The sequence below is a fragment of the Flammeovirga sp. AWQ4_249 genome (genome assembly GCF_056161045.1).
In genome coordinates this window covers 346028-403698 of the sequence record NZ_JBSWYJ010000001.1, presented here as the reverse complement: position 1 = coordinate 403698, position 57671 = coordinate 346028, and the positions used below count along the sequence as shown (strand labels likewise).

The following is a 57671-nucleotide window of genomic DNA, read 5'->3' as shown; positions in this document are numbered from 1 at the left end:
AAGAGGGAAAAGGTTGATCAACTATATTACTCACTGCTTTTGACAAAACACCAATAGCATTTTCACTCTTTGGCATTGAGGCATGGCCTCCTTCAATATCTGTGGATAATTCTATCGTCAAATATCCTTTTTCTGTTGTACCAATTAAAGCAACATCTTTTTGCATACCTGGTACTAATCCTTGTGTAATATAGCCTCCTTCATCAAGCACAAATTCAGCTTCAACACCTTTTTGTTTTAGATAATGTGCTACAGCACTCGCACCTTTTAAGCCCATGATTTCTTCATCATGACCAAAAGATAGATAAATGCTTCTTTCGGGTTGGTAACCTGACTCCATAAGAGCATTAACAGCTTCCATAATACCTATTACACCAATCTTATCATCAATAGCTCCTCTTCCCCAAATGACGCCATCCACTATTTTGCCACTAAAAGGAGGTTGTTGCCACTCTTTCAGGTTTTCCTCTAAAGCAGGTACAACATCATAATGTGACATTAGAACAATAGGTCTTAGAGCAGGCTGACTACCTTTCCATTTAATTAAAAAAGTATAATTACTAAATAAATGATGTTCTGTTTGCTCAAATACCTTAGGATAGGTATTAAATAAATAGGATTTAAAAGCATTAAAAGCACTCGAATCTATTAATGCTGGGTCATCATAAGAAATCGTTTTAATTTGGATTGCTTCGGATAAATGAACTTTAGCGGAGTCATTTACCTCTTCTTTATCTACTTGAGAAACAGATGATTGTTTTGATTCAAAAAAGAATAAGTTTCCAAGTATATAAAGAACTGCAATTGCAATTGTTCCAAAAATAATTCCGATGAGGCGTCTCATATGAAAAAGTAAGTTTGAGATGTAAAGCTATTATCATATTTAAATTAAAAAGACTTCTTTACTACTCCAAAATTTGTATTACTTTTTCTCCTTAATTGTAAAAATATGTTGTTCACGTTTGTATTCGTATTGAATATCTAACCCTGATACTTTACATATTTTACTAACTAATGCTAAACCTAAACCTAGAGATTGACTAGAAGTAGATCCTTTTACAAAACGTTTAAAAATTTGATCTTCAGCAATAGAAAGTGGTATACCATAATTGCTAATTGTAAATTCTTCTTCCGTAGTTGAGATCTTTATGGCTCCTTTTGATTCTCCATATCGGATAGCATTCTTAAGAAGATTTTTAAGGATAATATCGAAAAGATATGGGTCGATTTTAAATTCATGAAGTTCATTTAAACTCTTATGAATACTTAAATCCTTTAACTGAGCCAATTCTTCTACAGCTTCAATCTGCCCTTCAATTACTTCTTTGGTTTGGATAGTTTTTACATCTGTAAATTCTCCGTTCTCAATTTTAGTAATCAAGTTCAATGTTGAGCCAATTTTAGAAATATGATTGGCTTCATCATATATCGTTTTGATAATTCTAGCATCTTCTTCCTCTAACTTTTCAGAAATCATTAAAGCTTCTGCTTTGTTTCTGATAATCGCTAGTGGGGTTTGCATTTCATGAGCAATATCTTCTGTATATTCTTTGAGGTGATTATAATCCGTATCAATTCGTTGTACCATTTTGTTAAACAGTTCCTGTAATTCAACAAATTCAGTAGTTCGCGTAGGAACTTCTTCTATTTTATGATCACCGCCTACTTTATAGCGTTGCATCTGTTCAAGGATACGTTTAAAAGATTGTAGAAAGTAACCTGATAAAAGAGCATTTGATACTACGATTAAAAGAATTAGTACGATAAATGATGGGATGATAAGTTCATAAATATCATCTCGGAAATAGTAGTAGTTTTGCACTTCCTTATGCATTTCTACTCTATATAACTTATCATTTGCTTCAATTAAAACAATTCTTTTACGGTGAATTAAATTACGTTCAATTTCATCATGATATACAGTAACATCCTCATTAACAGGATAGTCTTTAGCATTACAATTTTGAGAAACTTCTTGAATGAGATTGACTGTATTACCAATTAATGAATCAGGGTGAGTCCCTTTATTTAAGTAATATTTCACTCTTTTTTCCACCCAAGAAAACCTTCTATTTAAATCAGAATCAATGAATTCATCTGCCTCGCTTGTCAAAAATTTGGCATAAAAAAGAAATACCACAAATGTAAAAATGAGGTAGAAAAATGTAATTCTAGATAATAAATTAAAAGTCCTTTTCTTGGCCATTATAATACCGATAGTTAAACATTACTAGAGAACTTGTAGCCCATACCATACACTGATTTGATACGGTCTACACCTCCATTTTTCTGCAGTTTTTTTCTTAAGTTCTTTATATGAGAATAGATAAAATCAAAGCTGTCTGCCTGGTCAATATGATCTCCCCAAAGATGCTCTGCTATATTTTCTTTGGTCAACATTTTATCCTTATTATATAAGAAATAAATAAGGAGGTCATATTCTTTTTTTGTTAGTTCAATTGCATCACCATTAATAAAAACGGCTTTCGACAGAATATCAACTTTTAGTTCACCTAATTCAATAATATTACTGCCTTTAAATTTTTTACGTCTAAATAAAGAACGTACACGAGCGATTAATTCCGCCATATGAAATGGCTTCGTAATATAATCATCTGCCCCTAATTCCAATCCAAGTACTTTATCGTCAATGCTATCTCTAGCAGTAACGATAAGTACTCCTGAATTAGGATCTATTTCTTTAATGAGTTTGACCACCTCTAGCCCATTTCCATCCGGTAAACCGAGGTCTACCACTAGAATATCATATTGATATACTCCGATTTTTTCTTTGGCTAAAGTCAATGTATCTACATGCTCAATATTGATCTTTTGATCTTTGAGCGCTGTAGATACATCGTTGGCTAACTCTTTATTATCTTCAATTAATAATAACTTCATGCATCATTATTTATTTTGAAGGAAAGATAATCTAGATTCTTTAAGGTTCAAAAACCCTTAAGAATTTTTAGAATTCCATCATTCCTCCTCCGTCGCCACCACCTCTTCTTGAAGGCTTGAAGTTGTTTAATCTATACGTTAAAGTCGCTGTAAAAACATGTGGATATCTGAAATCTTCTGTGAAGTTATTGAATCCAGGACCTGAAGAGTAACTTTTACGTCTAGCTGTTCCTAAAACATCATTCATAGATGCAGTTAAAGTAAGTTTTTTCTTCAGTAAGTTTTGTTTTACTGCTGCAGTCATCATGAAGTAACCTTCATTTCTACCTTGTGCAGTTACAGTCTCTCCTGTGTATCTGTTGTTGATTTGAATTTGAGTATCTTTTGTAATTCTAAATGTGTTATTAAAACGGCTACTCCATGTTAGGTTTTGATTGTCAAAACTTTGCCCTTCTAACTCACCTTCTACTCTATAATCATATAAGTTACCCATTAAATCAATTGTCCACCATTTGAATGGTTGATAGTTGATCGATAATTCAGTACCTAATGCATAGTCATTACCCACATTTGCAAAAGTATGTAAGATTACATTTACATCTTCAGGATACACCGTTTGGATTCTTTCAATTTTGTTTTGCGTCATTCTATAATACGCATCAAATGAAATTGTCAAGTTATCTCCAATAGTTTTTAAGTATCCAAAATCAAATGAATCAATATTTTCTGGTAATAACGCAGGGTTACCCATTCTTACGTTGAAAGCATCTTGCCAAGTAACGAAAGGCTCTAAATAATAGCTACGAGGACGCTCAATTCTTCTTGAATAACTCAACATTAATTGATCATCTTGTGGTAAACTATACGAAAGGTGAATTGTTGGGAATAAGTTCCATTGATCCACTGGATAGTTTTGATCAGTTCCTTCAAGATTAATATCTCTACCAGTATATTCTGCTCTCAAACCACCTTGGTAACCTAATTTGCCAATTTTACCAGAATAGATACCATATATTGAATGAATCGTTTCTGTATAATTTGTTGTATAGCTAAGGTTTTGATTGAAATCATAATCACCTGTGATAAGGTTTAAAGTATCTACTTCGTTTATGTCTTGAGAAGTACTCCATCTTGTTTGCCATCCAGCTTCAATTTTTCCATTGACACCAACTGGCAATGTATAATCTAATTTCGCTCTAACTCTATGATATGGACCATACTCTTTAGATTGTTGTCCTGAAGTTGGAATTTCAGCACCTACAGGTACTAATTCATTTTTAGAACTTTCAGACATATCTCTTCCGCCATAATCTACCATAGCATCTAAAACATGACCTTTTTTATTAGAAAACTTATGTTGGTAAGCAAGGTTGGCATTATAATATAGGCCACCTCTTTCCCAATCTTCTTTAGAGACATAGCGGTACTCATTTACAGGAGCATCACTATCGCCAATTCTTTGATACTCATAAAAATCAGCATCCATTCCTCCGTACATCTTAAATTCACCTACTTTAGATGATACTTTTAAGAAGTCATTATCTGAAAGGTAGAATTCAACACCCGCTTGTGCACCAGAGATTTCAAAAGTACGCTCTCTGTCACCTTCTGAAACAATGTATGAAGTGGTATCTCCAATTTGAGTAACACGTTCAGAATTATAAGTACCTGGACCTGGACGTTTGTTGTAATTGGCCCCCACAAAGAAATTAAGTTTTTTACGTTTGAAGTTTAACAGGAAATCGCCACCAAGTCTACCATACATACCAGCGTTGGCATTGAAAACACCACTTACGCCTTCTAATTTATTTTTCTTGGTGATAATGTTGATAATGCCGGCAGTTCCGTCAGGGTCATATTTTGCCGACGGGTTGGTAATTAATTCAATATTTTCGATAGTTGATGCGGGTATTTGTTGTAATGCTTCTGAGGCATCCAATACTGATGGTCTACCATCAATTAGTACTGTAAATCCAGAACTACCTCTTAAACTTACATTTCCGTCTCCATCTACAGTGATAGAAGGAATATTTTCAAGAATATCTACTGCTGTACCAGACATAGCAGCAAATTGAGTTCCTACATTAACTACTTTTTTATCAATATCGTAGGTAACACTATTTTGCGTTCCTACTACCTCTACGGCATCAAGAACTTCAGCGTCAGTACTTAATTTAATAACCCCAAGATTTTTTTTCATATTGGGTTTTGCTAATGTAATGTTATCAATGATCGTCTTTTGAAAGCCGATGAAAGTAACTTCGACAGTATATGTTCCTTCTTCGATATTTTTCACAGTAAAAATACCATCTGTTGAAGTAACAGTACCGCCAATTAATGAATGGGTAGCTTGCTCAAAGATTGAAACTGTAGCATATTCTACAGCAACATTAGATTCTCCGTCAGTAACTTTTCCTGAAATTACACCTGGCTTAAGAGGGTCGTTTGCAAAAAGTGAGCTGATACAGAAAAACGATAGAAGCGTGATTAAAGTATAGGTTTTCTTAAACATGAATGGAAAGAATTTTAAGTTCATTGCAAACATATCTTTCAATTCTGTTTAAAATCTGTAGAAATCTGATTTTTCTAAAAAAAGTGGAAAATAGTTGTTACAACAATAAAGATTTGAAAAAGAATGGTAATAATATGTTGTCTTTATTCTCAAATTCCTATATTTGCATCCAATTACTTATCAAGAAAGATAGAGGGACTGGGCCCTATGATGTCTTAGCAACCTGCGCTCCACAAAGCAAGGTGCTAACTCCCAGCTCGAAGGTGTTCGGGAATAGATGAGTTTATCTCCTAAAAATAGACATACTGGCAATAGCTTCACGGCTGATTTTTCTGATGAGTTAAACTAAATTAATGATAACTGTATTTATAATTTAACTTGAAAATCAGAATACTAATCTTTATCTCTTCATTTTTCTTTACCAGTTGTTTTGAACTGCAGGAGACCTTGCAAGTTATGGCAGATGGAAAAGGAGATTATTCCTTTACTTTTGATTTTTCTGAAAGTAAAGCTATGATGGAGATTATTACTGCATACCGCACTACAGAGGGAGCTGCAATTTTTCAAGCGAGTAAATTCAAAGAACCTTTATCGTTAATTAGTAATGATCTCAATGGTATACCTGGAGTATATGATTGTAAAGAGATTGTGGATACCCTTAATTGGAAATTAGGGATGAAATTCGCTTTCGTTGATGTAAACGCATTAAACTCTGCTTTAAATAAAATTGACGGCAATGAAGAAGTGCAATATTTAAAAATGAAACGAAAGAAAGCTGAATGGACACAAAATATTAATTGGTTATCCATTCTTAATGCTAATATTCCACTATCTGAAGAAGCAAAAGATGCTTTTTCACTTTCAATAGATTCTGCTAAATACTATTTTGATTGGCAATTGAATAGAGAAATCAAGACGATAAAGTCTTTTGATATAGAGCAAATTGGCTCATCACAAGTATCTTATGAAGGTACTATTCCTAAAGGCGATGATTATGAATATATCACGCAATGGAATATTAAATTTAAAAAATAGAATAAATTAAAGATAATGACATATTTATTTACATCCGAGTCCGTTTCAGAGGGACATCCTGATAAAATAGCAGATCAAATTTCTGATTCTATACTTGATGCTATGCTAAAACAAGATCCTAAATCTCGCGTTGCTTGTGAGACAATGGTAACTACTGGTTTAGCTGTTATCGCTGGTGAGGTAACAACAAAAGCATATGTTGAGATTCCAGATATCGTAAGAGATACGATTGAGAAAATCGGTTATGATAAAGAAGATTATTCATTTGCTGCTCACTCATGTGGTGTTCAGGTGGCACTTCACAGCCAATCTCCTGATATTGCTCAAGGTGTAAACATTGGCGAAGGTGTAGATAAAGAACAAGGTGCAGGTGACCAAGGTATGATGTTTGGTTACGCGACAAAAGAGACAGAAGAGTTCATGCCAATGGCTTTAGCTTTTTCTCATGCACTTGTAAAAAAATTAGCTGACATCCGTAAGAATCACAATGATTTAATTGGTTACTTACGTCCAGATGCTAAAGCTCAAGTTACAATTGAATACGACGAAGACAATACTCCAAAAAGAGTACATACTATCGTAGTTTCAACACAACATGACGAATTCCCAGGTTTATCAGATGATGAGGCTTTAGCTCAAATTGCTAGAGATGTAAAAGAGCACGTAATCAGTGCTGTTATTCCAGCTGAATTAATCGATGCTGATACAATCTTCCACATCAATCCAACTGGTAAATTTGTAATTGGTGGTCCTCATGGTGATGCTGGTCTTACTGGTCGTAAAATTATCGTAGATACTTACGGTGGAAAAGGCGCTCACGGTGGTGGTGCTTTCTCAGGTAAAGATCCTTCTAAAGTAGATAGATCTGCGGCTTATGCTTCTAGACATATTGCTAAAAACTTAGTAGCTGCTGGTGTTGCAGATGAAGTATTAGTTCAAGTTGCTTACGCAATTGGTGTTTCCACTCCAGTTTCATTAAATGTAACAACTTATGGTACTGCCAATGTTGACAAGACAGATGCAGAGATCTCGAAAGTAGTTGAAGGTATTTTTGATATGCGTCCAAGTGCTATTGTTGAGCGTTTAGGGCTGACAAATCCTATCTTCCTTCCTACTGCAGCTTATGGTCATATGGGACAAGCTCCTTACACAGCTCCAGTCGAAATCAACAGAACTGAAGTAGTAGAGCAAGATGGTAAAAAAGTTACTACAGTAATTACAGAACAAAAAGATGTTGAGTTCTTCACTTGGGAAAAACTTGATTATGTAGAAAAAATCAAATCTGCATTTAATCTGTAATCTTTTTATAGGAAAAATTATTTTTTCTGAGTCCTTGTTGGTAGATTGACTAACAAGGACTTTTTTTATTTCTATGAAATTCATCAGACATTATACATTCTCCTGTTTATTAATCTTAATATTTTCTAATTCATCATTCTGTCAATCGATAATAGATTCAGTTTCTATATCTAAAAATCCTTCAAAAAGGAAAACTGTAGGACTAGTACTTAGCGGTGGTGGAGCAAAAGGTATTGCTCACGTTGGTGTAATTAAAGTATTAGAAGAAAACGGCATTCCTATCGATTATATCGCTGGTACATCAATGGGGGCTATCGTTGGTGGTTTTTATGCTGCAGGCTACACTAGTGATGAATTAGAATCTTTTATGCGAGATCCAAAATTTCAAGTTTGGGTATCTGGGCAAATTGACCCAAATGATGAGTTTTATTTTGGTAGACAAGAAAGAGGTGCTGAATGGATTAATTTCAATATAGAATTAGATTCTAATTACGCAGTATCTTGGAACCCTACTATTGTTAAAGATGCTTCTTTGAATTATGCACTCTCAGCAAGATTATATAAAGCTTCTTACAAAGCAAATTACAATTTCGATAGTCTAAGTATTCCATTTAGATGTGTCGGTAGTGACATTTTCGAAAGAAAAGCAGTCACAATAAAAGAAGGTCAATTAGAACGAGCAATCCGTGCTTCTATGGCAGTCCCTCTCGCTTTTAGGCCAATTAAAATCGATGGAAAGTATCTTTTTGATGGTGGTGTATATAATAATATTCCTATTGATGTCATGAAGGAAGAGTTTGCTCCTGATATGGTTATTGCTGTTAACCTTGGTGCTCATGATATGATTGATAAATATCCTTATGACAATGCTGATGAAATGGTCAAAGGAAATGTTTTGAAGTACATCATTATGAATAACACCTATCCTAAAGAAGATATTAATCTTAATAAGGATGTCTATTTAGGAGTTCCTGTTGATGATTTTTCATCCGCTGATTTCACTCCAGTAGATACATTAATAAGTATAGGTGAAGAGTATACACAATCACAAATAGAAAGCATCTTAAAAGTCTATGGTGAAGACCAACCTAAAGTGCAACCCAAAAAGAGTGAATACAATGAACTTTTCACACCTAATGCAGAAGAAATAACACATGTAGATCTTGGTGATAATCTTACGTTTAACCAACGTTTATTTTTAAGAAATATCATTAAGCCTAACCGCCGAAAGAATACATCAATTGATGAACTTTTAGTTCGCTACAACATGCTGATTTCCAATAATTACTTCAGTAATATTGATGCGTACTTCTATTATGACTCTACAGATTTAAATCCTCAATTACATTTAGATGTAACACCAAATAAAAAAATTAGAGTAGGCGTAGGTGGTAATATTGCCTCTCGAAATATTGGGCAAGCTTATATCAATGGGCAATTTAGTATGTTTGGTAGGTCATTAAATACTTTTCGTGTGAATGCCTTCGCAGGAGCTTTTTATAGTTCTGTAAAGACTGAAATTGAAAGTATGTATGCTAAACATATTCCCTTTTCTGTTGGAGCTGAATTTATTTTAAATAGATGGAATTATGCTAATGCTCAAGAACTAATTTTTGAACCGCAAGGCAAACTTAACTTATTAAGAGCTGACAATTATGCTGGTTTGAAAGGTAGTTTTGCTACTGGTAGAAAAGGTAAATTCACTGCTTTTGGAGGTTATTTTTGGAATGAAGATCAATACGACCAAGTGTTGGTATTAGAAGATTCTTCATCAAATCAAACGATTCCTCTGGATTTAAATGGGTCTGAAAGACTAAAAGGTTGGACCTACGGTATTGAATGGGAAACCAATACTTTAAACGCTAAAACTTTTCCAACTCGTGGACGTCATATCAAAGTATCTGCTAAGAATATACAAGGTGTAAATGACTTTGATATATATATAGGAAATCAAGTTAGCCAAACTTGGGATAGACAGTGGTTTACAGTTCAAGCAAAGTATGAACAATATTTCCCACTAAAATTTATGACCGTTGGTGCAAGAGCTCATTTGGCATATTCTAATTATGAAGAATCCATTACTGTTCCTTCAACTATTGCTAATTCAATGGCTTATTATCCATTAATCGACTCTAAATCATTATTTCTAGATGGTTTTAGATCTCCAGTTTTTGCTGCAGGTGGATTAAAATTGATCAAAAAAATATGGTCCCATAACTTGAGTTTGCAACTAGAAGGACATGTTTTCCATTCTCATATTGAATACACCGCCCAAGACAATAATATAGTTGCTGAAAAAATAGAAAATGACTTTTTTGATTTGAATAATTTAAATTATGCTGCCGCTGCTTCTGTTGTTTATAAAAGCCCAATTGGACCATTATCCTTATCTTTAAATCATTATAATGAAGAGGATAAGGAAATTATGGTACTTTTCAACTTAGGAATTATTATTTATAACAAGAAGATTCTTGAGGAATAAAAAAGAGGTTATCAAACGACAACCTCTTTCTTAAAATGCATTTAATAGAATATATCTCCACTAGGCTTTTACACCTACGTTAGGAGCACCGTTGAGAATGCTTAGATCTTCAAGACCTTCTTCAAACTTTTTAAAGTTTTCAATAAACTTCTCTGCTAATACATTGGCAGTATGATCATACCCTTCAAATCCATTAGCTATCCAAGATGCTCTTGCATCTAATGCTTCATTAGGCACACCTTCAACTTCTGTAGGAACTTGTACTCCAAAAATAGGATGCTCGACAAATTCTACATTATTCAGTTTACCTTCTAAAGCAGCTGTGATCATTGCTCTAGTATATTTCAATTTAGTACGTCCAACTTTATCAGATGGACCATTTGACCAACCAGTATTGATCAACCAAATATTTGTATTGTACTCAGTCATCTTCTCTCCTAACATCATTGCATATACTGAAGGATGTAGCGGCATGAAAGGAGCACCAAAACAAGCTGAGAAAGTAGGTGTAGGTTCTGTTACGCCTGCTTCTGTACCAGCTACCTTGGCAGTATAACCTGACATAAAATGGTACATAGCTTGTTCTTTCGTTAACTTAGAAATGGCAGGTAATACGCCATACGCATCACAAGTTAAAAAGAATATATTTTTAGGATGTGTTTCTGAAACAGAAGGAATTTTCGCGTTTTCAATATGCTCAATAGGATAAGAGACACGAGTATTCTCCGTCACTTTTACATTTGTATAATCTACTACAGATGTCCCAGGGAAAAAACGCGTATTTTCAAGCGTTGCACCAAACTTAATGGCATCCCATATTTCAGGTTCATTTTCTCTTGATAGATCAATTGTTTTCGCATAGCAACCACCTTCAAAGTTATAAATACCTTTATCAGACCAACCATGCTCGTCATCTCCAATTAAATTACGATTTGGATCAGCAGATAATGTTGTTTTACCTGTTCCTGAAAGCCCAAAGAAAACGGCTGAATCACCTTGCTTTCCTTCATTTGCTGAACAGTGCATTGGCAAAACATTTTGATCAACCAACAATGCATTTAGTACTGAGAAAATACCTTTTTTAATTTCACCTGTGTATCTTGAGCCTCCCACCAAAGCAGATTTTTCATCAAAATTTAGAATGGAGAAGTTACCTTGACGGGTACCATCAAGTTCTGGGTTTGCATTAAAATCTGGTGCTTGTAAGACAACATAATCAGGTTCTCCAAAAGATCTTAATTCTTCATCAGAAGGAACAATGAACATGTTATTTACAAAATGAGAAACAGAAGCTAAAGGAGTAATAACGCGCACTTTAATTCTGTACGAAGGATCTGCTCCAGCATACACATTATTGACATACAGCTTTTGATTATCTATCAGATAGTCAACAATTTTAGAGGCTAACCCATCAAATTTATCTTGTGGGAAAGGTTTGTTGATGTTACCCCACCAAACTCTGTCTTCTGTGTAATTATCCTTTACGATAAAACGATCCTGTGGTGAGCGACCTGTGAACTTGCCAGTATCGCACATGATAGCTCCCGTTGAGCTAAGTACGCCTTCACCATTTTTAATTGCATCAGCAACTAACTGTGCTACAGATAAGTCACTGCTAACTTGTTTAGACTCTGCTAAAAGTTTACTGGCTAATTTGTGTGTTTTTGTCATATTGGTAAGTTTTAATTTGTAATAAAATATTAGAATAGTACAATATTTTATAAGTACTTTATGTGTTATACAACCTGCAGTAATAGTAATTCCAGTAGTAAATGTGTGTTTATCTTTGTGTTTAATTACTATATAATACTACAATGTTTACAAATGGACTCTATTGACTTTCGTCAACATTATCCATGAATAATATCACCATTCTATAATGGTATTTAATAAATGGACTAAAACAACTTGATTATCAAATTGTTAATAAACGGCTAAATTTTTAACCGTAATTTTATTTGTAATAAATACCTTTATTTTTTTTACAAATTATTACTTAATGATTGAATTATTTATCAAATGTAAAAATTACGTTTAATATAACAAAAGAAAAAAAAGCATTATTTATCTACCTTCTTTAAAAAAGACAATTTTTAAATATATTCATTAATATTTATCATTGTTTAAAGATGATTTTAATAAGGTTTTAAAGAGTCAAAAAAATAGCTCATATTGTTGATAAGGTATCTTGAATAGTAGATATTTGATATAATTAGAAAAATAATTTTACGATAAAATGAGCAATAATCTAGATATAAATGTCGGTTCAGAAGTAGGTACATTAAGGAGGTTAATGATCCATAGTCCAGATGAAGGAATTGGAAAAGTTATCCCAACTAAAGCTCAAGATTGGCTATTTGAGGATATTATACATCTAGATACAATGCGTAAAAAAGAGTATGATTTATACCTTAAAATACTCTTGTACTTTTTAGATTATGATAAAATACATTCAAGAATTAACGAAATAGACTCTCCTGAAGCACAAAGGCATTTTTATAAACCAGATAAAGCAAATTATTTCAATAGTGATAAAGTCATTGAACCACAAGCATTACTATCACATATTTTAGAGAAAAAAGATATTAGAAGTAGAATGATTGCTTCTATTTGCGCTCATGAAGAAACTTCCTATTCATTACAAGATGAATTAATGGAATTAGAATCTACTATTCTTGCTAGAACTATGATTTCTGGTATTCTTCCTGACAAACGAATGATCTTCCCTCCTATTCCTAACTTTATTTTTACAAGAGATTTAGGGATCACAGTCAATGATCATATTTTATTGAATAAGCCAAAAAAGAAAGCAAGGACTCGTGAATCTATCATTATGAAATATATCTTCTTCAATCATCCAATGTTTGAAGAATACACTGATAAAATAATAGAGATTACTGATCCAGAAGATTTTTTCCTACTCGATGATAATGAGCAAGAGCAAAAAAGTGTGACTATTGAAGGCGGTGATGTAATGATGGTTGCTCCTAATCATTTATTGGTTGGTGTCAGTGAAAGAACTTCAATTCATGCTGCTAGTAAAGTGATTCATGAGATGCACAATAGAGATATTGTTGAAAAAGTGACGATCGTAAAAATTCCAGCCAAACGTGCTTACATGCATATTGACACCACATTTACGCAAGTAAAAAGAAATCTATGGGTGATGTTTGGATCATTTTCTAAAGAAGGATTAAGAAAAGAACAAGGTGATTTTATTCCTTCATTAGGTAATTCAAAAAGTGAGAACGAACTTGAAATATTACAATATATAAAGGGGCAAGATTATAATAATCCTGTTCGATTCGATTATCTCGAGGATTTATTGAATGATATCAGTATGAATGATCTTCATTCCAAAGAACCTACGCAATTCATTTATTCTGGAAATAATAAATTTCCTCACGGAAGGCGTGAACAATGGACAGATTCATGCAATGTATTGGCTTTAAAAGAAGGCGTTGTGATTGGTTATGACCGTAATGACAAAACTTCTGAAGGTTTTAAAAAACATGGTATGAAAGTCGTTAAAGCAGCGGATTTATTGAAAGATTTAAAAGAGGAAAAAATTACCCCAGATAAAGTTGAGGATACATTAATATTACTTCCTTCAGCAGAATTATCTAGAGCAAGAGGTGGGTCACATTGTATGTCTATGCCTTTAAAAAGGGATCTATTGTACTAATAAATTACATCAAACAATCCTATTAGAGAATTAAATTTATGATTTTGTAAATTGCATTAAGATTCACCCTAATACTACTTATATGCTTAGATTTATTTCTCTATTTTTTTTCATTTTTATTTTTTCTACTCATTCTTCATATGCACAATTTGCACGTGATGATTGGACTGGAAAAGATAAAACTAGACACCTATATGTGGGAACAGGATTAAGTGCTGGTGTTTATGCAACATGTAGAAGTATTGACTACTCTTATAATAAATCTTTAATTTTAGCAATTTCTGCTGGAACAGCTACAGGTTTATTTAAAGAATTATTAGATATTAGTATAATAAAAAATGGTTCTGGCTTTAGTGGAAAAGACTTATTATATACTTTTGGGGGAAGTATTTCCGGAGGGTTAATTTCTTATGTTATTGATAAAAAAATTATCAATAGAAAAAGAAGAAAAAATAAACCTTTTAACCAATAGTAACCCATTACTATCCAAATCTCGAATTAATTGACTTCAAACAAGAAAACATTAAATCATCTAGAGTCTTTACCGACTTCGTTCAAAAATACTCTTACTTATCATTATTTTTGTACTTGATTAGGTGGAAAATATTAATAACAGCTATAAAACCATTTGTAATTTGTAATAACTATTGGCCATGCTGTTAACATAACACCATAAACCACAAAAACTAAGCATCCAATACTATTTACAAGGCGTAGCATTCTCACTTTTTTTAGTGCAAATGAGATCATTAATAGTATAGAAGCTAAATACCCAACATATTCTGGAGAAAAGTCCATATATATAAACAGTTAGTGATGATTAAATCATATGCAATTTCTACAATATTTTTCCTTTGTTCATTCCTTGCTAATGCTCAATCTGAAATTTATGACCCTAAAGTAGATGCGATGTCAGAAATAAAGGCTGCAACTCAAAAAGCTAAAAAAGCTAAAAAACATGTTTTTGTAAAGGTAGGAGGAAATTGGTGTAGTTGGTGTAAATTATACGCTAAATTTACATATCAAGATGAAGAAATTACAAAAATCATGAATGATAATTACGTTGAGGTACTTTGTAATTGGAGTAAAGAAAATAAAAATGAAAAGGCTTTAGAATATTTAGCTTTCCCTCAACGATTTGGCTATCCTGTTTTTGTTATTCTAGATGGAAATGGAAAAGTATTACACATTCAAAATTCCGCATTTTTAGAGAGTGGAAAAGGATACGACAGAACAAAAGTTTTACAATTTCTCAATGGCTGGACACCAGAAGCAGTTGATCCTTCTACTTATAAAAAGTGATTTTACACCAAATATTAGTTTATAAATGTAGATTATACACAAATAATATTATGTTATTTTAATTATTAATAAATAATTAATTTGATAACAATTGTTAATAATGACAGCCATTATTTTGATGTATTATTAAAAAGAACATATTTATGCTTTGAAAATTAGACTATCTAAAATTAAACATAACTTACGACGTGTTGACTAAATATTTTTATGCTATCATCATAGCAACTATTTGTTTCGTTACTTCGCCCTCAGATCTACTAGCAGAAGATGGAAAGAAAAAAAACAAAGAAAAAGGAGATGAACATGATAAAACCTTAGTAGAAGGTGAACATCATGAAAACCATTTTGAAGTGGAATTATCTTATAATAATGGTAATCATTTTGAATTTACTAGTTCTGTATACTTTGCCCATTTAATGAAATTTCAAGGTACAGTTGAACTTACTGGACATCACTTTGCAGGTTGTTTTGTCAGAGAGATTCCTATTGGCCATTCAAAATGGGGAACTTTTGTAGGTGTTGGCTCTACATTTGGCTTCGAAACACATCATGGAGAAGAAACTGTTTCAGGACATACCACTTCAGAAACACACGATAATCAAAAAGATTGGACAGGCAATGTAATCTTTCAATCTGGATTAGCTTACTCACTTGATAAACACTGGAGTACAGGCTTCACGTTGTCACCTGGGATAGATGTAGAGACTCATCAACCTAATTTTGGTATGACATTAGATTTAGTGTTTGGCTTTTAACAAGATTAAGCAACTGCGAATAAGTCTAAATTAAGGTATTTTAAATGTTTAATCACGAACATATTTAATATAATTGCGTATCAATAGTTATCTATAACGCGTTGTATACGCTTAGATATATTGTCTACTTACTCATTTATATTATCAGCTATCAATCATGATTAACGAAAATATTTTACTACGATTAGTTACATGCATTGCGATGTTGTTTGGAATAAATACTTTAGTTATTGCTCAAACAACTAACAACAACCATGAATATGTTGAATCTTCTGAAGATTTAACGATAAGGAAGGATGGTTATGTTGAAGGGAGAGTAGATACTCACACTGAAGCAAAAGAAGCTGATCACAAATCAGAAGAACATCACCATAGATATGAACTAGAAGTTTCTTATAACAATAGTGGATACGGCGAATTCACAGGTTCTATATACTTTGCCCACTTAATGAAATTTCAAGGTACTGTAGAGTTTACTGGAAAGCATTATGCTGCAGTAATTGTAAGAGAAATTCCAATAGGTCACTCTAGATGGGGTACTTTTGTTGGCGTTGGTACAAGTTTTGGCTTTCATGATCACGAAGTACCTAGTACTGAAGGGCATTATATGGATGTTGAATTACATAATGCACCTCACCCTTCAGATTATAGTACATCTGATGTTGAGTCACACAGAGAATGGGGTGGGTCTGTTATTGTTCAGACTGGTCTTGCCTATTCATTAAATAGTCACTGGAGTACAGGATTTACCTTATCACCAGGTATTGATGTGCAAACAGGTGAACCTAATTTTGGTGCTACACTAGATTTAGTTTTTGGATTTTAGAACAGCAATCCATTTACTCAAGATATTAAAGTGAAATGAAATGAAAAAGAGTAACTACTTTATAAAACGGTAGTTACTCTTTTCTATTTATAGTGATTTCAAAGCTTCGATAAATTTGTTATTTTCATCAGGTGTACCAATTGAAACTCTCAACCCTTGTTCACATAACAATACGTTGGCTCGATTTCGAATTACAATTCCTTTATCCACCAAAGCATCATAAACTTTATTCGCATTCTCAACTTGGAATAATATAAAGTTTGAAGCTGAAGAAAATCTATTTTTCACGATAGACAATTGATCCAATTCAGTTTCAATTCTTTTTCTTTCGGATAATATCTCCTTTACCATTTCCTCCACTTTCCCCACATTATCCAAAGCCTCTAATGCTTTTTCTTGGGTCAATTGATTAATGTTATAGGGAGGTTTAATAGTATTGAATACGGTGATTATTCCTGGAGAAGCGAACATCATACCTAATCTTAATCCTGCCATTCCCCATGCTTTAGAAAAAGTCTGTAAAACGATTAAGTTATTATATTCAGATAATTTACTGATAAAACTTTCTTGTTCTGAAAAGTCTATATATGCCTCATCCACTACGACTAATCCATCAAACTTTTCTAGCAATGTGATAATTCTATCAACGCTTACTGTTCCACCTGTTGGATTATTTGGAGAGCAGACGAAGATAATTTTAGTGTTCTCATCTATTTGATGAAGAATAGCATCTGTATCAATATCAAATTCAGCTGTGAGTGGCACTTCTTTTAAACTTACATTGTTTAATTCAGCACTCACCTTATACATTCCATACGTTGGAGGTAAAATAATTACATTATCTTTTTGAGGTTCTACAAACGCTCGATAAAGTAAATCAATTGGCTCATCACTCCCATTACCAAGAAAAATATGATCTTCAGGGATATTTTTAATAGGAGATAATTTTGTTTTAACAGCTCTCTGATAAGGATCTGGATATCTATTATAAGGCTCTCCTACGGCAGTTCCGTAAGGGTTTTCATTAGCATCCAAAAATATATTTTGATTATTAACATCTTCAAATTCGTCACGTGCAGAAGAATAGGGTGTTAATGTTCGAATATGCGATCTCAATAACGATTGAATATCAATGTTAGTTTTGTTCATTATAAGAATGAGTTAGTATAAACAACTTATTGTAATATTTTTTTGATATCAATAGTATAAACGGTTGAAGAAAATACCTCCTTACCTAAACTATTTGTTTTCACACCACCAAAAATAATCAATTTATCAGCAGAAATCGTCATGCCCATACCTTCTAATTTACCAATATTGGTATGGTATCTTTTTAAACTACCTTTATCCGTATTATAGATAAAGATTTGTTCATTGCTGAAAATAATAATATTAGCTCCTTGATGTGTAATAGTAGCATCAACAATTGGTTCGGCTAACTTACCCACTTTCACCCATCGATCTACCTTTATATTATACATATAAATTTCATCAATTGGAGATTCATTTTTACCGCCAAATACATAAAGTTTCCCATCCACCACAGTGCCGTAAGTGATCATTTGCTTAGGCATATGGGCCAATTGTTTCCATTCTTGTTTTTTAATATCAAATGAAAACAATGTATTAGAATAGGTCTCATTATCTAATTTACCACCAAAAAGATAAATTTCACCTTTCCATTCAGCAATACTTGAACGCAAAATTGCTTGAGGATTTAAAGAAATATTTTTGATCTCAGGTACTCGATGATCATAAGTAATCTCTCTAACGTTTATATCAATTGGAGCTAATGGGTCATTCACATTGCCCGATGTTCCATTGAACAATAACATTGTACCATTAGAAATTGTAGTATTAATGAGCTTTTCTCCTTTAATAGAGATGGGTGTCACTTGATTCCAAGTATCACTCTTTGGAGAATAAGATAAAATCGACTTGTAATGCTCATTCGATTTATTCACTCCTCCAACTACAAATGTATTTTTGGGAGTACTACAATACCCCATGTAAGCTCGAGCTGAAGGCATAGGTGTTCCTTTTGAAAAGCGTAAAGTAGCTGTTTCAAATTCTTTTGAGATATTGGCAGATACACATGATTGTAATACAACACCAAGCATCAAAATTAGGAACCTATATGTTGAAGAAGTAAGCTTCATTCAGTTTTCATTTATTAATACAAAAATACAACATAGGTAAGTACTATCATTGTTAGAACAAGGGGTTTGATGTTATGTTTAGTTAAAATTAGATAAATAGAAGACATAATCATGAAATTATCACACATCAAAGGCATTCTATGTGACCTAGACGGAGTATTATACAACGATGGCGTTCTCATTGAAGGTGTTACTGATACTATACAAAAGTTGAAAAATAAAGGTTATAAATTTCAATTTGTAACCAACACATCAGGTATTACCTCTACTGAATTATTCCATAAACTCATCTACTTAGGAATTCCTGTTGAAGAAAGTGAAGTTTTAAGCCCACCTTTGGCAGCAAGAAATTATTTGTTGTATCATAAATACAAGAATGTTGAAGTTCTTGCTTCAAGTTCTATCAAAAATATGATATATGAAAAGGTTGAAAAAGAACTTGACTCGCCTGAAGCCATATTAATTGGTGATATAGGTAAGCATTGGAATTATGATTTAATGAATGAGTTGTTTCTAAAAGTTATTAATGGAAGTCATTTAATTGGTTTACATCATGGACGCTATTGGAAATCAGCTAATGGATTGCAAATAGACATTGGAGCTTTTATTAAAGGTTTAGAATATGCTACCTCTACTCAAGCTGTTTGTATTGGAAAACCAGATCAATCTTTTTACCTCTCCGCTATTCAGAAAATTGATTTACCTGTTGAGGAATTATTAATGATTGGTGATGACATCATCGGTGATATTCAAGGTGCAAAAGCTGCCGATTTAACCGCAATTCAAGTGAAGACTGGAAAATACAGAAAAGAGCTGACTGATCGTGCTGAAGTACAACCCGACTTGATTGTCAACGACTTTAATGAGCTTACTTCTCTCCTATTAAAGAATTAAACTATAGTTTAGTCAACAAAGAGCCTGTTCCTTGTGATACCAAAGCCCAAGAGTCTAGATCAAAAGTAATAACAACAGCATCAGCTGGGGACATTGTACCAATGATGTCTCCAGTTAAATATTCTGCTAAAAAACTAATTGCTGGATTATGTCCTACAATTGCCATACTATCGGCTTGATCAGAACGCTCATTGATAAAATCTAAGAGTCTACCTACATTGGCTTCATAAAATGATGGCTCAATAAAAGTCGCCTCCTCTGGCATATCTAATTGTTCTAAGATTAACTGCTTTGTAGTCGTTGTACGTACAGAATCCGAATAAAATAAGATTTCAGGGACAAAATTACCGGAGGCAATTTTTTTTCCTAAATGCACTGCTTCTGTAAATCCTTCTTGGGTTAATTCACGTCTTTTATCATCTGCACCAAAGTAAGCACTTTCAGCCTCAGCATGTCTAATAAGAAGTAAAGTTTTCATTTGTATAATAAAGTTTTAATTCAAGTAGTATAATTGTTTTATAAGGGGATGCATTTTATTGCTCTTAAATGCAAACAGAATTTAGTCAAATAAATCGAGAAGATCATAATCCAATTAAAAAATAGTATAAAAAAAACGACTCCCTTTTCAGAGAATCGTTTTTAAAGTCGATCGTTTTAAAGTATCAACCAGTAGCTCTAAGAGCAGATGCAATCGCATTGATTGACGTCAATAATTGGAATAATACAGCCTCCACATCTTCTGGATTGGCTTTCTCATCCGCTTTCATCTTACGCCATTTTTTCAATAATCCGATTTGTGTCTTATGAAGCGGTGTTAATGCCTCAGCTCTTAAGAAGCTTGAATAATAATGATTCTTTCTTCTTTCCGCGAAAGATACTTTCAAGATGCTATCCATCATCTTACGAGTTCTTGCTAACTCTTCTAAAAGTTTTTGCAAGATCGAATCTTTCACTTCTTTATCAGTCACCATTGCAGCGTATTCTTTCATCACTGTTTCGTCAGTTGCTTCTAAAGAAGTATCGACATTTGTGAATACATATCTGATCAATGGATCTGTTTTGATCAATTCTTTTAACTTCTTAAAGTCCTCAGGTTTCTCTTTTGAAAGTTTCTCAAGAGTGTAACCTACACCATACCAAGAAGTCATATTGAAACGAGCTTGACTCCATGAGAATACCCAAGGAATTGCTCTTAAATCCGCTAAAGTTCTTCTACCTGTTCTACGTGCTGGACGAGAACCAATTCTTGATGATTCAATAGCATCAATTGGTGTTGCTTCACCATAGAATTTGATAAAATTAGGATCCTCTAATAGGCTAACGTAGTATTTTCTACTTTCTTTACCCATCCAAGAAATGATATTCTCTAAAGGATGCTCTGTCTTTTTACCAAGGTTGTCTTTAACTGTATTGTCTACTGAACCTGCTAATAACAATTCCATGTTATAGCTAGCATTCATCTTGTTAGCATACTTTTGCTCAATTGTTTCCCCTTGCTCAGTTAAACGGAAATTACCATTTACACCACCGTGAGGTAACGCTTGAATAAACCATTGAGTTGGTCCTGCACCACGAGAAATTGTACCACCTTTACCGTGGAAGAAGTTGATTGCAATATCTCTGTTTGCACCTACCTCATATAATTTTGATTCTGCAGTATGAAGTGCAGATTGTGAAGCAAGGATACCACCATCTTTGTTAGAATCTGAATAACCAACCATCACCATTTGCGTTAGTTTATCTGATCCGCTTTCACGCATTTGATATTCTAAACTGCGACGAGTAATAGGGTGATCCAAGAAGTTTTGCATTACTTGAGGCGAGATATCTAAATCTTCGATTGTCTCAAATAATGGAACTACAGGAAGTTTACAAACTAAACCATCAGGAGTTTGCTCCATTAAACCTGCTTCTCTTGCTAATAAGAATACAGCTACTAAGTCAGATACAGAACGAGTCATTGAAATAATAAACGCTCCGATACCTGCTGAACCATAATTCTTCACATGTTCTGCAACAACTCTATAAGTTGAGATTACTGCATTTGCCTCATTTGGCAATTGAACTGATGGATGCGTGAATGGTCTATTTGAAAGCAATTCATTGTTCATAAATGCTAATCTCTTCTCTTCAGACCAAGTTAAATAACTATCGCCATCTAATGAAGCTGCATTTAATAATTGAGAAATTGCTTTATCATGGAATGCACTATTTTGACGGATATCCAAACGAGCTAAGTGGAATCCAAATGTATCTAATACTCTAATCGCATCATTTACATAAGAATAAGCTAATCTATTTGCACCGTATTCTAATAATGTATCTTGTAATAGCTCTAAATCATCTTTTAATTCTTGAGCCATTCTATATTTAGTCTCGTCTTCTTGAAGCTCAACTGCATGCTCTCTTTTTACTTCTACTGGTAATTTTGCAAGAAGTAAATTTACAAACTGTCTAAATGCTTCACCAACGTTTCTATCTAATGCTTGATCACCATTCTCACCTAATTCTTTAGTAAGTACAGTGATACGATCTTGTAATGCCTTAGGAGCATCCTCTATATCACATGAAACAGATAATTTTTTCACTAAATTGAATAACGAACGTCTAATTAATACGAACGCATTCAAACGTAGAATACTTAAAGTTTCTTCTGTAACATCGTGGGTTACTAATGGGTGTCCATCACGGTCACCACCTACCCAGTTACCAAAAGAAACTCTTGGTCTACTATTAACTTTTCTAATTAAATCCTTATCAAAACCTACTTCACCCCAAGCTTGTTGGAAACGTTGATCCAAGATTGGTAATACTTCAGGGAATACGTTTGTAAGGTAGTGAACAGCGTTTCTTCTTTCAGAAGCTACATCTGGCTTCTCCACGAAGATCTCTCCTGTTCTCCATAATGTATCTAATATTAATTTAATTTTAGCATTAATCGAGCGTTGCTCAATTTCAGTATACATTGTATTTTCTCTTTGTACTAAAAGTAAATATAATGTTCTGTGATGCTCTAATACTGTTGATCTTTTTGCTTCCGTAGGGTGAGCTGTTAATACAGGCTCAATCATTACTTCTGGAAGTATTTTAGCAATTTGTTCTTGAGTATAGCCTTGATCTTTTAAGTCTTTTAATCTTTCCCCCCATAAACCTTTCACACTCGCAAGACCAAAATCATTCTCCTTTTTACGTCTTGATTGTACAGCACCATTTACTTCTACCATATTCAATAATTGGAATACGATCGAATAAAGCTGCATATGCTTTTCATCAATTTTTTTCAAAGGAGCTGCATTCTCGTTGATCCACGGAATTGCGTTTGCTAGTTCTTTTTCACCATTCTCGATTAAAACTTCTTTTAAACATTGGAGTAAAAACTCTAAGTCCTGATAGGGTTTACCCAAATGCTTTTTCACAACCTCTAGCGCACTTAACGGCGTTACTGATTCTTTAGCCATTCTTTGTTTTTTATATATTATGAGATAATTTGATGCGATTAAGTATTACGTAACCAAACTTACGTTTAGTTGCAAAATAAGTAAATAAATTAAAGTTTTATAATAAATTTTATAAACCTTGTTTATTTTACAACAACAAATATCCAAAATATTAACTATAGTTAAGATGATCTAAATTACCTAAATAAGATAATATTAATGATCATTAGCACCACAATTATTGACTTCAGTTTTAAATCACTATACCTGCTTTTCCTTCGTCCCTTTTTTGCTTTCTTTCAGTCTTACTAAATCTACTGAATATCAATCTATTGGATCTATCGTAATTTAAATAATTCCAGAACCAATTGATAAATACGACTGCTTTGTTTCTCAATCCAATTAACGACATGATATGAACAAACATCCAAATAAACCATGCAATTGGGCCTGAACTTTTATAATTTCCTACTTCAACGACGGCTTTATTTTTACCAATAGTTGCCATACTACCCTTATCTGTATATTTAAAAGGTGTCCAATCTCTCCCTTTTAGCGTATTAATTAAGTTCTTTGCTAAATGATTCGCTTGTTGTATTGCGACAGGCGCGACCATTGGATGTCCAACAGGGTAATTCTCTGTTTTCATACAAGCGACATCACCGACAGCGAAAACATTATCGTGGTTTAATACTTTGTTATGTTCGTCCACTAAAATTCGATTCCCTCTTTCTGTAATCAATGAAGCATCCAATCCTTTGGGACAATTTCCTTCCACTCCTGCTGACCAAATTAAGTTACGTGAATAGATCTCACCATCTTCATTGCCATTTTTTGTCACAGCCACATCTCCATCGTAACTTTTTACGATAGTATTTAAATGCAGAATCACTCCTAATTTTTTCAGGTACTTCATCGCACTTTCAGAAGATTTTGGTGATAAAGCATTCAATACTCTTCCTCCACCATCCACTAAATGAACTTCCATTCTTCTGACATCTAATTCTGGATAATCAACAGGTAAAACATATTTCTTTAATTCTGAAATTGCTCCAGCTAATTCTACACCTGTTGGTCCTGCACCGACAATTACAAAATTCATCAAAGCAGATCTTTCTTTTAGATCATGTGTTTGTAATGCTTTCTCAAAATTTTGTAATAATAGACTTCTCAATTGTAGAGATTGTACAACGGTCTTTAATGGCATAGAATGATATCTAATTTTCTCATCACCAAAAAAGTTTGTTCTTGAACCTGAAGCAATAACCAAATGATCATATTTTAATGAACCTAAGTCAGTAATCACTTGACTATTTTCTAAATCTACTTGTTGAACGACCGCTAATCTAAAGAAGAAATTGTCGTAACCATGAAAAAGTTTTCGTATTGGAAAAGAAATAGAATCAGGCTCTAAACCTGCTGTTGCAACTTGATATAATAAAGGTTGAAAAGTGTGGTAATTGTTTCTATCTAATAAAACTACTTGGTAATCTTTATTTTTTAAAGTTCTCACAAACTCCAAACCTCCAAAACCACCTCCAATAATAACAACTCTAGGAACTTTTAAGTCAGGTACATCGATAACTTTTTCCATATATTTTTATAGCAATTTAGAAGAGAATACAGATAAAAAATTGAGATAGGATAATTCTGATTCTCTTATATGATTTGATAAATTTTATTACTATAAAAATACAAGATTAATTGTCTAGAACAGTATAAATATCAAGATATTTTGTATAAAAAAAACCGATCTTAATGATCGGCTTTCTATTATTTTTTCTTTCTGTCTTTTGATGATTTTTTCTTCTTTTTATCAAGACCTGATAAATATTTTAAAGAAATCATTTCTTGCTCAGATAAATATCTCCATTTCCCTCTTGGAAGATCTTTCTTTGTCAATCCAGCCAATGCAGTTCTATCAAGCACTTCTACTGTATATCCAAAGTGTTCAAAGATTCTTCTTACAATTCTGTTTTTCCCTGAATGAAGTTCAATACCGATTTCTCTTCTATCGTCTTCATTTACAGACAAACCATCGATATAAGGAGATCCATCTTCTAACTCAAATTTTCTATCACGAAGTGTCATCTCATCCTCCTCTGTCAAAGGCTTATCCAATTCCACTCTATAAATCTTTTGTGTATTACTCGAAGGATGTGCCACTTTTGTAGCAAACTCTCCATCATTTGTAAATAATAAAAGACCTGTTGTATTTCTATCTAAACGTCCTACAGGATAAATACGCTCATCACAAGCATTTTTCACTAACTGCATGACCGTTTTTCTTTCTAAAGGATCTTTGGTTGTTGTAATAAATCCCCTTGGCTTATTTAAAAGAACATAAACATATTGTTCTTTCTTCAACAATTTACCATCATATTCCACGCGGTCGTTAGGTTTTACCTTATACCCCATTTCAGTGATGACTTCACCATTTATTTTTACTAAACCTTCTGAAATTAATTTATCCGCTTCCCTTCTTGAACAAACACCCGCATTGGAGATAAATTTATTCAAACGTACCTCATTGGTCTTTTTAACTTCTGGCTCTTCGTTTTCTTCTTTTATTTTTTTAGCAACAGAAATAACCTTCTTTACATCGTAAACAGGTTTTTTCACTTGTTTATCAGAAGAACCATAGATAGTTTCTTTTATTTTTTGATCTTTTTTAGCCTTTAATCTTTCTTCAAGCTTTTTACTAGGCTTTCTTCTTGGAGCTGGTCGATCTGAGAAAGTTTCTCTTTTTGGTTTTTCCTTGATGAACTTTTTAAAAGGACTCAAGTTTTTCTTTCCTGAATTAGGAGTACGCTTTTTCATCTAATTAACTTAGAAATTTAACATGCTGCCAACACGGCAGTAAACATTCTATGACATAACATAGATTTCTAAGTACAAAGTTCGTGAACTTTAAGGGATTGTTCATCTAATAATTGAAAACATTACCTAAATTTTAGGATAATTCTTCAATTTTCTTCTGAATATCAATTAATACAAAGTTTGACAATTCAAATAAACGCTTTAATTTATAATTTAAGGCATCTAAAGAGTGATTAGAAGCATCTTCCATATCAATTAATAAAGCTTCCATTTCTTCATGTCCCAAATAAGCAGTGCTAGATTTCAACTTATGTGCCTTTTTACCAAAAGCAACTACTTCATTTGTATCCAGTAATGCTTGCATTTCTTTTGGAAATTCTCTTAGATTTTTTTCAATAACTACTAAAATAGAAAATAAGAAATCTTCATCTCCATCAGCGATATCATAAAGTCCTTCAAAATCTACATTTGTTAGCATGATCAATGTGTTTAAATGTTAGGGTGTTTAATCTAAAATAAATTGGTTTGAGAGGCCTTGTCAGCTACTGTCTCAGCATAGTCTTTACCAAGGTAGGCATCAATCACATAATGTGCAATATATAATACAGGTGTCATCAAGACCGCAATTCCGAATTTGTAGATATAATTTATAATACCAACTGCTATAACCTGTTCTAATGGCCAATTTCCAAAAACATAAAATGCCACTCCTAACACCACAAAACTATCTACTAATTGTGAAATCAAAGTTGATCCAGTTGCTCTCAACCAAATCTGCTTACTTCCAGTAAATTTTCTCAACCATTGGAAAGTATGTGCATCCAAAAACTGACCAATTAAAAAGGCTGTCAAAGAGCCAATAATAATCCCAAGTCCTTGTGTGAAGATTTTATCAAACGCTTCTTCTATATTAAAAGGATTCCCTTGTGTGTCTGTTGCATTTAAATCAAGCCAAAATTGAGCGGGAGGTAAATCTGTCACAAATAGAATAATGAAAAATACATAGGAGATCAGCCCAGCTGTGATAAAAGAGATTTTTTTCACTCCTGCTTTTCCAAAATACTCATTAATAATATCTGTTGTTATAAAAACAACTGGCCAAATCACAACACCTGCAGTGAGATTAAAATCCAAGACAAATGAACCAAATACTTCTAACTGCATGGGAGCCACACCTAAAAATGCTTCTAATGAAAATATTTTCGGCCCTACTAATTCCGCAACAATTGCATTCGTCAGAAAGATAGCACAAAGGCCTATATATAGAGTTTGGTATTTCTTTTCGCTTATTTGTTTGTTTTGGTCCATTAAACTAAAATTGGATCGTTAAAAAAAATCTGAAGATGATGAATGTTCAATAAAAATATACAATCTAATATTAATAGTGAAATTTCTTTGTAGATGAAACGAAGATTTAGATTATCATTTTTTATTAACTCTTATCTTTGTAAGATGTTTTACTTAAATTCTAATTATGATCTCATTTTATCCTGGTCCAAGTAAATTGGATGCTTCTGTAAAATCGGCTATGGCTGATGCGATAACTTCTCAAATCTTGGAGTATAATCACAGGAGCCCTGAATTTATGGGTCTGATGGTTTCATGTATAGAAACTTTAAAAGAGAAATTAGAAATCCCTAAAAACTATAAAATATTCTTTACTTCAAGTGCAACGGAATGTTGGGAAATCTGTAGTCAATCTTTTTCACTACCATTTATACATATATATAATGGTGCATTTGGAAAAAAATGGGCGAATTATAACGAACATATAAATAAAAAAGTAAAACATATAGAATATCCCATTCATCGACGAATTAGTGTCAAAAAAATCACTAAAAATAAGAAGGAGAAAAATATCATTTGTTTGACAAGCTGTGAAACTTCAAATACAACAAAAGTACATCAGAAGACTTTCCATAAAATTAGGGCATATTATCCCAATTCATTAGTTTTTGTAGATGCTACAAGTTCAATGTCCGGTGTTAAATTAAATTGGAATACAGCTGATATATGGTTTGCTTCCGTTCAAAAATGTTTTGGTCTTCCTTCTGGATTAGCTGTCATGGTATGTTCACCTAAAGCTATAGATGAAATGAGCCAAAATGATTTTCATTATAATGCTTTACATTCTATTCATAACAATACATTAAAATTTCAAACAACACATACACCTAATATTCTTAATATATATCTACTGAAAAAGGTATTAGAGAAAAGAAAGCAAATTCACATCGAACATGAACGCCTCAAAAAAAGAGCACTTCGATTAAAAAAGTTAGCCATTCGTCTTGGGTATACTTTATTAACTGATAATTCTAAGTTACAATCAGAAACAGTGATTGGTTTAAAATGTCAACCTGAAGAATTGAAAGAAATAAAAAAGAAAGCCATAGAGAATGGTATTTTATTGGGAAATGGATATGGCCCTTGGAAAAGTAATTCGTTTCGAATTGCCAACTTTCCTGCACATACGGATAGTGATTTTCAAAAGTTATTTGTTTTTTTAGAAAGTTTTAAAGTCTAAAGGGAACAAATCATTCTTTCTAAAAGTTCTATTAGTGAAAAAGAGTCTTTTTTTAGGTTTCCAAATAAACAATGAATAACACAGTTAATTAGTAGTTTTATATAGAAATCCCTACAATTGGCTATATATTTTACAATTTATTGTTAAAACAGTTAAAAATACTCCTAAAACGAAATCACCTTTTTATTTTGTGGATTAATTGCGTTTGGCAATAAGGTCGAATAAACAATTTTTAACCGTCTTTTACAGTTTCTTTTTGTAAATGACAGATAGTAGTTGTAATTTCGGGCGCTGAATAAATTATGATTTGGATTATTCGCAGCATTAAATTCGTATTCAGATGATAGGTATCTTAGGATCTTTAGGCGCGATTTGGACAATTGTCTTATTCGTAGTCTTTTTCCTAGCATTAATTCAGATTTTCCGTTTTATTATCAATAAAACTGGGTCTGACATTTTAGCAGGAAAGAAATCAGGACAAGAAGGAAGTATTCTTGTAAAAAAGTACAATGATGTAGACGTTTCAAAATATTCTACATTGTTTGGTTTAATTGGTCTTTCACTTTCACTTTTATTCGTATTAGTGGCATTGGAATTCCCTTCGTATGAAGAGTCAGAATTAATTGATTTAGGATCAGTTGATTTTATCGATGAGGAAATGGTTGACGTTCCTGTAACGCAACAACAACCACCTCCACCTCCAAAAGTTACTGCTCCAGTAATTGTTGAGGTGCCAGACGAAGAAGAAATCGAGGACGAAATTGAAATCGAAATTCCAGAAGAATTTGACGAAGAAACTGTAATTGAAGAAGCAGTAGAAGTTGAAGAGGAAGAAGTAGAAGAAGTTGTTGAAGAAATCTTCGAAATCGTAGAGGACCCTGCAGGTTTCCCAGGTGGTATGGGTAAATTCTACAAATGGGTAGGTAAAAACATGAAATACCCTTCACAAGCTAAGCGTATGGGTGTGGAAGGTAAAGTATACATCCAATTCGTAGTTGACAAGGACGGTACATTAACAGACATCAAAGTTGTTCGTGGTATCGGTGCTGGTTGTGACGAAGAGGCTGTACGTGTGTTGAAGAAAGCTCCTAAGTGGAAGCCAGGTAAGCAACGTGGTCGTGCAGTAAAACAAAGAATGGTATTACCAATCTCATTCAAATTAGGTTAATCCTATTTTTTGAATATTAAAAACCGATGTTATATTTAGTGTAACATCGGTTTTTTTTTAGCTAACACTTATAATTTCATGAAAAAACTAAAGTTGTTCCTTATTTTTTGGGGGTATTGTCTTTCATTATCTGCTCAAGATACTGTTGTAGAACCTGATTATTTATTTCCTATTCAGCCTGGCAAACAAAATTATTTTGCTGGTTCAATGGGAGAACTAAGAACAACTCACTTTCATGGAGGATTAGATATTAAAACAAAAGGAATAGAAGGATTACCTGTTTATGCTGCTGATGATGGATACATTACAAGGCTCAAAGTTTCTACTTATGGCTATGGTAGAGTTATTTATATGATGCACCCTAATGGCTATTGGACTGTTTATGCTCATCTCCAACGTTTCAATCCAGAGCTAGAAAAATACATTGTCCAAAAGCAATACGAAAAGAAATCTTTTGAGATTAACCTCGAACACCTTCCTTCTAATTTATTTGTATTTAAAAAAGGAGATATCCTCGGGTACTCAGGTAACTCAGGTTCATCTTCTGCCCCTCATTTACATTTTGAAATTAGAGACCAAGAGGAAAGACCTTTAAATCCTGTCCATTTTAATTTTAATGAAGTTGTTGACCATATTCCTCCGACAGTTAGAGGTATTAGAGTCAGACCTTTGGATATTTACAGTCGTGTTGAAGGAGAATTTTCTCCAAAATTAAAATCAACAAATGGTGCAAAAGGTAGATATACAACCCAGACACCTTTTCATGCTTTAGGTAAAGTAGGAATTGAGATTGACACCTATGATAAAGCAGAAGGAACTTACAATAAATATGGTATCAACCGTATTAAGGTTTATGATAATGGTCAATTAATCTATGAACATGAAATTAATAAAATTCCATTCGATCTAAGTGCCAATATTAATACATTCACTGATTACAAAGCATTTTTAGATAAAAGAAGAAGATATCAGAGGCTTTATCAATTTGATAGTAATCATCTTCCTATTTACCCTGATAGTACATTGAATGGTTTCATTACTATAAATCCAAACGAAAAAAAGAAAGTCAAAATAGAACTTTGGGATAGTTTTGAAAATTATACAGAAGTGAACTTTCAAATTAATGGAACCAATCCAACTCCAAAACCTAGCAAACATTTTGATACGCTCACTGTTGAAGAAAATATTCTAAAAATTGCTGTACCATCACCAAAAGGAAAAAAATTAGAACTTCATTTTCCACTTTGGAATCAGATGATTCAGCCAGCATATCACAAAGGAAATGTAAATTATTACCTTTGGGATTTAAGGCAAGGACTTCCTTTCATGTGCTCAATGGATTCATTACACATTGATACACACCTCAAATACCAAGTCCCTAACAATGCTCATGTAAAATATTACGATAAAAATTTCGCTTTTGATTTTCAAGAACATTCTCTTTTTGACACTCTTTATGTAACAGTAGAGGAGAAAGGAAATACTTTTAAAATCAATGAGTATTATACAAATGTGCATGCCAAAATCACGATTGATTATGTCGTTAAAGATTCCACATTAATTACTCCTGATAATTATGTATACCGTATTGATGAAGATGGTGATGCACATTTTGTAGGAGGCAAATGGCATGGAGATACTATTACATTTAGAACATCTAGATTAGGAGATTTTACACTAGCACCAGAAGTTACTCCTCCTAAAATCATTCCTCTAAAAAAGTGGAAAAATAATCAACTACGTTTTAAAGTAGAAGATGAAGAATCTGGAGTAAGCCGTTATTCAGCTACATTAAATGGTGAATTTATTCTCCTAGAATATGACGCGAAGAAAGATTACATACAAACGCGTCTTTTAGATCCGAATCAGCCATTAAAAGGTAAATTTGAAATGATCATTACAGATGGAGCGGGAAATTCTTCCACTTATAAGAAAACAATTTAACTTTGAGGTAAACGTGTTAATCCTATAGCTGCTGCTGTAAAGAAACAAACTGCTCCTAGACCAGTATTTACTAAAGCAAAAACACCAAAAAATTCTGGTAACGCTGTAGGTAGAAAGACAGATGTTAAAGCAGATAACATGAAAGTAATACACCCTAACATGTTGATCCAAATGCTTAAATTTTCTCTATGCTTTAGATTAAATTCAAAGTTAGCTTCCTTGCATAGATAATATGCTGATACAAGGAAAAGTATTGATCCTAACATATTAGGTGTCCAAATAAAGAAATCCTCTTGTAGCAAAGTTAAATTGCGAGTTGCATCAAATGTATTAAAGTTGAATAAAACTGTTCCAATCCATTGCGTTAGGCCAGCAATATATCCTCTATTTTGGGGTCTTACTGCCCAAAGTTTCCAATCTTGACCCTTTTGATTTGTCGCATCTAACAATTGTAAAAAAGCAGCTGATGTAAAAGGTATCGAACCAATAAAGTAAATCCAATTTAAAACAGTTGCATTAGGATTCGGAAATAAAAATACAACGCTAGAAAAGACAAAACATGATGCACCAATCATAAATAGAATAGAAGTCGACATGACTAATTTTCTTGATGAAACGGCATGAAAATGAATATGCATGAGAAAATGTATTAATTCATTCTTGAAGTAGATTTTCAAAAATGTTAGTGTATTTGTTTATTGTTTAGTATGGAAAGCTCATCATTTATTTAGAAGTAAATGATGAGCTTTTTGTTTTTTAGTGAGCGAAACTTGAGCCAGACGTTCTTTTTTGTCTATTACCTAAAGAAATAAAGTGTTCAGCAGCTTTTCGAATATCGTTAATAAGCATATCCGCCATATCACTATTAAATCCTTCACGCACTACTACTCTTAATACAGCAACATCCTCTGTATCAGCAGGCATTGTGTATGCAGGAACTAACCAACCTCTTTCTCTTAATTTACTTGAAATATCAAAAACAGAGAAGTTTCTTCCTTCCTTTACACTAAAGGCAAATACAGGAATAGCACTACCATCACTTAGTAGTTCAAAGTATTCCATTTTCTTCACTGCAGAAGAAATTTTCATGGCAATACCTTGTAAATCTTTCATGATCTGACGATATCCCTCCTTTCCTAACCTTATAAAATTATAATATTGTCCAACAACCTGATTTCCTGGTCTTGAGAAATTCAAAGTGAAAGTTGGCATATCACCACCTAAGTAATTAACGTGGAAAATCAAGTCTTGAGGTAACTCAGATTCATCTCTCCAAACTACCCAACCGATACCAGGATAGACTAGACCGTATTTATGTCCTGAAACATTAATAGATTTTACCAATGGAAGTCTAAAATCCCACTTCAAAGCTGGATGGATAAATGGAGCTACAAAACCTCCACTTGCGGCATCAATATGCAATGGAGTTTCCCACCCTGTCTTTTTATTATTTTTTACCATAGCATCGTGGATTTCCTCAATTGGTTCAAACTCTCCTGTGAAAGTTGTTCCAAGAATTGCCACTACGCCAATTGTATTTTCATCTATCGCATCAACCACCTCTTCTGCTGTGATTGTATATTTTCCTTTTTTCATTGGAATGTATTTTGGTTCAACATCCCAATATCTACAGAATTTCTCCCAAACGACTTGAACATTTGTTCCTAATACCAGATTTGGTTTATCATAAGACAACCCCGCAGCTTTACGTCTATCTCTCCATTTTCTTTTGAAGGCCATTCCTGCAAGCATTACAGCTTCACTTGAACCAATTGCTGAGGAACCTATAGCATTGCCATCTTCTGGAGCATGAAATAATTTGGAAACTATATTAATACAGCGTTCTTCTAATTCTGCTGTTTGAGGATATTCATCCTTATCTATCATATTTTTATCAAAAGTCTCTGCCATTAATATTTTGGCTTCTGGTTCCATCCAAGTTGTTACGAATGTCGCCATATTTAATCGAGCATTCCCGTCAAGCATTAATTCATTATGAATAATACTGTAAGCCTGAGCAGGATCCATTTGATGTTCTGGTAATTGATATTTTGGAACTTCTACGTTATTACGAATAGACCTAACATAATTATGTTTTGCCTTTGGATCGTTAATTCTTCTTTTATTGTACATGACAAATAGTATGTGTGTGTGTTGTAAATGGTTTATATACCGTAACTTCTATACGAGGAAAGCAACAGCGGGTTACAATGTTACTTTTAAAATCAAAAGAAATAGCGTTAATAAAATTTAAGTATATTTTTTGAGAAAGTTAGTAAATTGATGGATTAATATTTCGCAGGAATAGATTTAATAATTTCATCAATGTTTATGAATAATAAATCATGTTTTCCTGCTAATCCATCTGTTAATTGGAAGGCTGAATCTGATACTGATTTAACAACACCATGATAACTTTGACCATTTTTTAATATTATGTCAACCTCTTTCCCAATAAATGATTGTGCCGAATCGGTAATCATTTTACCATAGTATCTTTTTGTTCCTTTTCTCATTTTATAGTATCATTACTTTATTCTCCGAAAGATAAACAATAAACACACTTTTTTACAAGACTAACAACAATGATACTTACAGTTGATGCCGGAACACAATCCATCCGTGCGGCTTTGATAGATGAAAATGGAACAATTCATACTATCCATAAAACATTAATTGAACCTTATTTTTCAGAAAAGGCAGGTTGGGCTGAACAAGAACCTGATTATTATTGGGAACAAACATGTTTGACCATTAAAAAACTCCTTGAAAAGAAGGATACTGAAATTGAGGCAGTTGTTGTTACTACCCAAAGAGGAACTATCATTAATGTAGATAAAGAAGGAAATCCATTACGACCTGCGATAGTTTGGCTAGACCAAAGAAAAGCAAAGATGGAAGAGTACCCCTCTCCCTTCATGCGTATTGGAATGAAAGCTTTAGGGTTGTATGAAATTGTTGAACATGCTATTGAAGAATGTGAAGCCAATTGGATTCGACAAAATCAACCTGAAATTTGGGCAAAAACACATAAACTATTATTTCTTTCAGGATACTTTCATTTCAAATTAACCGATCAGTTTATCGAAACGACTGGTAATATGGTAGGCTATGTTCCTTTTGATCATCAAAAACATACTTGGGCTGACAAGAATGATCAAAAACACAACATGTTTTCTATTCCAATGGATAAGTTACCTGAACTCGTTTCTCCAAGTGAATGGATAGGAAATATTACCCCAATTGCTGCTGAACAAACTGGAATAAAAGCAGGGACTCCACTCTATGCAGGAGCTTCTGATAAAGCTTGTGAAATGTTAGGCACAGGAAGTAATTCTCCTGAAGTTGGGTGTTTAAGTTTTGGTACTACAGCAACGATTTCGACCAATATTAAAAAGTACAAAGAAGTCATTCCATTCTTTCCTTCCTATTCTAGTGCGATAAAAGGAACAAACAATACAGAAATAATGGTTTATCGAGGATTTTGGATGATCAGTTGGTTTAAAAAAGAGTTTGGTCATCATGAAGTTTTAAAAGCAGAAGAAATGGGAATTGCTGCTGAACAACTTTTTGATAAAATGATAAAAGATATTCCTCCTGGATCAATGGGACTTACCTTGCAACCTTTTTGGTCACCAGGCATCAAACATCCAGGAAAAGAAGCAAAAGGAAGTATTATTGGTTTTGGAGATGTACATACAAAGGGACATATCTATAAGGCAATATTGGAAGGAATTACCTATGCATTAAAATATGGAGCTGTACAAACTGAAAAAAGGACTGGGACAAAACTTACTTCACTTAGGGTATCTGGTGGTGGATCACAAAGTGATATAGCTATGCAGTTAACAGCTAATATATTCAACTTACCCACACATAGACCACATACTTATGAAACTTCATCTTTAGGAGCAGCAATGCTTGGGTATATAGGTTTAGGTAAACATAATTTAGCTTCTGCCATTGAAAAAATGACCAGAATTGAAGAGACTTTCTATCCTCAAAAAGAAGAGGTTTCCATTTATAAGCAACTTTACCAAGAAGTTTACCTTAATATCTACCCTCAATTACAGCCAATTTATAAAAAGATTCAAAAAATTACGGGCTACCCTAAAAAATAGTTGATATCTCTCCTCACACTTTTTTATCTTCGCCCTTATGAGTATCAAGGTTGAAAATTTAACTAAAATATACGGCGAACAAACTGCTGTCAATAATATTTCATTTGAGGCTAAACCAGGAGAAATTCTTGGTTTTCTTGGGCCTAACGGAGCAGGAAAGTCTACAACAATGAAAATAGCTACTTGTTATATTCCTCCAACAAGTGGGAGTATATCAATCTGTGGACATGATGTAGTCAATGATCCTGTAGAAGTAAGGAAAAAAGTAGGGTATTTACCTGAACATAATCCTTTATACTTGGACATGTATGTTCGTGAATACCTTGATTATTGTGCCTCTATTTATAAAATAAAAGGGAAAGCTAAAGAAAATAAGATCGATGAAATGATCGAATTGACGGGTTTAACACTAGAAAGAAAAAAGAAAATAGGTGCTCTTTCTAAGGGATACCGTCAAAGAGTAGGTTTAGCTCAAGCTTTAATTCACGATCCTGAAGTATTGATCTTAGATGAGCCTACTACCGGTCTTGATCCTATTCAATTAGAAGATATAAGGGCTTTAATTAAAAAGGTTAGCCAAAATAAAACAGTAATGTTATCTACGCACATTATGCAGGAAGTTCAATACTTGTGTGATAAAGTTGTCATTATACGAAAAGGTGATATCGTAGCAAATGATAGCGTTAAGAATTTACGTCATTATGGTTCTAAAACAATCTTGAATATCACTTTTGAAAATGCCAATTCAGCAGCATTTATTCATGGTATCGATGGTGTTGAAAAAGTAGAAGCACTTTCAGATCAAGAGTATCAAATTTATTACCCGAACGATCTAGATCTAAGAGGTGATATTTTTAGAGCTTCAGCAAATAATCAACAAGCCATAATAGAAATGAATACTCAAATTCAATCTATGGAAGAAATATTCACACAACTAGCTCAAAAATAAAAATCAAAAAAGATGATATGAATTGTATATTTTATTTAATTTTAATTAATATCATCTTTTTTGATTTATATAGATATTCCAAAAATACTTTTATACTAAAGTTATTCACATTGTCCACGCTAATATTTTATATTTCAAACTTCTTTACTCATTAAAATCTATTTACTAACGCACACATTGTTGATAACATTTATTTATTGTAAAGATTAATTTAATATTCACTTTCAATGGATAAACTCATCTCTTTTGTTGATAATCATTGCAATTTTGTATTATTCAACCCTTCTCAAGGAAAAATTATCAATAACTTGTTAAGAATGTTGATATTCTCATAATCAAGAAGCAATTTTATCTTTAAATTCTAAGTCACATTGCTATTTGTGTAACTTAGTACACTATTCCTATTTGATATTCGGAATTACTTTGGCGGGTAATTTCAAAAAACAGAGAGATGAGACAGAAACTTTTAAGAGAAGGTGCAAACGAACTTAGTTATGAAATCAGAGGCATTGTAAAAAAAGCAGACAGCCTTCGTAAACTAGGTCGTAAAATTTATTGGGAAAATATCGGTGATCCAATTCAAAAAAATGCAGAAATGCCAGATTGGATGAAAGATATTATCAGTAATTTATTGCATGAAAACGATACTTTTGGCTATTGTCATTCCAAAGGTGTTTTAGAAACAAGAGAATTTTTAGCTGAAAGAACAAATGCTTTGAAAGGAGCACAAATTGATGCTAACGATATCTTATTTTTTAATGGTTTAGGAGATGCAATTTCTAAACTATACCAATTCTTATTACCTACTTCTAGAATAATTGGGCCTTCACCCGCCTATTCTACTCACTCTTCTGCTGAAGCCGCCCACGCCAATACGACTCCACTGACATATAAATTAGATCCAGAAAATCATTGGTATCCAGATATGGAAGATTTGTACTTACAAGTAAAGTACAATCCAAATATTGTTGGGATTTTAATTATCAATCCTGATAATCCAACAGGAATGGTTTATCCGATGGAGATTTTGGAACGTTTTGTTGAGATTGCAAAAGAGTTTAATTTAATATTAATCTCTGATGAAATCTACTCTAATGTTACATACAACGGGTCAGAAACACATCAATTAGCTGAATATATCGGCGATGTTCCTGGTATTGCATTAAAAGGTATTTCAAAAGAATTCCCTTGGCCAGGTTCAAGATGTGGTTGGATGGAATATTACAATAAAGTAAGTGATCAACAATTCAATTCTTTATGTCAAACATTGGATAATGCTAAAATGATAGAGGTTTGTTCTACAAAACTTCCTCAAATGGCTATTCCAAGGATCATGAAAGATCCAAGATATCAGCCCTACAGAGATGAAGCAAATAAAGCGATTGGACGTAGAGCTGAAATCATTGCTGATTTACTTGGTGATCTTCCACAACTTACTTTTAATAAAACATATGGTGCATTTTATAATACTATCATTTTTAAAGACGGAGTATTGAAAGATGGACAATCCTTAAAAGTGGATGATCCAAAAGTGGCGAACATGTTAAAAGAATGGACTGCAGAGGATATGCCACATGATAAACGTTTTGTTTATAATTTGCTTGCTGCAAAAGGAGTTTGTGTCGTTCCTATTTCATCATTCTGTTCAGAGTTACAAGGTTTCAGAGTTACATTACTTGAAGAAGATGAAGCGTTATTAGAAGAAACATTTACTCATATCAGAGAAGCTGTCATTGAGTATTGTCAATAAAAAAAGGCCAAGTTCAGAACTTGGCCTTTTTCGTATCTATTTTTTTTTCTAGTTTTTCTTTAATCGCCTTTTTAAACTCGCAGGCATTTTATCTTCTTTTTCAACTTTTCCAAAAGGTAAATTTACCCCAAAACGTAAATTAGCAGTCTTGGCTTGATCCCACTGAAATCCTGCTGTTAGTAAATTATCAGATACTGCGTATAGTTGGAAACCAGGAAAACCAAATGAAACCATTGCCCCTAAATTAGTATAGCTATACTTATCAATCGTATAACTTAATCCTAAACCAAAGAATTTTCCAAATTGTTTATCCAAAGATAAAGTTAAAGAAGGAAAGTAATCTCCTTCATAAAACATTTGAGAGAAAAGAACTCCTGCTGTTGCATGATTAAATACTTCATACGTCGCTGCTAAATTTACAACTGTAGGTAAACTTGATTTATTATCAACACCTAAGGTATCTACTTGGCTAAATGAAATCGAATCAGACACAGTTGGAAAAGCATCATCAACATTACCTTCTAATAAAGCTCCCGGATCAATACCAGAATATGAAATATTGTCCAAAGGTGCAGAATAGCTAAATAAACCATCATTTTTCCAATATAAAGCTCCTAAGTTTTTTACTGATGCTTCAAAAGTCAATTCATCAGAAAATTCATAAACCGCTCCTAAATCAATAGCAAATCCAGTATTTGAAAGTGAACCAAACGAATCCGTAAATTGATTTTCATCGTCTAAAAGTAAATCACCATTTTCATCTACAACATCACCTAATCCTCTAGTTTGAAGATCAATAGCTCCACCAACTGTAATCCCATATAATGGAGGATTATCTTGAAGAAAATTACCATTAATATTTGCTTGTACTTGATGTGTTCCAAATAAAACTTTAAACGCTGCGCCTACGACTAATTTTTCATTAATACGATAATTACCGCCAATTGTCAAATCATAAAAAGCAAAAGCATTAATCACTGAATTCATATCTTGCTCAACGCCTAAAACTCCATCAGAAGCAGGTCCCTTCAGAAGTGTCTCAAACATTCCTTTTGAATAGGTTAAACGCTCAATGACTTGGTAGTTTGCACTAATATGAAATCCAAAGTTATTTTTCTGATAATAAATGCCCATCAATTCTGATGAAACTTGTGACAATTGTGTATTATCAGGATCTAATTTCCCTAAGAATCCATCAATATCTAAAAATGTAGTTCCATTCTCCTCATAAGTAACATCATCAAAATTAAATTGATTGTATAAATGAGAGGACATATTTACGACAGGTACCGTCAAAGTAAATTTATGTTCGGACTGCTTTGCTGGATTATATTTCATGGATTGCGGAACACTATTCATAAAATATAATGTATTGACTTGCTGCCCCCAACTAATTTGCATTGAAGTAATCAATAGAAAGAGACAGATTATATATTTAAGATTTTTCATCTGAGTATGTCAAGTAAAGAGAGTTAATCGAAGTTTAATTGAATTGTGCTTTCTAAGTAAAGTCCCATTTTGAAATACATAGATTGCGTACTAGTTATTTCAACGGGATCAGGTACTGAAGTCAAAGTATCTGCATCTGCTTTTACATCAAAAGACATTTCTAGATAACCTGCATTTAAAACTGCTCTAACCTCTTCACCTGTTAATGAGGTTTGTAGATAGTTTGTTACTTCTTGTGCATTTGTACCATCAGGATTTGTTGTCGCTGCTTTAATAAGATCTTGTCCATCTTGATTTCCATTTAAGAAAATCTCAGCAGTTGTTGCCCCATTCTCAGACTCTTTTATGGTTAATTTTAGAGATCCTCCAATAGGAATCGAATTCGTGATTTCGGAATGTATAATTGCAGTTGTTATTTCTTCTAATTCACTTGTAGGTTCTAAATCTAGGTCAGATCCACTTGTGTAAGGCATACTAGAAAAACCAATAAACAATGGAATTTTCACATAAAAATAAGCCTTTACTTCTGATGCTGCAGTGAACAATACTTCCTGATTTGCAGCAATTGAATATCTAGCGGTACCATCATAAACCATTTGTGTTGGTCGCATATTCAACAATTCATCAGTTTCACAAACAAAAACGTTGGTTTGGGCAATATTATCAAAATCTGTACTTGCTAAAACATTGATGACCTGACTACATGAAGTTCCTTTAAGAGCTGAGGTAGAGTCTGTATTAAAACTCACAGGTCTGGTATTACCATCTCCATCAATTGCAATAATTCCATTTTTGGGAGGAGAAGTCCCTGTATTAGATCCTAAGTCCACATCAATTCCTGCTCCAACTGGATTGTAAAATGAGAATTTTACAGTTGGTGCTTTAAATGTAACATCCGTGTCTTCTGGAAAAATATCTGATAAATAATCTGTATCAATTTGAGCTGTTGGCACATCAATTTCTGCATCTCTAGCCGATTGGAATAACATTTTAATTCTATCTGCAGAGTTAGTTGGCGTTAACTGAACACTAGTAATCGTACCTGCATCATTTCCATTTTCATCCACTAATGAGATCGTCAAAATAGGTGTTTGTGTTAAGTCCATTTCAACATTTGTTAGATCAAGTGTCAAAGGAGGTTGTGTACCATTAAAATCTGCAGTATGTGTAGCGGTGATTGTAGATGAACCATTCTCCGTTGTGATATTATCCATTGTTAATGTGAGAATATCTCCTAGATTAGCTGTATAATCGATTTGTAATCCACCTCTTTTAAAACGGATATATGAAATGGCAACTGCATCTTCTACATCATTTAATAATTTGATACAGTAATCTGCTTGTGAACAAGCACCTGAAGAATTTACAGTAAATGCTACTGATAGATCATCTACACCTGGTACACCAATGCCTGGAATTGGATTTGGAAACTGTAAACTGAAAAAATCTTCTTCACTTGTACTACCAAAAGCTTGTACAATATCATTTGTTGATGCTATCTCGATTGAATCTAGTATCTCAAAGTAGAGACTATTGGTCTCTGGGTCAGTTTCCAACATATCTAAATCATCTTCTGATAGTAAATCTTCAAAAGCCACACTTCCATCAAAAAGAGGAACTCCTACTTTATAATTTTCTATTGGTGGTAATTCGATTTCGTTGAGTTCAGGGCCACATCCATTAAAGAAAAGAGCTAAAAATATAGTGACTATACTCTTTTTTTGTAATAAATAAGTATTGTTATACATTTTGTAATGTTTAGAAGAGAAAAAATACTTCTTATAATGTTACAGCGTTTAAAAATATTAGTTTATTTAAAATTAACACTTTTTTTCTTTTACGGATAATTTAAAATATTGTTTTTTCAAGAATGAGGTAAAAAAAGGATTTAATGATATATTTAATTGAAATTTAGCAAATTCAAGTACGGAATTTTAAGAATAAACGAATGCTGGCAGCCAAAGATTTTTATCAATATATTATAAATACTTATCATTCAGAGGATTTTACCCTACCCCAAAAACATCATCGATTAAAAGATTTATTGGAATGGTTGTGTAAAGAACAAACCAAAACAGAGAAGATTTTACTTTCTAGTTTGTTTGCTAGAATTGCATACATTGGACAAAAATTAAAATTACCTCAATTACTTGTTTGGCGACTTCAAAAAGTTCGAATTAATGATCGACTTTCTAAAAGGTCAATGAAAGTCATAAGCATTCATGATATTAATTTTGCTAGTAGAGGAATTGCTGAAACTATAAAACGTATTTATGAGGAAGAAATACCGCAAGAATTAGATCAATTATTACCACAATTACCTACTCAAAAAGAAGCCAATAAACAGAAAGAAAATTTTATTGACACACTGAGAGTAGAAGTTGTAAAAATTGATACTGAAAATAAAATCCTTCATTGTCAAGAAGATGATGACGCAGAAAGTCAAGAACTTATTCAAGTAAAATATGACGAATTAAATATCAACGAAGTCTTTACAACAACCATGACTAAACTATGGGAAGGCATTCAAATGAATTTAATAAATGTCCGTCTTCAAGAAGATAATATTTTCATTCCTCAACACTTTGTCATTGAACCAGATTACCTTTTAGATGTCACAACTGTTGCAGAATCATTTACGATGACAGGAAGTATTCCATTGACGATTTTATTAAAAAAGTTTACGCCATCTGCCTCAAGTGTGCCTATACTTTTGGGAAGTGTTGCTAACTTTTTTCTTGATGAAGCTATTCACGCTGAAGATGCTCAGTCTTTGGATTTTATTCAGATTTTCACCAAGACATTTAAGGCTAATCCACTGGATTATATCACATTACCAGAATTACAAAGTAAAGAAGGATTTAATGGATTTATGCAGAATGCTAAATTCCAGTTTGAAAATATCATTAAAACAGTCAACGATAACTTTAGACAACAAGGAATAGATAAAGATGGTTGTTCAATAGAACCTTCATTTTATTCACCAAAATACGGAATTCAAGGTCGTCTTGATTTATTACACATTAATCCTGAGAAAGAAGAATACAGAATTGTTGAATTAAAATCAGGAAAACCACCTCAACCAGGTATAGGAAATGCAGGGCTTTGGAGTAATCATGCTGTCCAAACTTTGATGTATCAAATGCTTTTAAAAGATGCATATCAATGTGATCAGCAAAATATTTACCCAATGATCTTTTATTCAAAGGCCATTCAAGCCCCCCTTAGGTACGATACATTTACAACTCGTATGGAACAATTAATTCTTTACACGAGAAATGAAATGGTGCTTAATGAATTAATGCTTTCGAAAGCAGATACCTTACAGGACGTTGGGAAAGTACTTCAACAAATCAATGAAGTCGCTTTTGCTGGAGCAGCTCCATTTGTCAAGAAAGATGTGAATACGTTTATTATGAAAGTTCGTGCTCTTTCAACAATGGAACGTGCGTATCTTTTTTCATTTATTAGTTTTATAGCTAAAGAACATCAATTGGCAAAAGTGGGTGATACTATCTTTAGTCAAGGTGTAGCATCACTTTGGTTGGATGATTTCGATACTAAAAAGGATAGTTTTAAAATTCTATTTGATTTAGAAGTCACTGAAAATTTTGCCAATGATCCTACACCAATTTTAGTTTTTAAAAGAACAAACGAGGAAAATGCTTTTGTCAATTTCAGGGAGGGTGATATTGTTACATTATACCCTAGAGATAAAGATGGACAATTACCCACCCATGGTCAGATTAATAAAGGAACAATCACCAGTATTACAAAAGATGAAATTATTGTTCAATTAAGACATCAGCAACGTAATGATGAAACGTTTAATATCAGTGGATACTGGGCGTTAGAGGGGGATTTTATGGAGGCTTCTTTTAATGCTATGTACAGAGGTTTATTTCATTTTATTACATGGGATAACCAAAAAAAGAAAGATATTTTATTGGGTTTACAGCCACCTACTTATCCTTCTAAAATGTATACGCATGAAGAAGTACTATCTTTAGCACAGGACAAAAACCTAAATAAGGTGGAATTAAGTACGCTTTCGAAAGCTCTTTCTACAGAAGATTATTGTCTAGTTGTTGGCCCTCCAGGTACTGGTAAAACGTCTAGAATGCTAAAGAACTTAGCACACATTCTATATCATACTGATCAAAATAGAAATATCTTATTTATAGCTTATACCAATCGTGCAGTGGATGAAATTTGTGAAGCTTTGGATGAAGCAATCACCACACCCCAGGCTGATGGTAAGAAATTTTTACGTATTGGATCTGAGCATTCTTGTGCTCCACAATGGAGGGATAACTTGATGAATAAATTAGCAGAATCTGCTAACAATAGGGTTTCTCTTCGTAAAGGGATTGAAGATCATCGTATTTTTGTCACAACTTTAGCTTCAATTTCAGGTCGTAAATCTTTATTTAAAATAAAGGATTTTGATATGGCTATCATTGATGAAGCCTCTCAAATATTAGAGCCACAATTGGTTGATTTATTGACAAAAGTAAATCGTTTTGTTTTAATTGGAGATCAAAAACAATTGCCTGCTATCACACAACAGGATAAGGTCGTTTCCGAAATTAAGTTTAAAGGATTGGATGAAATCCAATTGACAAATAGAAGGAATGCCTACTTTGAAAGAATATTCTCATTATGTCAAAAAAATAATTGGGATTGGGCTTTTGATCAATTAAAAAATCAAGGTCGTATGCATGAAGATCTTGGTCAATTTGCGAACGACTTTTTCTATCAAGGTAAGCTTACAACAGTGCCATTGCCTTGGCAAAGTGAAAAAGTAAATTGGTCATTAGAAAATCCTAAATCAGCATTGGATCAATTATTAAAAGAAAAACGCTTACTTTTCTTTCCTACACAAAATACCAATACTGCTTCATCTGATAAAATCAATATGGAGGAAGCCCGAAAAATCGCTGAGATTGCTGTTTTAACCAAAGAAAGATATTTAGAACAAAAAGGTAGTTTTGATGTTGATAAAACCTTAGGAATAATTGCTCCATACCGAAATCAGATAGCTGCTATTCGACAAGCTTTGGAGGAAATCGGATTTGAAGAAGCGAATAAAATTAGTATTGATACTGTAGAACGTTATCAAGGAAGTCAAAGGGAAGTCATCCTTATTTCTTTTTGTGCGAATACGCCTTTCCAGCTCGAAAATATGCTTTCACTGACGGAAGATGGTATAGTAGATCGAAAATTAAACGTAGCGATCACAAGAGCAAAACAACAAATGGTCTTTTTGGGGAATCCTAAGATATTAATGCGTTCAACCATACATGAAAAGTTAATGGATTGGATCAAACAGCAAAAAGGTTGGATTGAAAACGATAGTTCATTATTTTTGGTTTTATCTATGAACTAATATTAACTGTTTAACAATCGATTTACTATTTTGGATACAGATATGAAAGACTTCGAGGAACATTGTGAATGTGCAAAAGACAACTTTTGTAGTTTTGTTCAAAACAATGAAAAATATACACCTGAAGAGTGTTCTTACTTAGTAGAACATAGTATTGGGAAAGGTGTTTCCAAAATTTTTAGAGTGGGCTACGTCCTTATCGTCTGGAGTTTTGTTGCCGTTTGGATTGATAATATATTGATTCCCGGAGCTGTTGGCTATTCTTTTATTCAGGGAGAAATAAGCTGGGCTACCGCTGTTCCTATTTTCTTTCTTGTCATCAATGCTTCATTAAAGGCTTTATTTATAAAGTGGAGGCTCGGAAATCAGATTAGTATATTAGGAGCCTATTTGTCTAGTATCCCTTATATTGGTTTTGCTTTTTTATTAAAAACACAATTTAAGACTGATAAACTACTTTACATCGCTGCGAAAGATTATTTTTTATATCAGAAAATTATGATTAAAAATGCTGTTCGTAGATTTTTTGGATTCAAAAAAGAAGAAGCATCTGTTAATGCTTAAGGTAAAGAAAAGAAAGTCCTCCTTCGACATCTTCACTCATGTCTAATAAAGTTGTAGTATTCAACATTTGATTAATAGACATTCTTATCGCTTTGAATTTTTCATGCATAGGGCAAGGTCTATCATCTGAACAATCTTCAAACCCTAAGCCACAACCTTTCATCAATGAATCTCCATCTATTGCTTTGACGACCTTATACAAAGTGTGGTTTTGTTGTTCTTCCGTAAGGTAAAATCCGCCATTTGGACCTTTTATAGATTCTATGAGACCTTGCCTTGATAATTGTTGTAATATTTTAGCAGTATAAGGTTCAGGAGTAACCGTTTCTTTTGCGATCTCCTTTACACCTACTTTCTTCCCTTCTATACTTTTTTGGGTAATTAAAATTAGTGACCTAATACCATAGGTACACGCTTTAGAAAACATCAATGTCTTATTCTGTTTTAGCTATACTTCATTTTCAACCTATTTAAATATAATCATTTTTTAGAAACGATATCTTCAAAAAAAAAATAAGGCTCCCAGAAAACTATTCTAGAAGCCTTATCATGATTTTTTTTTAATGTAAGATTAATATCTAATCATACCTTCATACGTTGAACTTGATTTGTTCGGTACTAAGATACCTCTCATACGTAATTCTCTTCCACTGAAAACTCCGTTGACTCTTACATTACAGAAGTTACCTGTTCCATCTAAATCATAAGTAACTCTTGCTACTAAAGCAGTACCCATGATATTAAAAGTTACATTTGTTCTGTTGTTCTTTTCATCTTTTTTTACTTTCCAGTCTGAGATTTTACCATCAACAGTAATACCTCCTACTCCATTCCACCCAATTAGTTGAGCAGAACCAATTTGAAGTACACCTGTATTTCCAGCAACTTTGATGAAGTTAATATTCGATTGAACATTTACAGTTCTTCCTCTACGGTCATATAACTGATTTGCTTCTAAAACGAATTGTTGACTATCAATTGCTGCAATTGCTTGTTGATGCTGTAATTCTTCAAAAGCTTTAGCTTGAGCTTTTTTCTCTGCTTTAGCTTTGGCTTTTTGTTCTTTTTTTAATGCTTTTTTCTCTGCTTTAGTTAAAGTAGTATCTGCTTCTTGTGCTAAAGTAGAAAATGAAATTCCTATAAAGAAACTCAATAAGATAAGGATATTTTTAAAAGGCGTTTTCATAATAAATAGTATTTTGTAGATAATGTTCTTTTCTGTTTTCGATTGTTTAATATAATACGTTGTTAATGAAAAAAGTTTTACTCCATTTTCTTAACAAGTGTAAAACTGATTGATTTTCTGTATATAAGACAATTTAAATTGATCTATGCTAATTTATTTTAGGGTTATTTAAATAGTTATCATTTGAATTTAAATTATTTTCAGAGTAGTTTTTTACTACAAAAAAAGACACCTTACAATTTAAGATGTCTTCTTTAGTTATCCAATAAGAGAAGCTAGTGTTTCCACTGCTTTTGCTTTATTTTTTTCTGCTTGAGAACCTGCTTCAACTTCCATGTTTTCTAAAAAGCCTGATACTTTAGAAGCAATTTCTTTTACATTTTCTTCAGGTAAATTCATTCCTTGTAACATTGTAAAAGCAGACTGCATCATTGTTGCAATTTGATTCTCATCTTCTGCTGTATTAATCGCATTTGCAAATTGCATTGCGATCATATTCTCATCCATCATGATAATTGATTTCTAAATTCAATAATAAATTGCACTGCAAAAGTAGGTAAATCTAGCAGTTGTACAAATTATATTAAGATAATAAAGGAGGTATAAAAAAAGAGGAAGTTTTACCTTCCTCTGATTCTTTATTTAGTAGCTACAATATTTTTGAGGTATTGCTGCTCCAAATTTCATGTTTCTTTGATCGTTTGCATAAACATATATCCCGTTTTCTAACCTTTTCTTTCCTCCTATTCTAAAATAGGCAGAATCTTCATCCAACTTGATATACTTTTCTTCTCTTAATTTTACTCCCTCTTTAGAAGTATAAGTGTAGACAGCTTTGATCAAATTATTTTCAATTTTTCCTTTCAATGTTCCTTTTGTGTGTTTCCTCTTTGAAGGAGTCCACTCAAAAGTCCCTGTTACATTCTTCCCATTAATATCGAGATGTAAATACATAGCATCTCTAAAGGATATTAATTGTCCATTCGCATTAACAACAGGTTCACTTGAAATTACTTTTTCGTAACAAACAGAGTGATTGTTCATTGAATTTGCTTTTCTGCTGCAAGAATATAAGTAAGTCACAGTAAAAAGAGCAAATAGAAAGTAGAAAATTTTTCTACATTTCATAAACTCAAAAGTTCGTTAAACATCAAGAAGTCAAGCGGGTAAAGTGCTAAAACTTCTCATTATCAAGGCAAAAGTATTAGTTTAAATTCAAATTTACCTACCCTGTTAAGTTAAGATTTGTTTATGAATTATAGTTCATTTATTTCTGCAACAACAAAAGTACTACCTCCAATAAAGATCAAATCTTCCTTTTGTGCTTTACTTTTTGCGGCTGTGATTGCTTCATTTACATCAGAAATACATTCACCTTCAAGTCCTATTTTATAGGCTTCTTGAGTAAGTATTTGAGCATCAAGACCTCGAGGTACATTTGGTTTACAGAAGAAATAAAAGGCGTTTTTTGGTAATTTATCCAACATATTTGGAAGGTCTTTTTCTTGAACCACACCTAATACAATCCATAATTTTCTATACGACAATGAAGCAATTTGATCTAAAACAAATCTCCATCCATCTTCATTATGACCGACATCCGTAATCATTAATGGATCTTGTTGTAAAGTTTGCCATCTTCCTTTGATACCACTCAATGCACTTACATTTTCAAGGCCTTCTTTAATTGCTTCTTTAGAAACATCAAAATTTGTTTTTTCATTTAAAACTTGAATTAAGGCAACAACTCCTAATGCATTATGACGTTGGTAATTTCCTTTGACTTCAATATGAATATTTTCTATAAATAGATCTTCTTGTTGATATAAGCTTTGTTTTTTCCAACCAAAAATTTCTTCAGCATATACCAGTGGAGCATTTCGTTCTTTTGCAATTTCTTGAAAAACTGGAGTAGTCTCTGTTTGTTTTTGACTAACTACAATAGGCGTTTCACTTTTAATAATTCCTGCTTTCTCAGCTGCTATTTTTGGTAAAGTATCACCTAACATATCCATGTGATCCATACCAATATTGGTGATTAAACAAGCCTCAGGCTGAATAACATTCGTAGAATCCAATCTTCCACCCAGTCCTACTTCAATAATAGCAATATCTACTTTTTCATTTCTAAAATGATCAAAAGCCATTGCCACGGTAAGTTCAAAGAAAGAAGGTTGAATTTCCTCAATAGTAGGTTTAATATTTTCAACAAAAGAAACAACACTTTCTTCGGCGATAGGTTTTCCGTTAATTCTAACTCTTTCAGTAAAACTTTTCAAATGAGGAGAAGTATACAAGCCTACCTTATAGCCTGCTGCTTGTAAAATAGCAGATAACATATGAGAAGAACTACCTTTTCCATTGGTCCCTGCCACATGAATTGACTTGAATTTATTTTCAGGATTATCCAATGCATTACATAAAGCTATCGTATTGGATAAATCCTTCTTAAAAGCTGATTTCCCTTCCCTTTGGAACATAGGAAGTTGAGCATAAAGAAAATTTAAGGTCTCCTCGTAAGTCATTTTTTATCGTTTCTAAAGTTGAAGCACGAAAGTAAGCAATTCTAATGAAGCTTCAATTTCATTTTTAAATTCTTCACAAAAAGAAAAAGGTGTTATCTAACACCTTGCTTTCTTCTTTTTCTTACCGATTCTATCTTTTTCAATTACTTTTTGAATATAATCCGTAGCTAAGGGAACTTTACAACTCGTATCACCTACATTTACATCAACTTTACCAATGTGTTTTGCCACTTTCATTGCTTTATCTGTCAACGATGGAATATAACAACCTACTGAAATAACAAATCCATTTTTCGTATATCGTACTCTATTTAATGAATCGTGAATATCTGTATTGATTTCATCGAGTAATTCTTCTATTTTTTTGATATCTAATTTTTCATCAGGAATCATTGCAATGTAGTTGGCTAAGGTAGACCAGCCTGCGCTTTGAATGCCTTCATCGGCATTTTTGATCCATTCAAGACCTAATTCCCAACCATAAGGAGATTCGGAAGCAATCCAAGCTACAGTATATTCACTCAACATATACCAATTGGCTGCTTTCACCCATTCCTCTAGTGTTTCCTTTGTGATTTTCTTTTGATCTGCAATAAGCCCTGCCAAATACATTGCATCGGAATTTCCAGTGGCGTACAATTCCAAAGCGAGTTCATGGTTTTTCTTTACTTTTTTTTGAATCGTTTTTAGGTCACCAACTTTTACTCCGAAAAAAGGTTCTTGCGCACCATGTTTTAGATAGATTGATTTCGTACCCTCATTACCAAATTGGTAGAGAGCGTCCATTACTTCGTTTTTTGTCATTTTAGATAATTCTTTTGCTTGTTTTTTGATGGAAGGCTAAGGCTTCCTTTTAAAGATAGTATAATCATCTTTATCTATCTTTTGACTTTTCACTTTTAGAGCATTTTTTAATAAAGGAGCTTCAATTCCTTTTCCAAACTCAGCTGTGGAAGAAGTAAAAACATGTGCTTCATCCCATAAATCTCTTTCAATGAATTGCTTTAATAAGGTACTTCCTCCCTCTACAATTAATGAATGTAGTTTACGATTAAATAAATCATGAAGTAGTTCCTCAAAGAAATTTTCTTTTGACAATGAAATAAAAGACAGGTTCTCTAAAGACTGTTCTTTTGAAGTTGTATAAACGAGTGTAGGAATTGATTGATCAAATAAATTTAGTGTAGGCTCTAACGTTGCATTTCTATCAATGACAATACGTACAGGATTACTACCAAACCAATCCCTTACATTTAATGTAGGATTATCATATTTTGCGGTAGTACTTCCGACCATAATTGCATCTTCTTCAGCTCGCATTTTATGAACTAATTGTCTAGAAAATGAATTACTAATCCATTTTGAATCAAAATTTTCTCTTGCTACAAATCCATCTGTTGTTTGAGCATATTTTAGCATTACAAAAGGTTTTTTCTCAATCATTGCTTTAAAAAAGCGTTTATTAATTTCTAAACCTTCCTTCTCAAGAATCTTAGTTTTAACATGGATACCTGAGTCTGTCAATTTTTTGATCCCTCTTCCAGCTACTAATGGATTAGGGTCTAAATTACAGACATATACATTTTTGAATTTATTTTTAACCAATAAATCAGCACAAGGAGGTGTTTTCCCATAATGACTACAAGGTTCAAGCGTCACATACATATCAGCTTTAGATAGTAAATGTTGATCTTCTTCCTTTACAGAAGTAACAGCATTGACTTCAGCATGTGGTTGCCCATATTGTTTGTGATACCCTTCTCCGATGATTCTATCATTGTATACGATTACAGCACCTACCATTGGATTTGGACTTACGTTACCTATCCCTTTTTGAGCAAGCTGCAATGCACGATACATATATTTTTCTTGCATAGCTAAATCTACTTTGAAACCATAGCTACTAAGTTAGGTATTCATTATTGCACTGTAAAACGATGGATCTTCTTTTTTCCTGATTCTGTCGTTAAGGTGATTAAGTACAAGCCATTATTGAGAAATGAAATATCAATATTTTCCATGTTATTCCATTCTTTCTGTTCTAGAATCCTACCTTGTAAGTCTGTAATTTGATAAGTATTAATCTTATCATTATTACCTAAAAAAGTATTCACATTTAAATTTAAATGTGCAGGATTGGGGTAAACAACAAAATCGAAATCTACATCAACTGTATTATTCACTTCAATCCAATCTGAGTAAGAATAAGTTCCATCAAAATCGGTCTGTTTCAATCTAAAATAACGATATAGATTCCATTCAGAAGTAGAAGCTCTGTATGTATATAATCTCTCTGTCTGAGAATTTCCAGCACCCTCTATTTTTGCAATAGTATTCGTATTTCTTTTATCATTAGACCCTTCTAACTCGAAAAAGTCATTGTTGATTTCTTGAGCGGTTTCCCAACTGAAAATCATTTCACTGTTATCTTGCGTAGCATCAAATGACGTAAGTTCAACTGGGAGATTCTGTCCTCCGCCTCCACCCAATGAAAATGGGCTAAATGTAGCTGTTGGCGCTTCAAAAAAACCATTAACATTATCAATATTTGTATTTGGACTTGCAGTATTTGTTGCTCCACCACCATCACCATTTCCTTCAGAATTCCAAGAACTTCCTCTGTAATGCATTACATGCAAGGTAGATAAAGAACCTGTATTGACATTAGAAAAATCATCATACGTTAATACTACATTAAAATGTTCGTTAGTATTATCTACATCAGCACCCGTAACTTGAATATCCCAATATTCTACAGTACTCAAATCTACTCCAGCATCCACAACATCTGCAGCATCATCATGTACTGCTTGATTATATCGAACTGTTAATATATAATTACTAGGAGAACCTACTAAGTTTCTCACCCCTGCAACTCTAAGTCTACCTTGATCTCCAACAGGCAATAATACATAATCTGATGTGGCAGTCACTTGTACAGTTAAAGCACCATTTACATGAGAACTATTTGAACCTCCCGTTATTACGTTATCAGGATTACTGTTATATGAGGCTCCATTAATCGTTCCAGCGACAGAAACGGAATAATCATCTGTTGTATTGATAATTCCACTTGTTAAAGTTAATTGATTTGAAATCTGTAAACTTGCCCCTAACGTAATATTGTTAGATGTGTTCATTGTAATATTTCTGAATGTACCCGAAGGTGTAAAAGTACCTATAGAAGTTCCAAGAAATTCAATGTCTGTATTTGTACCTGCTGTTATTGTAAAATTGGCTCCTAATGTTGAATTGTTTATCTTCAAAGTATATCCTGAAGCTAAAGTAATACCACCTGTTTCAGACGAAAAAGTAGATGGTAAATCTTCTAATGTACCTTCTGATGTTGATGCTGCTGGATGTAATGTTCCTTTTGCGGCACTACTAGACATGTATTCTTCTAGTTGTCCATCACCAGTAATTCCAGTAACATCTGATGGTGGAGTTTGTGAACCTTGGGTGGAAGCATACAAAAGACCAGTGTGATTTATTGTTGTAGTTGTCTCGCTTCTAGTAAATGAATAATTTGATCCTATAAAATAAATATTTTCAACATTTATCGTGCAATTTGAAATAAACTCAAGTGGTATAGTAAAAGTACCTACAACAACTAAATTTTTAATAGTTATTGTCATGTTTGATGTTTTAAAACCCTGTAAAGTTCCACCACTTAAAACTGTAATTGTATTAAGTGTAACCCCTGATGTACTAGGTAGTAAAATTGTATGACCACTTTCTATAAATAAATTATCATCTGAGTTAAAAGATGATTTAGTTGTACCACTTCCTCCTGATTCAGTGGCCCATCCTGCACTATTGATAATAAATCCTGTACTAGTTGAATAATAATCAGTAGCATAAACTCTAAAAGCGGTGCTTATGAGTGCTAATAGTAAGATATAGACTTTCATAGGCAAATATTGTTATTCTTGTTTTTTACTAAGCGTGTGATGTGATAACACAAAAATATTTAGATCAGTTCCCGTTCTATTTTTTGAGACTTTGTAAGTTTTCAGTTCTACTTTTTAAGAAGATTAAATGAAATAACGCTATATCTAAACATGTTTTAATTACTTCTTTGTATAGTTATTTTTTGGTCAAGTACCATTTTTTTTTCTTTTCATTATTTAGAAGAAAATGCCAAATTTGATGAACAAACCTGGCATTTTATATATAATTTATTGGACTGTAAATCGATGTATTTTTCTTTCACCGGAGGAAGAAGTCAATATCATAATGTATATACCTCTATCTAAAAAAGAAGTATTGATTTGATGGTGATTTTCCCAATCCATTCTACTTAATTGTTTCCCTTGTAAGTCTACAATTTGAATGGTTTCTATAGTATCATTTTGACCTAAAACTGTATTAATTGTCATGATATCATGGGATGGATTAGGATAAAGGTAAAAATCAAATGCTTTTGCTGAATTATTTATTTCAATCCATTCACTGAACGTATAAGTCCCATCAAAATCAGTTTGTTTCAACCTAAAATACTGATAAGGATTCCATTCAAAAGCTGAGGCATTGTATTTATATTTTCTTTCCGTTTGGGTATTACCTGCACCATCTATTTTTACGATAGTATTCGTACTTCTTTTATCCTTAGAACCCTCTAACTCAAAAAAGTCATTGTTTATTTCCTGAGCAGTTTCCCAACTAAAAACCATTTCGTTATTATCTTGCTTTGCTTCAAAAGAAGTAAGTTCAATAGGTAAATCTTGGTCTGCTCCACCTCCAAATCCAAAAGGGCTAAATGTAGCTGTAGCTGCTTCAAAAAATCCATTAACATTTGCAATATTATTCTTTGGACTAAAAGTATGAGATGCTCCACTTCCACCACTACCTTCAGAGTGCCATTGTCCAGATCGATAATGCATTACATGTAAATCACCTAACTTACCAGTATTTACTTCAGAATTATCATCATAGGTTAAGACTACATTAAAGTTTGGGCTTCCATTAACATCAGTTCCAGATACTGAAATATCCCAATATTCAATATTACTCATTTTTAAATCACCATCGTCTGTATCACTATAATCCGAATGTGCTGACTTATTGTATTTTGCTGTAACAACAAAGTTACTTGGAGAACCTACCAGGTTTCTAACCCCAATAGTTCTTAAGTTTGCATTATCCCCAACTGGTAGAAAAACATAGTTATTCGTAGCTGAAACACTCATTATTAAAGTTCCATCAATATGGGATGCATCTGAACCTCCACATAAAGCATCATCAGGGTCAGCTTGAGTACTTAAACCACTTATGGATCCACCTGTTCTAACGGTAACTGAATTTGAACCTGTTGTAAGAACACCATCCGTTAATGTAAGTGTTCCTGCTATTTCAAGATCATTTCCTAAAGTAACGTCACTAGATGTATTCATAGTAATATTATTAAAAACTCCACTTGGTATGAATGTACCAGATGAATTTCCAATAAATTCTACATTCGTATTACTACCTGCTGTTACTGAAAAACTTGAACCTACAGAGGTATTTACAGTTAAAGTAAAATTTGAATTTAAAGTAATAGATGAGGTTTCTGTTGAAAAAGAAGAAGGTAAATTTTCCAAGGTTCCACTTGTTGCTCCACTCGCTAAATGCAATATATTTTTTCCCACAGACCCTTGCATATATTGAGACAACTGTCCATTACCTGTAATGTTTGTAACATCAGAGGGAGGAGTTTGAGATGTTTTTGAAGACGCAAAAATAATCCCTGAATGATCTACAGTAGTATTGGTTTCACTTCTTGTAAAGCTATAATTGCTCCCAATAAAATAGATATTTGTTACTGTAACTTTACACCCTGAAATAGATGTATCGTCAAAATCTAAACTACCTAAGATTATCAAATTATTTATGGTAATATCATTGTTGTCTTCTGTAAAATTAGATAGTGTACCCCCTGCATAAATTGTAAGATTATTAATAACGATATTATCTTTATTAGGCAGATCAATTGTGTGGCCACTTTCTATAAATAAATTATCACTAGATGTAAAATCTGTTTTCGGTGAACCAACACCTCCTGAAGTAGTAGCCCATCTTGCACCAGCATACATATTTCCACTATTAGTTGAATAAAAATCTGCTGCATAAATATTTGATGTCAAACTTATGAGAGCAGTTAAAAAGATAAAGACTTTCATATCAAAATAATTTAATAATTGATTGTATTAGTTTTCATCTTCATAACAATTAAAAAAAGGTTACAGTTCGTTTATTTTTGGACTAATAAGGGTTGAAATTAAACTTTAAAAACAAATATTTAATTAGTAATATGACCTCTCAAAATATTTCTATTTTTAGTATTAAGGCTAAAAAAAGTACTTACTCTTTTCAAAGTAAGCACTCTAAAGGTAGTTCTCTTATTGAACAGTAAAACGTTGTATTTTCCTTTCTCCAGAACTTGTGGTAATCATCATAAGATAGACTCCATTATTGAGTTGGCTGGTATTTATTTCTTTTTGATTATCCCACTTTTGGTTCAGAATCATTTTGCCTTGTAAATCTACTATTTGCATTGACTCTATTACTTCATTATTGGGCAAAATGGTTTCAATATTTAATACATCATGAGAAGGGTTGGGATAAAGTATATAATCAAAATTTACATCAATGCTATTATTTACTTCTATCCATTCTGAATAAGAATATTTTCCATCAAAATCAGTTTGTTTCAACCTAAAATATCTATACTGATTCCACTCTAATTCTGAAGCATTGTAAGCATATTTTAAAGGAGTCGGAGAATTTCCTGCTCCATCTATGATGGCAACTACTTCTGAGATTCTTTTATCGGTTGATCCTTCTATTTCAAAATAATCATTATCAATTTCTATGGCTGTTTCCCAATTAAAAATCATATTTTGATTGTCTCTTTCCGCATTAAAATAAGTAAGTTCAATTGGAAGATCTTGTCCTGCTCCTCCACCCATTCCAAATGGACTAAATTGGGTCACTGAAGTTTCTAAAAATCCTGTAACATTATCAATTGCAGTACCTGTTTTAACATTATGCACACCAGGTTGATTTGCTGTTATCTCTGATTCCCATGTACCACTAACATAATGTGTTAGGTGTAATGTTTCCAAACTACCTGTGTTCACATTTGAATAGGAATCGTAGGTCAGAATTACATCAAAGTTATTAGAATTTGAAATTGCATCCCCAGTTACACTGATATCCCAATGTTCTACAGTACTTTGATCCCATGAACCATTGACATCTGCAGCATCAGCATGTGCAGCCTGAATATATTGAGCTGTAACAGTAAAACCATGTGTACCAGTAGTATTACGGACACCTACGGGCCTTAATCTACTTTCATCTCCAACTGGTAAAAATACATAATTAGTACTTGCTGGAGCATTGTAGGCTAAAATTCCATCAACATGAGTAGAATTAGATCCGCCTGGAAGAGTTGTATTACGATCACTTGTTGATGCAAAAGTAGATCCTATTGTTTCAACAGTCAATGTATTACTTCCTGTATGAATGATTCCATTGGTTAATGTAAGTTGACCTGATAAAGTAACATCTGCATTTAGAGTAATACCACTAGAAGTATTCATTACCATGTTATTGAATGGGTTTCCATTTGAATTGAAAGTTCCCGAGGCACCTTCTAAAAATTCAACACTACCATTTTCTGTTCCATCAGATCCATCTGAACCTGCACTAAATGTAATACCAGAACCAATAGGAGATGATATTTTTAGAACATAATCTTTAACAAGCGTAAATGTTGCTGTTTCACTAGCTAGTTCAGAGGGTATATCTTCCAAAGTACCTTCAGTGCTACTTGTGGCAAGATATAATGTTCCCATTGCATCAGGTGTACTAAAATCTGCGTATCCATCAAATGACCCATTTCCAGAAAAATTGGTTAAAGGTGTTGATACAACTCTAGTAGAACTACTAGAAGCATACAATAAACCATTATGTGTAATTTGTGTATTATCATGTCCTAACGTAACA

46 protein-coding genes and 1 riboswitch (2 of these 47 running past the window's edge) are annotated in these 57671 nt (G+C 32.9%); of the genes, 17 read left to right on the top strand and 29 right to left on the bottom strand.

Annotation, left to right across the window (positions count from 1 at the left end):
- From ACXAHM_RS01590 to ACXAHM_RS01575, 4 genes are all read right to left on the bottom strand, one after another.
- Positions 1-844, bottom strand: the 5' portion of a protein-coding gene (locus ACXAHM_RS01590; protein ID WP_474958639.1) for a M20 family peptidase. The gene continues 617 nt to the left of window position 1, outside the view; 844 of the gene's 1461 nt are visible here — the first part of the coding sequence; the start codon lies at positions 842-844; the stop codon falls past the left edge of the window.
- Between the two features lie 78 nt (positions 845-922).
- Positions 923-2206, bottom strand: coding sequence for a sensor histidine kinase (locus ACXAHM_RS01585; protein WP_474958638.1), 1284 nt, complete (start codon positions 2204-2206; stop codon positions 923-925).
- Between the two features lie 14 nt (positions 2207-2220).
- A complete protein-coding gene (locus ACXAHM_RS01580; RefSeq protein WP_474958637.1) occupies positions 2221-2901 on the bottom strand; it encodes a response regulator transcription factor in 681 nt (226 codons plus the stop codon).
- A 67-nt stretch (positions 2902-2968) separates the two neighbouring features.
- Positions 2969-5413: a TonB-dependent receptor gene (locus ACXAHM_RS01575; RefSeq protein ID WP_474958636.1), complete on the bottom strand. Its 2445-nt coding sequence runs from the start codon at positions 5411-5413 to the stop codon at positions 2969-2971.
- Positions 5414-5587: 174 nt separating this feature from the next.
- Positions 5588-5697: riboswitch (SAM riboswitch) on the top strand.
- 94 nt (positions 5698-5791) lie between these two features.
- Between ACXAHM_RS01575 and ACXAHM_RS01570 the strand changes: the two genes are divergently transcribed.
- The 3 genes from ACXAHM_RS01570 to ACXAHM_RS01560 all read left to right on the top strand — a co-directional run bounded on the left by ACXAHM_RS01570 (position 5792) and on the right by ACXAHM_RS01560 (position 10229).
- Complete coding sequence (locus ACXAHM_RS01570; protein WP_474958635.1) at positions 5792-6448, top strand: hypothetical protein; 657 nt, start codon at positions 5792-5794, stop codon at positions 6446-6448.
- Positions 6449-6463: 15 nt separating this feature from the next.
- Positions 6464-7747 (top strand): methionine adenosyltransferase, encoded by a 1284-nt coding sequence (gene metK, locus ACXAHM_RS01565; RefSeq protein ID WP_474958634.1) that lies wholly within the window; start codon positions 6464-6466, stop codon positions 7745-7747.
- Between the two features lie 73 nt (positions 7748-7820).
- The gene (locus ACXAHM_RS01560; RefSeq protein ID WP_474958633.1) at positions 7821-10229 is read left to right on the top strand and encodes a patatin-like phospholipase family protein; all 2409 of its coding nucleotides are present in this window, start codon (positions 7821-7823) and stop codon (positions 10227-10229) included.
- Positions 10230-10289: 60 nt separating this feature from the next.
- Here the strand turns inward: ACXAHM_RS01560 and pckA are convergent, their stop codons facing one another.
- Positions 10290-11900, bottom strand: coding sequence for a phosphoenolpyruvate carboxykinase (ATP) (gene pckA, locus ACXAHM_RS01555; RefSeq protein WP_474958632.1), 1611 nt, complete (start codon positions 11898-11900; stop codon positions 10290-10292).
- Between the two features lie 565 nt (positions 11901-12465).
- On the opposite strand from pckA, the gene ACXAHM_RS01550 reads away from it, so the two are divergent.
- Positions 12466-13914 carry an arginine deiminase family protein gene (locus ACXAHM_RS01550; protein WP_474958631.1) on the top strand — a complete coding sequence of 483 codons (1449 nt, stop codon included), beginning with the start codon at positions 12466-12468 and terminating at the stop codon, positions 13912-13914.
- A gap of 82 nt (positions 13915-13996) precedes the next feature.
- Positions 13997-14386 (top strand): hypothetical protein, encoded by a 390-nt coding sequence (locus ACXAHM_RS01545; RefSeq protein WP_474958630.1) that lies wholly within the window; start codon positions 13997-13999, stop codon positions 14384-14386.
- A 134-nt stretch (positions 14387-14520) separates the two neighbouring features.
- Here ACXAHM_RS01545 and ACXAHM_RS01540 read toward each other — a convergent pair whose 3' ends face one another.
- Entirely contained in the window at positions 14521-14712 is a 192-nt protein-coding gene (locus ACXAHM_RS01540; RefSeq protein WP_474958629.1) for a hypothetical protein, read from the bottom strand.
- An 18-nt stretch (positions 14713-14730) separates the two neighbouring features.
- On the opposite strand from ACXAHM_RS01540, the gene ACXAHM_RS01535 reads away from it, so the two are divergent.
- From ACXAHM_RS01535 to ACXAHM_RS01525, 3 genes are all read left to right on the top strand, one after another.
- Positions 14731-15216 (top strand): DUF255 domain-containing protein, encoded by a 486-nt coding sequence (locus tag ACXAHM_RS01535; RefSeq protein ID WP_474958628.1) that lies wholly within the window; start codon positions 14731-14733, stop codon positions 15214-15216.
- Between the two features lie 191 nt (positions 15217-15407).
- Complete coding sequence (locus tag ACXAHM_RS01530) at positions 15408-15971, top strand: hypothetical protein (RefSeq protein ID WP_474958627.1); 564 nt, start codon at positions 15408-15410, stop codon at positions 15969-15971.
- A gap of 157 nt (positions 15972-16128) precedes the next feature.
- Entirely contained in the window at positions 16129-16797 is a 669-nt protein-coding gene (locus tag ACXAHM_RS01525; RefSeq protein WP_474958626.1) for a hypothetical protein, read from the top strand.
- A gap of 87 nt (positions 16798-16884) precedes the next feature.
- Here the strand turns inward: ACXAHM_RS01525 and hisC are convergent, their stop codons facing one another.
- On the bottom strand, positions 16885-17946 hold the full coding sequence (gene hisC, locus ACXAHM_RS01520; protein WP_474958625.1) for a histidinol-phosphate transaminase: 1062 nt from the start codon (positions 17944-17946) through the stop codon (positions 16885-16887).
- A 26-nt stretch (positions 17947-17972) separates the two neighbouring features.
- Entirely contained in the window at positions 17973-18956 is a 984-nt protein-coding gene (locus ACXAHM_RS01515; RefSeq protein WP_474958624.1) for a Kelch repeat-containing protein, read from the bottom strand.
- Between the two features lie 111 nt (positions 18957-19067).
- On the opposite strand from ACXAHM_RS01515, the gene ACXAHM_RS01510 reads away from it, so the two are divergent.
- The gene (locus ACXAHM_RS01510; RefSeq protein ID WP_474958623.1) at positions 19068-19850 is read left to right on the top strand and encodes a TIGR01458 family HAD-type hydrolase; all 783 of its coding nucleotides are present in this window, start codon (positions 19068-19070) and stop codon (positions 19848-19850) included.
- Between the two features lies 1 nt (position 19851).
- On the opposite strand, the gene ACXAHM_RS01505 is transcribed toward ACXAHM_RS01510, so the two are convergent.
- The 6 genes from ACXAHM_RS01505 to ACXAHM_RS01480 form a co-directional block, all read right to left on the bottom strand.
- On the bottom strand, positions 19852-20328 hold the full coding sequence (locus ACXAHM_RS01505) for a SixA phosphatase family protein (protein WP_474958622.1): 477 nt from the start codon (positions 20326-20328) through the stop codon (positions 19852-19854).
- Positions 20329-20512: 184 nt separating this feature from the next.
- The gene (locus ACXAHM_RS01500; protein ID WP_474958621.1) at positions 20513-23308 is read right to left on the bottom strand and encodes a phosphoenolpyruvate carboxylase; all 2796 of its coding nucleotides are present in this window, start codon (positions 23306-23308) and stop codon (positions 20513-20515) included.
- A 232-nt stretch (positions 23309-23540) separates the two neighbouring features.
- Positions 23541-24881: an NAD(P)/FAD-dependent oxidoreductase gene (locus tag ACXAHM_RS01495; protein WP_474958620.1), complete on the bottom strand. Its 1341-nt coding sequence runs from the start codon at positions 24879-24881 to the stop codon at positions 23541-23543.
- Between the two features lie 179 nt (positions 24882-25060).
- Positions 25061-26107, bottom strand: coding sequence for a pseudouridine synthase (locus ACXAHM_RS01490; protein WP_474958619.1), 1047 nt, complete (start codon positions 26105-26107; stop codon positions 25061-25063).
- 133 nt (positions 26108-26240) lie between these two features.
- Positions 26241-26585, bottom strand: a complete 345-nt coding sequence (locus tag ACXAHM_RS01485; protein WP_474958618.1) for a hypothetical protein — start codon at positions 26583-26585, stop codon at positions 26241-26243.
- A gap of 32 nt (positions 26586-26617) precedes the next feature.
- A complete protein-coding gene (locus ACXAHM_RS01480; RefSeq protein ID WP_474958617.1) occupies positions 26618-27415 on the bottom strand; it encodes a queuosine precursor transporter in 798 nt (265 codons plus the stop codon).
- A gap of 166 nt (positions 27416-27581) precedes the next feature.
- Here ACXAHM_RS01480 and ACXAHM_RS01475 point away from each other — a divergent pair, with 166 nt between their 5' ends.
- From ACXAHM_RS01475 to ACXAHM_RS01465, 3 genes are all read left to right on the top strand, one after another.
- Positions 27582-28634, top strand: a complete 1053-nt coding sequence (locus ACXAHM_RS01475; RefSeq protein ID WP_474958616.1) for an aminotransferase class V-fold PLP-dependent enzyme — start codon at positions 27582-27584, stop codon at positions 28632-28634.
- Positions 28635-28974: 340 nt separating this feature from the next.
- On the top strand, positions 28975-29802 hold the full coding sequence (locus tag ACXAHM_RS01470; protein WP_474958615.1) for an energy transducer TonB: 828 nt from the start codon (positions 28975-28977) through the stop codon (positions 29800-29802).
- A 78-nt stretch (positions 29803-29880) separates the two neighbouring features.
- Positions 29881-31746 (top strand): M23 family metallopeptidase, encoded by a 1866-nt coding sequence (locus tag ACXAHM_RS01465; protein ID WP_474958614.1) that lies wholly within the window; start codon positions 29881-29883, stop codon positions 31744-31746.
- Here ACXAHM_RS01465 and ACXAHM_RS01460 read toward each other — a convergent pair.
- The 3 genes from ACXAHM_RS01460 to ACXAHM_RS01450 form a co-directional block, all read right to left on the bottom strand.
- A complete protein-coding gene (locus ACXAHM_RS01460; protein WP_474958613.1) occupies positions 31743-32384 on the bottom strand; it encodes a hypothetical protein in 642 nt (213 codons plus the stop codon). The two genes, ACXAHM_RS01465 and ACXAHM_RS01460, sit on opposite strands and share 4 nt — an antisense overlap.
- A 118-nt stretch (positions 32385-32502) precedes the next feature.
- Entirely contained in the window at positions 32503-33879 is a 1377-nt protein-coding gene (gene gad / locus ACXAHM_RS01455; protein WP_474958612.1) for a glutamate decarboxylase, read from the bottom strand.
- Positions 33880-34034: 155 nt separating this feature from the next.
- Entirely contained in the window at positions 34035-34262 is a 228-nt protein-coding gene (locus tag ACXAHM_RS01450) for a hypothetical protein (RefSeq protein ID WP_474958611.1), read from the bottom strand.
- A 69-nt stretch (positions 34263-34331) separates the two neighbouring features.
- On the opposite strand from ACXAHM_RS01450, the gene ACXAHM_RS01445 reads away from it, so the two are divergent.
- From ACXAHM_RS01445 to ACXAHM_RS01435, 3 genes are all read left to right on the top strand, one after another.
- Positions 34332-35867, top strand: coding sequence for an FGGY-family carbohydrate kinase (locus ACXAHM_RS01445; protein ID WP_474958610.1), 1536 nt, complete (start codon positions 34332-34334; stop codon positions 35865-35867).
- A 37-nt stretch (positions 35868-35904) separates the two neighbouring features.
- The gene (gene gldA, locus ACXAHM_RS01440) at positions 35905-36816 is read left to right on the top strand and encodes a gliding motility-associated ABC transporter ATP-binding subunit GldA (protein ID WP_474958609.1); all 912 of its coding nucleotides are present in this window, start codon (positions 35905-35907) and stop codon (positions 36814-36816) included.
- A 451-nt stretch (positions 36817-37267) separates the two neighbouring features.
- Positions 37268-38566, top strand: coding sequence for a pyridoxal phosphate-dependent aminotransferase (locus tag ACXAHM_RS01435; RefSeq protein ID WP_474958608.1), 1299 nt, complete (start codon positions 37268-37270; stop codon positions 38564-38566).
- Positions 38567-38614: 48 nt separating this feature from the next.
- Here the strand turns inward: ACXAHM_RS01435 and ACXAHM_RS01430 are convergent, their stop codons facing one another.
- Both ACXAHM_RS01430 and ACXAHM_RS01425 read right to left on the bottom strand, forming a co-directional pair.
- Positions 38615-40015 (bottom strand): DUF5723 family protein, encoded by a 1401-nt coding sequence (locus ACXAHM_RS01430; protein ID WP_474958607.1) that lies wholly within the window; start codon positions 40013-40015, stop codon positions 38615-38617.
- A 23-nt stretch (positions 40016-40038) separates the two neighbouring features.
- On the bottom strand, positions 40039-41763 hold the full coding sequence (locus ACXAHM_RS01425) for a hypothetical protein (RefSeq protein ID WP_474958606.1): 1725 nt from the start codon (positions 41761-41763) through the stop codon (positions 40039-40041).
- 200 nt (positions 41764-41963) lie between these two features.
- On the opposite strand from ACXAHM_RS01425, the gene ACXAHM_RS01420 reads away from it, so the two are divergent.
- A complete protein-coding gene (locus tag ACXAHM_RS01420) occupies positions 41964-45404 on the top strand; it encodes an AAA domain-containing protein (RefSeq protein WP_474958605.1) in 3441 nt (1146 codons plus the stop codon).
- 42 nt (positions 45405-45446) lie between these two features.
- Positions 45447-45968: a hypothetical protein gene (locus tag ACXAHM_RS01415; protein ID WP_474958604.1), complete on the top strand. Its 522-nt coding sequence runs from the start codon at positions 45447-45449 to the stop codon at positions 45966-45968.
- Here the strand turns inward: ACXAHM_RS01415 and ACXAHM_RS01410 are convergent.
- The 10 genes from ACXAHM_RS01410 to ACXAHM_RS01365 all read right to left on the bottom strand — a co-directional run.
- A complete protein-coding gene (locus tag ACXAHM_RS01410; protein WP_474958603.1) occupies positions 45958-46395 on the bottom strand; it encodes an RrF2 family transcriptional regulator in 438 nt (145 codons plus the stop codon). The two genes, ACXAHM_RS01415 and ACXAHM_RS01410, sit on opposite strands and share 11 nt — an antisense overlap.
- 144 nt (positions 46396-46539) lie before the next feature.
- The gene (locus ACXAHM_RS01405) at positions 46540-47154 is read right to left on the bottom strand and encodes a DUF4251 domain-containing protein (RefSeq protein WP_474958602.1); all 615 of its coding nucleotides are present in this window, start codon (positions 47152-47154) and stop codon (positions 46540-46542) included.
- A gap of 258 nt (positions 47155-47412) precedes the next feature.
- The gene (locus ACXAHM_RS01400) at positions 47413-47664 is read right to left on the bottom strand and encodes a hypothetical protein (protein ID WP_474958601.1); all 252 of its coding nucleotides are present in this window, start codon (positions 47662-47664) and stop codon (positions 47413-47415) included.
- Between the two features lie 132 nt (positions 47665-47796).
- Positions 47797-48198, bottom strand: a complete 402-nt coding sequence (locus ACXAHM_RS01395; RefSeq protein WP_474958600.1) for a hypothetical protein — start codon at positions 48196-48198, stop codon at positions 47797-47799.
- A gap of 212 nt (positions 48199-48410) precedes the next feature.
- Positions 48411-49679 carry a bifunctional folylpolyglutamate synthase/dihydrofolate synthase gene (locus tag ACXAHM_RS01390; protein WP_474958599.1) on the bottom strand — a complete coding sequence of 423 codons (1269 nt, stop codon included), beginning with the start codon at positions 49677-49679 and terminating at the stop codon, positions 48411-48413.
- 96 nt (positions 49680-49775) lie between these two features.
- Entirely contained in the window at positions 49776-50483 is a 708-nt protein-coding gene (locus tag ACXAHM_RS01385; RefSeq protein WP_474958598.1) for a DNA alkylation repair protein, read from the bottom strand.
- A 36-nt stretch (positions 50484-50519) separates the two neighbouring features.
- Positions 50520-51554 carry a bifunctional diaminohydroxyphosphoribosylaminopyrimidine deaminase/5-amino-6-(5-phosphoribosylamino)uracil reductase RibD gene (gene ribD / locus ACXAHM_RS01380; RefSeq protein WP_474958597.1) on the bottom strand — a complete coding sequence of 345 codons (1035 nt, stop codon included), beginning with the start codon at positions 51552-51554 and terminating at the stop codon, positions 50520-50522.
- A gap of 44 nt (positions 51555-51598) precedes the next feature.
- The gene (locus ACXAHM_RS01375) at positions 51599-53590 is read right to left on the bottom strand and encodes a T9SS type A sorting domain-containing protein (RefSeq protein ID WP_474958596.1); all 1992 of its coding nucleotides are present in this window, start codon (positions 53588-53590) and stop codon (positions 51599-51601) included.
- A 267-nt stretch (positions 53591-53857) separates the two neighbouring features.
- On the bottom strand, positions 53858-55840 hold the full coding sequence (locus tag ACXAHM_RS01370; protein WP_474958595.1) for a T9SS type A sorting domain-containing protein: 1983 nt from the start codon (positions 55838-55840) through the stop codon (positions 53858-53860).
- Between the two features lie 219 nt (positions 55841-56059).
- A protein-coding gene (locus ACXAHM_RS01365) for a T9SS type A sorting domain-containing protein (RefSeq protein WP_474958594.1) crosses the window boundary here: on the bottom strand, positions 56060-57671 show its 3' portion. It continues 392 nt past the right edge of the window; the window shows 1612 of its 2004 coding nt (coding positions 393-2004); its start codon lies beyond the right edge, outside the window; the stop codon is at positions 56060-56062.

Bases quoted from the DNA above. Each gene is read 5' to 3' on its own strand.
- ACXAHM_RS01585 (WP_474958638.1), bottom strand. From the start codon at position 2,206: ATGGCCAAGAAAAGGACTTTTAATTTATTATCTAGAATTACATTTTTC.
- ACXAHM_RS01580 (WP_474958637.1), bottom strand. From the start codon at position 2,901: ATGAAGTTATTATTAATTGAAGATAATAAAGAGTTAGCCAACGATGTA.
- ACXAHM_RS01575 (WP_474958636.1), bottom strand. From the start codon at position 5,413: ATGTTTAAGAAAACCTATACTTTAATCACGCTTCTATCGTTTTTCTGT.
- metK (WP_474958634.1), top strand. From the start codon at position 6,464: ATGACATATTTATTTACATCCGAGTCCGTTTCAGAGGGACATCCTGAT.
- ACXAHM_RS01560 (WP_474958633.1), top strand. From the start codon at position 7,821: ATGAAATTCATCAGACATTATACATTCTCCTGTTTATTAATCTTAATA.
- pckA (WP_474958632.1), bottom strand. From the start codon at position 11,900: ATGACAAAAACACACAAATTAGCCAGTAAACTTTTAGCAGAGTCTAAA.
- ACXAHM_RS01550 (WP_474958631.1), top strand. From the start codon at position 12,466: ATGAGCAATAATCTAGATATAAATGTCGGTTCAGAAGTAGGTACATTA.
- ACXAHM_RS01545 (WP_474958630.1), top strand. From the start codon at position 13,997: ATGCTTAGATTTATTTCTCTATTTTTTTTCATTTTTATTTTTTCTACT.
- ACXAHM_RS01540 (WP_474958629.1), bottom strand. From the start codon at position 14,712: ATGGACTTTTCTCCAGAATATGTTGGGTATTTAGCTTCTATACTATTA.
- ACXAHM_RS01535 (WP_474958628.1), top strand. From the start codon at position 14,731: ATGATTAAATCATATGCAATTTCTACAATATTTTTCCTTTGTTCATTC.
- ACXAHM_RS01525 (WP_474958626.1), top strand. From the start codon at position 16,129: ATGATTAACGAAAATATTTTACTACGATTAGTTACATGCATTGCGATG.
- hisC (WP_474958625.1), bottom strand. From the start codon at position 17,946: ATGAACAAAACTAACATTGATATTCAATCGTTATTGAGATCGCATATT.
- ACXAHM_RS01515 (WP_474958624.1), bottom strand. From the start codon at position 18,956: ATGAAGCTTACTTCTTCAACATATAGGTTCCTAATTTTGATGCTTGGT.
- ACXAHM_RS01510 (WP_474958623.1), top strand. From the start codon at position 19,068: ATGAAATTATCACACATCAAAGGCATTCTATGTGACCTAGACGGAGTA.
- ACXAHM_RS01505 (WP_474958622.1), bottom strand. From the start codon at position 20,328: ATGAAAACTTTACTTCTTATTAGACATGCTGAGGCTGAAAGTGCTTAC.
- ACXAHM_RS01500 (WP_474958621.1), bottom strand. From the start codon at position 23,308: ATGGCTAAAGAATCAGTAACGCCGTTAAGTGCGCTAGAGGTTGTGAAA.
- ACXAHM_RS01495 (WP_474958620.1), bottom strand. From the start codon at position 24,881: ATGGAAAAAGTTATCGATGTACCTGACTTAAAAGTTCCTAGAGTTGTT.
- ACXAHM_RS01490 (WP_474958619.1), bottom strand. From the start codon at position 26,107: ATGAAAAAGCGTACTCCTAATTCAGGAAAGAAAAACTTGAGTCCTTTT.
- ACXAHM_RS01485 (WP_474958618.1), bottom strand. From the start codon at position 26,585: ATGCTAACAAATGTAGATTTTGAAGGACTTTATGATATCGCTGATGGA.
- ACXAHM_RS01480 (WP_474958617.1), bottom strand. From the start codon at position 27,415: ATGGACCAAAACAAACAAATAAGCGAAAAGAAATACCAAACTCTATAT.
- ACXAHM_RS01475 (WP_474958616.1), top strand. From the start codon at position 27,582: ATGATCTCATTTTATCCTGGTCCAAGTAAATTGGATGCTTCTGTAAAA.
- ACXAHM_RS01470 (WP_474958615.1), top strand. From the start codon at position 28,975: ATGATAGGTATCTTAGGATCTTTAGGCGCGATTTGGACAATTGTCTTA.
- ACXAHM_RS01465 (WP_474958614.1), top strand. From the start codon at position 29,881: ATGAAAAAACTAAAGTTGTTCCTTATTTTTTGGGGGTATTGTCTTTCA.
- ACXAHM_RS01460 (WP_474958613.1), bottom strand. From the start codon at position 32,384: ATGCATATTCATTTTCATGCCGTTTCATCAAGAAAATTAGTCATGTCG.
- gad (WP_474958612.1), bottom strand. From the start codon at position 33,879: ATGTACAATAAAAGAAGAATTAACGATCCAAAGGCAAAACATAATTAT.
- ACXAHM_RS01450 (WP_474958611.1), bottom strand. From the start codon at position 34,262: ATGAGAAAAGGAACAAAAAGATACTATGGTAAAATGATTACCGATTCG.
- ACXAHM_RS01445 (WP_474958610.1), top strand. From the start codon at position 34,332: ATGATACTTACAGTTGATGCCGGAACACAATCCATCCGTGCGGCTTTG.
- gldA (WP_474958609.1), top strand. From the start codon at position 35,905: ATGAGTATCAAGGTTGAAAATTTAACTAAAATATACGGCGAACAAACT.
- ACXAHM_RS01435 (WP_474958608.1), top strand. From the start codon at position 37,268: ATGAGACAGAAACTTTTAAGAGAAGGTGCAAACGAACTTAGTTATGAA.
- ACXAHM_RS01430 (WP_474958607.1), bottom strand. From the start codon at position 40,015: ATGAAAAATCTTAAATATATAATCTGTCTCTTTCTATTGATTACTTCA.
- ACXAHM_RS01425 (WP_474958606.1), bottom strand. From the start codon at position 41,763: ATGTATAACAATACTTATTTATTACAAAAAAAGAGTATAGTCACTATA.
- ACXAHM_RS01420 (WP_474958605.1), top strand. From the start codon at position 41,964: ATGCTGGCAGCCAAAGATTTTTATCAATATATTATAAATACTTATCAT.
- ACXAHM_RS01415 (WP_474958604.1), top strand. From the start codon at position 45,447: ATGAAAGACTTCGAGGAACATTGTGAATGTGCAAAAGACAACTTTTGT.
- ACXAHM_RS01410 (WP_474958603.1), bottom strand. From the start codon at position 46,395: ATGTTTTCTAAAGCGTGTACCTATGGTATTAGGTCACTAATTTTAATT.
- ACXAHM_RS01405 (WP_474958602.1), bottom strand. From the start codon at position 47,154: ATGAAAACGCCTTTTAAAAATATCCTTATCTTATTGAGTTTCTTTATA.
- ACXAHM_RS01400 (WP_474958601.1), bottom strand. From the start codon at position 47,664: ATGATGGATGAGAATATGATCGCAATGCAATTTGCAAATGCGATTAAT.
- ACXAHM_RS01395 (WP_474958600.1), bottom strand. From the start codon at position 48,198: ATGAACAATCACTCTGTTTGTTACGAAAAAGTAATTTCAAGTGAACCT.
- ACXAHM_RS01390 (WP_474958599.1), bottom strand. From the start codon at position 49,679: ATGACTTACGAGGAGACCTTAAATTTTCTTTATGCTCAACTTCCTATG.
- ACXAHM_RS01385 (WP_474958598.1), bottom strand. From the start codon at position 50,483: ATGACAAAAAACGAAGTAATGGACGCTCTCTACCAATTTGGTAATGAG.
- ribD (WP_474958597.1), bottom strand. From the start codon at position 51,554: ATGCAAGAAAAATATATGTATCGTGCATTGCAGCTTGCTCAAAAAGGG.
- ACXAHM_RS01375 (WP_474958596.1), bottom strand. From the start codon at position 53,590: ATGAAAGTCTATATCTTACTATTAGCACTCATAAGCACCGCTTTTAGA.
- ACXAHM_RS01370 (WP_474958595.1), bottom strand. From the start codon at position 55,840: ATGAAAGTCTTTATCTTTTTAACTGCTCTCATAAGTTTGACATCAAAT.